General features: G+C 33.2%; 37 protein-coding genes and 4 pseudogenes. 27 read left to right on the top strand and 14 right to left on the bottom strand.

Features of this window, described 5'->3' with window-relative positions; genetic code table 11:
- Window positions 1-4: 4 nt before the first annotated feature.
- Together ACRYLU_RS11995 and ACRYLU_RS11990 are read right to left on the bottom strand one after the other, a co-directional pair.
- A pseudogene (locus ACRYLU_RS11995) lies at window positions 5-784 on the bottom strand (Sau3AI family type II restriction endonuclease); the annotation flags it as partial.
- 308 nt (window positions 785-1,092) lie between these two features.
- The gene (locus ACRYLU_RS11990; RefSeq protein ID WP_017865367.1) at window positions 1,093-1,950 is read right to left on the bottom strand and encodes an AraC family transcriptional regulator; all 858 of its coding nucleotides are present in this window, start codon (window positions 1,948-1,950) and stop codon (window positions 1,093-1,095) included.
- Between the two features lie 432 nt (window positions 1,951-2,382).
- Here ACRYLU_RS11990 and ACRYLU_RS11985 point away from each other — a divergent pair, with 432 nt between their 5' ends.
- Both ACRYLU_RS11985 and ACRYLU_RS11980 read left to right on the top strand, forming a co-directional pair.
- A complete protein-coding gene (locus ACRYLU_RS11985) occupies window positions 2,383-3,849 on the top strand; it encodes a Y-family DNA polymerase (protein WP_098403173.1) in 1,467 nt (488 codons plus the stop codon).
- Complete coding sequence (locus ACRYLU_RS11980) at window positions 3,839-4,189, top strand: hypothetical protein (RefSeq protein WP_179884667.1); 351 nt, start codon at window positions 3,839-3,841, stop codon at window positions 4,187-4,189. Before ACRYLU_RS11985 ends, ACRYLU_RS11980 begins: the two co-directional genes overlap by 11 nt.
- Window positions 4,190-4,218: 29 nt before the next feature.
- Here ACRYLU_RS11980 and ACRYLU_RS11975 read toward each other — a convergent pair whose 3' ends face one another.
- The 4 genes from ACRYLU_RS11975 to ACRYLU_RS11960 all read right to left on the bottom strand — a co-directional run bounded on the left by ACRYLU_RS11975 (window position 4,219) and on the right by ACRYLU_RS11960 (window position 7,818).
- Window positions 4,219-4,917, bottom strand: coding sequence for a ParB/RepB/Spo0J family partition protein (locus ACRYLU_RS11975; protein WP_230315152.1), 699 nt, complete (start codon window positions 4,915-4,917; stop codon window positions 4,219-4,221).
- 33 nt (window positions 4,918-4,950) lie between these two features.
- Window positions 4,951-5,709: a ParA family protein gene (locus tag ACRYLU_RS11970; RefSeq protein WP_012898729.1), complete on the bottom strand. Its 759-nt coding sequence runs from the start codon at window positions 5,707-5,709 to the stop codon at window positions 4,951-4,953.
- Window positions 5,710-5,718: 9 nt separating this feature from the next.
- On the bottom strand, window positions 5,719-5,952 hold the full coding sequence (locus ACRYLU_RS11965) for a hypothetical protein (RefSeq protein ID WP_014573541.1): 234 nt from the start codon (window positions 5,950-5,952) through the stop codon (window positions 5,719-5,721).
- A gap of 513 nt (window positions 5,953-6,465) precedes the next feature.
- A complete protein-coding gene (locus tag ACRYLU_RS11960) occupies window positions 6,466-7,818 on the bottom strand; it encodes a replication initiation protein (protein WP_011915264.1) in 1,353 nt (450 codons plus the stop codon).
- An 874-nt stretch (window positions 7,819-8,692) separates the two neighbouring features.
- Between ACRYLU_RS11960 and ACRYLU_RS11955 the strand changes: the two genes are divergently transcribed.
- From ACRYLU_RS11955 to pepO, 14 genes are all read left to right on the top strand, one after another.
- A protein-coding gene (locus ACRYLU_RS11955) for an IS6 family transposase (protein ID WP_445081394.1) occupies window positions 8,693-9,359 on the top strand; the annotation gives its coding sequence in 2 pieces (ribosomal slippage) (window positions 8,693-8,884 and window positions 8,886-9,359; 666 coding nt in all).
- 285 nt (window positions 9,360-9,644) lie between these two features.
- Entirely contained in the window at window positions 9,645-11,507 is a 1,863-nt protein-coding gene (locus ACRYLU_RS11950) for a heavy metal translocating P-type ATPase (protein ID WP_098403170.1), read from the top strand.
- 702 nt (window positions 11,508-12,209) lie between these two features.
- Window positions 12,210-12,437 carry a heavy-metal-associated domain-containing protein gene (locus tag ACRYLU_RS11945; RefSeq protein ID WP_012898751.1) on the top strand — a complete coding sequence of 76 codons (228 nt, stop codon included), beginning with the start codon at window positions 12,210-12,212 and terminating at the stop codon, window positions 12,435-12,437.
- 48 nt (window positions 12,438-12,485) lie between these two features.
- Window positions 12,486-13,031, top strand: coding sequence for a DNA-binding protein (locus ACRYLU_RS11940; RefSeq protein WP_098403169.1), 546 nt, complete (start codon window positions 12,486-12,488; stop codon window positions 13,029-13,031).
- Window positions 13,032-13,116: 85 nt separating this feature from the next.
- Window positions 13,117-13,806, top strand: coding sequence for a Crp/Fnr family transcriptional regulator (locus tag ACRYLU_RS11935; RefSeq protein ID WP_058219239.1), 690 nt, complete (start codon window positions 13,117-13,119; stop codon window positions 13,804-13,806).
- A 147-nt stretch (window positions 13,807-13,953) separates the two neighbouring features.
- On the top strand, window positions 13,954-14,106 hold the full coding sequence (locus ACRYLU_RS11930; protein ID WP_179884666.1) for a hypothetical protein: 153 nt from the start codon (window positions 13,954-13,956) through the stop codon (window positions 14,104-14,106).
- 62 nt (window positions 14,107-14,168) lie between these two features.
- Window positions 14,169-14,360 carry a hypothetical protein gene (locus tag ACRYLU_RS11925; RefSeq protein ID WP_058208346.1) on the top strand — a complete coding sequence of 64 codons (192 nt, stop codon included), beginning with the start codon at window positions 14,169-14,171 and terminating at the stop codon, window positions 14,358-14,360.
- 51 nt (window positions 14,361-14,411) lie between these two features.
- On the top strand, window positions 14,412-14,588 hold the full coding sequence (locus ACRYLU_RS11920) for a hypothetical protein (protein WP_003140242.1): 177 nt from the start codon (window positions 14,412-14,414) through the stop codon (window positions 14,586-14,588).
- A 191-nt stretch (window positions 14,589-14,779) separates the two neighbouring features.
- Complete coding sequence (locus tag ACRYLU_RS11915) at window positions 14,780-15,796, top strand: ABC transporter ATP-binding protein (RefSeq protein ID WP_445081393.1); 1,017 nt, start codon at window positions 14,780-14,782, stop codon at window positions 15,794-15,796.
- The gene (gene oppF, locus ACRYLU_RS11910; RefSeq protein WP_021468831.1) at window positions 15,793-16,752 is read left to right on the top strand and encodes a murein tripeptide/oligopeptide ABC transporter ATP-binding protein OppF; all 960 of its coding nucleotides are present in this window, start codon (window positions 15,793-15,795) and stop codon (window positions 16,750-16,752) included. Before ACRYLU_RS11915 ends, oppF begins: the two co-directional genes overlap by 4 nt.
- Window positions 16,733-17,692 carry a murein tripeptide/oligopeptide ABC transporter permease OppB gene (gene oppB, locus ACRYLU_RS11905; protein ID WP_021722649.1) on the top strand — a complete coding sequence of 320 codons (960 nt, stop codon included), beginning with the start codon at window positions 16,733-16,735 and terminating at the stop codon, window positions 17,690-17,692. Before oppF ends, oppB begins: the two co-directional genes overlap by 20 nt.
- Window positions 17,693-17,701: 9 nt before the next feature.
- The gene (gene oppC, locus ACRYLU_RS11900; RefSeq protein WP_014017416.1) at window positions 17,702-18,586 is read left to right on the top strand and encodes a murein tripeptide/oligopeptide ABC transporter permease OppC; all 885 of its coding nucleotides are present in this window, start codon (window positions 17,702-17,704) and stop codon (window positions 18,584-18,586) included.
- 105 nt (window positions 18,587-18,691) lie between these two features.
- The gene (locus ACRYLU_RS11895; RefSeq protein WP_445081392.1) at window positions 18,692-20,494 is read left to right on the top strand and encodes an oligopeptide ABC transporter substrate-binding protein; all 1,803 of its coding nucleotides are present in this window, start codon (window positions 18,692-18,694) and stop codon (window positions 20,492-20,494) included.
- A gap of 123 nt (window positions 20,495-20,617) precedes the next feature.
- Window positions 20,618-22,501: an endopeptidase PepO gene (gene pepO, locus ACRYLU_RS11890; RefSeq protein WP_445081396.1), complete on the top strand. Its 1,884-nt coding sequence runs from the start codon at window positions 20,618-20,620 to the stop codon at window positions 22,499-22,501.
- Between the two features lie 58 nt (window positions 22,502-22,559).
- On the opposite strand, the pseudogene ACRYLU_RS11885 reads toward pepO, so the two are convergent.
- Window positions 22,560-23,003: pseudogene (locus ACRYLU_RS11885) on the bottom strand (IS6 family transposase); the annotation flags it as partial.
- Between the two features lie 415 nt (window positions 23,004-23,418).
- On the opposite strand from ACRYLU_RS11885, the gene ACRYLU_RS11880 reads away from it, so the two are divergent.
- The 5 genes from ACRYLU_RS11880 (at window position 23,419) to ACRYLU_RS11860 (ending at window position 28,388) form a co-directional block, all read left to right on the top strand.
- On the top strand, window positions 23,419-24,024 hold the full coding sequence (locus ACRYLU_RS11880) for a helix-turn-helix domain-containing protein (RefSeq protein WP_058220247.1): 606 nt from the start codon (window positions 23,419-23,421) through the stop codon (window positions 24,022-24,024).
- Between the two features lie 489 nt (window positions 24,025-24,513).
- Window positions 24,514-24,966 (top strand): GNAT family N-acetyltransferase, encoded by a 453-nt coding sequence (locus tag ACRYLU_RS11875; RefSeq protein ID WP_098403557.1) that lies wholly within the window; start codon window positions 24,514-24,516, stop codon window positions 24,964-24,966.
- 550 nt (window positions 24,967-25,516) lie between these two features.
- Complete coding sequence (locus ACRYLU_RS11870) at window positions 25,517-25,663, top strand: hypothetical protein (RefSeq protein ID WP_017865354.1); 147 nt, start codon at window positions 25,517-25,519, stop codon at window positions 25,661-25,663.
- Window positions 25,664-25,992: 329 nt separating this feature from the next.
- Entirely contained in the window at window positions 25,993-26,274 is a 282-nt protein-coding gene (locus ACRYLU_RS11865) for a hypothetical protein (protein ID WP_011915250.1), read from the top strand.
- 1,565 nt (window positions 26,275-27,839) lie between these two features.
- Window positions 27,840-28,388, top strand: a complete 549-nt coding sequence (locus ACRYLU_RS11860) for a DUF5626 family protein (RefSeq protein ID WP_098403080.1) — start codon at window positions 27,840-27,842, stop codon at window positions 28,386-28,388.
- 301 nt (window positions 28,389-28,689) lie between these two features.
- Here the strand turns inward: ACRYLU_RS11860 and ACRYLU_RS11855 are convergent, their stop codons facing one another.
- Window positions 28,690-28,818, bottom strand: coding sequence for a hypothetical protein (locus ACRYLU_RS11855; protein WP_255596497.1), 129 nt, complete (start codon window positions 28,816-28,818; stop codon window positions 28,690-28,692).
- Between the two features lie 344 nt (window positions 28,819-29,162).
- Between ACRYLU_RS11855 and ACRYLU_RS11850 the strand changes: the two genes are divergently transcribed.
- From ACRYLU_RS11850 to pnuC, 3 genes are all read left to right on the top strand, one after another.
- Window positions 29,163-30,932: an oleate hydratase gene (locus tag ACRYLU_RS11850; protein WP_098403081.1), complete on the top strand. Its 1,770-nt coding sequence runs from the start codon at window positions 29,163-29,165 to the stop codon at window positions 30,930-30,932.
- An 11-nt stretch (window positions 30,933-30,943) separates the two neighbouring features.
- Window positions 30,944-31,123, top strand: a complete 180-nt coding sequence (locus tag ACRYLU_RS11845; protein ID WP_041168157.1) for a hypothetical protein — start codon at window positions 30,944-30,946, stop codon at window positions 31,121-31,123.
- A 566-nt stretch (window positions 31,124-31,689) separates the two neighbouring features.
- The gene (gene pnuC, locus ACRYLU_RS11840) at window positions 31,690-32,439 is read left to right on the top strand and encodes a nicotinamide riboside transporter PnuC (RefSeq protein ID WP_011915260.1); all 750 of its coding nucleotides are present in this window, start codon (window positions 31,690-31,692) and stop codon (window positions 32,437-32,439) included.
- 178 nt (window positions 32,440-32,617) lie between these two features.
- On the opposite strand, the pseudogene ACRYLU_RS11835 reads toward pnuC, so the two are convergent.
- A pseudogene (locus ACRYLU_RS11835) lies at window positions 32,618-33,298 on the bottom strand (IS6-like element ISS1N family transposase).
- Window positions 33,299-33,358: 60 nt separating this feature from the next.
- Here ACRYLU_RS11835 and ACRYLU_RS11830 point away from each other — a divergent pair.
- Complete coding sequence (locus ACRYLU_RS11830) at window positions 33,359-33,916, top strand: recombinase family protein (protein ID WP_012898744.1); 558 nt, start codon at window positions 33,359-33,361, stop codon at window positions 33,914-33,916.
- Window positions 33,917-34,293: 377 nt separating this feature from the next.
- Here ACRYLU_RS11830 and ACRYLU_RS11825 read toward each other — a convergent pair whose 3' ends face one another.
- The 3 genes from ACRYLU_RS11825 to ACRYLU_RS11815 form a co-directional block, all read right to left on the bottom strand.
- Window positions 34,294-34,395, bottom strand: coding sequence for a type I toxin-antitoxin system Fst family toxin (locus ACRYLU_RS11825; RefSeq protein ID WP_021722009.1), 102 nt, complete (start codon window positions 34,393-34,395; stop codon window positions 34,294-34,296).
- A gap of 461 nt (window positions 34,396-34,856) precedes the next feature.
- Window positions 34,857-36,004, bottom strand: a protein-coding gene (locus ACRYLU_RS11820; protein WP_098403165.1) for an IS3 family transposase whose coding sequence is annotated in 2 segments (ribosomal slippage) — window positions 34,857-35,752 and window positions 35,752-36,004 — 1,149 coding nt in all. Because the reading frame shifts where the segments join, the coding sequence is not laid out codon by codon here.
- A gap of 352 nt (window positions 36,005-36,356) precedes the next feature.
- Complete coding sequence (locus ACRYLU_RS11815; protein ID WP_098403166.1) at window positions 36,357-38,384, bottom strand: KUP/HAK/KT family potassium transporter; 2,028 nt, start codon at window positions 38,382-38,384, stop codon at window positions 36,357-36,359.
- Window positions 38,385-38,780: 396 nt separating this feature from the next.
- Between ACRYLU_RS11815 and ACRYLU_RS11810 the strand changes: the two are divergent.
- Window positions 38,781-39,891, top strand: a pseudogene (locus ACRYLU_RS11810) (IS3 family transposase).
- 191 nt (window positions 39,892-40,082) lie between these two features.
- Here ACRYLU_RS11810 and ACRYLU_RS11805 read toward each other — a convergent pair.
- The gene (locus ACRYLU_RS11805; protein WP_012898741.1) at window positions 40,083-40,637 is read right to left on the bottom strand and encodes a recombinase family protein; all 555 of its coding nucleotides are present in this window, start codon (window positions 40,635-40,637) and stop codon (window positions 40,083-40,085) included.
- 264 nt (window positions 40,638-40,901) lie between these two features.
- Here ACRYLU_RS11805 and ACRYLU_RS11800 point away from each other — a divergent pair, with 264 nt between their 5' ends.
- Window positions 40,902-41,273: a site-specific integrase gene (locus ACRYLU_RS11800; RefSeq protein ID WP_445081397.1), complete on the top strand. Its 372-nt coding sequence runs from the start codon at window positions 40,902-40,904 to the stop codon at window positions 41,271-41,273.
- A 238-nt stretch (window positions 41,274-41,511) separates the two neighbouring features.
- Here ACRYLU_RS11800 and ACRYLU_RS11795 read toward each other — a convergent pair whose 3' ends face one another.
- Window positions 41,512-43,284 carry an RNA-directed DNA polymerase gene (locus ACRYLU_RS11795; protein ID WP_445081395.1) on the bottom strand — a complete coding sequence of 591 codons (1,773 nt, stop codon included), beginning with the start codon at window positions 43,282-43,284 and terminating at the stop codon, window positions 41,512-41,514.

Genomic DNA, 43,284 nt, shown 5'->3' with positions numbered 1-43,284 from the left:
ACCACTATTCCCACTCCCCGTTAAATACTTCTTTTAATAATTTTTTCGGGAACCAAAATGAATGTTTAATTATATGACGTCCATCTGGTAATTCGTCAGTATCTGAAAGTTTTCCTTTTCCTACAAAAACATTTGGTTCTAACTCATAATATGTATTTTGAGCATGTAATTTCGTAAATACTACATTATTTACTTTGCTTTGCGGAAAATTCGTACTAATACCTCGGCTAGTTTGTGTCAATTGTACTCCATTATTAATAATGTCTTTCGTTTCAATCCATACACGTTTCACTTCATCAATTAAACGATCTGGTAAACCCCAAAATTTGATTCTATCTAGCACAAAGATATTTTTTTCGGTTTCTTTAAAAATTACAAATAGAAACCTCTTATTGCAAATTTCTACGTATGGTTCAGATTCTTCCCATTCTTCATTACCTGCTAACTCTTTAAATTTGTAGGTTTTAAATGGTGAATCCTCTTTTGGTTGACCATTTTTATCTACTCGGATAACTCTAAGGCTCAAATTTGCTTTTTGGAATTCCTGTGTTTTATCCAAATCACCTGTTAGACCTAACATTTTACGAATGAGTGTGCTATTCTTTCCTTTCGCTTTTGGATTAACCTCAAATTCTTGATAAAGCTCAGACTCAGCCTTTCCTTTATATTGCATAATTTTCTCTGAAATGATGTCCGTGAAGGATTTTTTTTCACCTTTTGCAGTTGAAACAAGACTTTCTTGCTCACTCTGATTAAAGATTTTATGATTAATCAGAGCTGTCAAAGTTTTAACTACTGCGACAAATACTCTTACATAGTTTCAATTTGATCATGGTTATTAAATTTGAGACCTTCTCTATATCTATCAAACAATAGTAATGGGGCTCGTTTTACTTGCTGTTGTGACGTTAAGTCAAGTTTTTAGAGGTCCCCTTAAATACTTAATGGGTTTAAAAACATTATTCATTTGCTTACTCCTTTTAGAGTTATTATATCATTATAACAAAAAAAATAGCCCCCAAGATCTAAAAGTTAGATCTTAGGGGCTATTTTAACGGGATTTATCAGGGGTTATTATCTAATTTTAGACCCTTAATTATTCTTATGAATAGGAATCCAAATTTCTGTTATATGATTTTCTGACATTGGGTTAAGATCAAGTGGGTAAGATTCAAAATCCGGAGCCTTTTTTTGAGTGTAAGTGGTACTTGGAAAGAAAGATTCATAAATATCTTGATACGTTTGATGAATAGCTTCAGGGACTTTACCGACAGCTTTAAATACTGCCCAGTCAGAAGCAGGAAGTGTAATTGTTTCTAGCTTATCAGCAGTTGTTTTTTCATCAGTGTAGACCCCAATAAAATAATCATACGCCTCACCTTCTCGAGGTAAACAAATACCTAAAATAGTATTAGGTGAGTGTTCTGATTTTTCATTAATTACTTGATTAAATAAATCAGATTCATTAAATCTATCCCAAAACTTAGGAATGCTAGCTTGTCCGACTGTGATATTAGGATAACTTTCTTTAATACCCGTGATCATCATTTCTGGTTTGTTTGTAATTAAATAATTCATTTGAATGCCTCCTTTTATTTGGACACGAATAGACAACTTAGGGAAAATAGTTAACTCATGTTGTTCTTTACGTGCCTTAGAAGGAGAGATATTGAAAAGTTGTTGAAAGCTTCTGCTATAACTTTCTGATGAACTGTAACCATATTTAAAAGCAATATCGATTATTTTTTCATCGGTTTCTCTTAAATCATATAGTGATTTAGAAAGACGTCTTTTTCTGATATAATCACCTAAAGTTAAACCAGAAAGAACAGAAAAAATCTTTTGAAAATTATACTCAGAAACTCTAGCAAGTTGCTCTATTTTTTTCATATCGATGTTATCTTCTAAGTGTTCCTCAATGTAATTAATAATAGCAGAAAATTCATTCATCTATTTCTCCCTCTCTTCTTCTTGATACTATCATAATCAATTTTTTTTAAACAAACTGGATAAATTTTGGCAAAAATTGTTAGATATTCCCCATGGGGCTAGTTGATTTTAGAACCGATATTTTCAATTTTTTTAAAACCGAATCTGATAACCTTATTGAAAGGAACCAAGCCAACGCCTGTCCTCCAAAAGACATTTAATTCATTCTCTGATAGGATCGCCTTAAGTATTTATCCAATTTTTCTCCTCGTTCTCTTTCAAATGATAATATGCTTAACTCTATTATAACAAAAGCATAAGAAGGATGTTGAAGGACTAAGAATTTCCCTTAAATATCCCAATTTATCAGTTTTGGTGTTTATTTCGATTGTTTTTCACTCTAAAAAAAGATATAATATCAGTAAAACTGATATTTTTGATTTAGGAGGGACTATGGAACGATTAAAATTAAATCAATACTTTGACTATTCCCTTGAGCCACGCCGTGCCATCCTCTTTCAAGATGTCAAGTCTAATTATGCTTCAATTGAATGCGTTCAGCGAAATTTAAATCCTCTGACCACTTCTCTTTGTGTCATGAGTCGAGCAGATCATTCTAAAGGGTTAACGCTTGCCTCTAGTCCAACCTTTAAAAAAGTTTTTGGTATGAAAAATGTCAGTCGTGCCAGCGATTTACCTTTTCTTATAGAAACACGAAAGTTCAATTATCCGCAATGGTATCGAACACATACAGACATTCATGGACAGCGAACTGAACCAACTTTGCAATATGTCGCTTTTATTGAATCTTGGGCGAAACGCACGTGGATTGTTCCTCCACAAATGCAGCTCTATGTGGACTATAAAATTGAAGTGACAGATATACTGACCAATTATACGTCAATTGATGAGATTCACTCCTACTCGATTGATGAATCTTTTTTGGATATCACAGAATCATTGAACTTCTTCTACCCTGAGATTAAAAATCGTTATGAACAGATGAATCGAATTGCTTTAGACTTGCAACGTGAGATTCGAGATAAACTAGGACTATATGTGACTGTTGGGATGGGAGACAACCCCTTGCTTGCCAAACTTGCAATGGATAACTATGCCAAGCACAATGATAATATGAGAGCCCTAATCCGTTATGAAGATGTCCCTAATAAACTATGGACAATTCCTAAGATGACAGATTTCTGGGGAATTGGAAAGCGAACTGAGAAACGATTAAACAAACTTGGAATCACTTCTATCAAAGAGCTTGCGAATGCTGACCCACTTCTCCTTAAACAAAATTTGGGAACAATTGGACTTCAACATTTTTTCCATGCGAACGGCATCGACGAAAGCAATGTAAGGGAAAAATATATCCCTAAAACAACAAGCTTCAGCAATTCTCAAATTCTGCCACGTGACTATCATAAGCAAAGAGAAATTGAACTTGTGATTAAAGAAATGGCTGAGAACTTAGAGATAAGATTGAGAAAGGGCGGAAAACTAGCAAGCAATCTTTCACTTTATGCAGGTGCTGCTTCTACTTCTGAATACTCTTCTGTTAAGGTTTCTCGCAATATTGAAGCAACGCAAAACACAAAAGAATTGCAAGACCTCGCAATCTCCTTATTTCGTGAAAAGTACCAGGGGGGAGCGATAAGACAAATAGGAATAAGCGGAAATCAACTCTCTGATAGTTCTGTTAAACAACTTTCTTTATTTGAAAGTGTTGAAGAAAATCAAACTAATAAAAAACAGGAATTACTCCAAAAAGTTATTGATGAGATTAGAGAAACATTCGATTTTCTATCGATACAAAAAGCAAGTAGTTTATCCGAGGGGTCACGTGTCATATATCGGAACAAACTCATTGGAGGTCATGCAGCAAGTCAAGAGAGGGAGGAAAAAGATGTCAGTTGACCGTTCATATAGCCCCTATGAAGTCATCCGTGCTTATCACGATAGAGGGATGATGAAATGGGGCGCATTTGCGACTGGAGAACTCACGGAGGCTCAAAATACTTTTGAAAAAGAAAAAAAAGAGGATAAGAAAATTCAAGCTTTACCACATCATGTAGTCCTTTATCTTCTCAATCAGTCTTTTTCAAATCAGCTACAAATCAAAGTTAAATATCAATCAAAAAATAAATTAACTGAAGTCTATGGTTTTGTATCAGAATTTATCAATAATCAAGTAAGAGTTAAATCAACGGATAAAATCTATCTCATATCCATTGAACAAATTATAAATATTTCCTAAATAAAAAGGCGCTAAATTTAGCCCCCTTTTTATTTCATCAACAACTCAATCAATTTTTTCTTGATTTCTTGTTCTTCTTCCGTTCCCTCAAACTCTAATTTTTCTAATTGAGTTTCAATTTTCTTTAACTGCGTGATTGGCTTTTTAGCGGTTTTCTTTTGGGGGCTAATTTTTGCCCCCTCTTCTTCTCCACCTTGTTCTTTAGCTTTTCTAATCAGTTTTTGAGCGGTATAATGACTGATACCAAATCTTTCGGCAATTAAGTCCCTAGTCTTTCCTTTAACAGGTTTTCCATTGATTTGTACCCCTTGTTTTTTGGCTTTATCTAAAATATCCATATAGTCATCAATGATGGCTATTTTTTCTTCTTCTGGCATTTTTAAGAGCGAGCGAGTTTGTAGGTTAGTTTCATGCAACTTTAGTCTTGTTACAAGCTCGTCCTCGTCTTCATCAACTTTCTTAGCGAGAACTTCGTAATCTTCAGGGAGTCTATTTTCACTAATTAGTTTTTTAATAGCATTAAATCGTCTATGCCCTGCAATCAATTCATAGCTATATTTATCACGTTGTTTAACAAGAACGGGTTGTAATAAGCCTAACTCGTCTATGCTATCAGCTAACTTATCAATGTCAACTAAATCATAGTTGTTATTCTCATTTTCCTTTATCTCCTCAATAGGAATATTTTTTGTATTTGTTTTTTTTCGCTTGTGTTCGTCCTTGTTCATAAGGTCTGTAAATCCGAAACTATTACTCATTTTTTAACCCCTTTTTACTATTTCATCAATAAGATTTAAATAATCATCTTTTACTTTAGAACTTTTAGAACTATCAATTAACACCTCATTCTTTAAAGCACTTTCTGTAACTGGCTTAGCTTGATGTCGTATTGTTGTTTCAAATCTATTCCCAGATATTTCTTGAATAAATTGTTTATCAATATTATTTCTGTTGACCATTGTGTAAAGTACGGTCACCTCTGTATCTAACTCATAATCATCAATAATTTGATTGATGTTCTTTAAAGTCGTTCTATAACCTTCAAGTGCAAATTTATCAATTTTTATTGGGATGATAATTTCATCACTCGCAATAATAATATTAAGAGTAATTAGATTAATTGTTGGAGCACAATCAATAATACAATAATCATATTTAGAATCTAGTTTCTTTAAAACTTTTTTTACAATGTTTGATGAATTACGATTGAATGAATTTCTTACTTTCAATTCACTTTCAGCAACTGCTAAACTTGAACCAATCATGTCCAAATTCTCACTTACGTTATAAACATACTGGTCAACATCCTCTAGTTTTTCATCAACTATCAGTTCTGCAAAATCTTTATAATCCTCTTTCGAGCGTTCATCTTCAAGAAAAATACTCGTTGCATTAGCTTGCATATCTGTATCAATCAACAGAGTTTTGAACCCTCTATTTGCTAAACCTTTTGCTATATTTCCACCTGTTGTTGTTTTAGCAACTCCGCCTTTTAAGTTTAATAGACTTATTGTTTTCATATTTTCTCTCTATTCTTTATTTATATTTTCATGAGTCTTTGCGAAATGATAAAGTCCCTCTAACGTTTCAAATTTAGTGTTACCCAATGTCGTTTTTTTATTTCTTAGGTTTGAAATCGTCATCCTAGAAACTTTTATTCCAATTTTTTCGAGTTCTTTCTCAATATACCAACCAGAAAAATTTTCGTCATCATCGAGTAGTCTCTGTACCACGTTTTTAATTTCATCTGTTACTTTTTCCATATCAACCTTTCTTCACAAATATACGATACTTGCGAAAACTATATTTTTATAATTCATTATTTCATTCTCAGCCCTCTCACATTTTGTGGTAAACATTCTTACTTTTTCTCTGTCCAAAGGTTTGAAGCAAGAAGTTGTTTTATTTTTACTATACATCTATTGTATCGTAAATTTATATTTACGTCAAGGGTTTTTACGGTTTTTCTTAAATTTTTTATATAAAAATAAAGGGGGCTAAATTTAGCCCCCTTTATCAATTAAGAATCAAGTTTAATTCCCTCATTTTTTTGGAGGGAAATTTTGTCGAATATTGATAAGAACAATTAATTTTGATATACTTACTTATATCAAACCTCTCTGGTTTGTGGTAGCTTTTTGCTCTTTCTCTGTCCAAACGGTTGAGAGTAAAAAGTTTTTTTAGAGGAAAAGTTCATTCATATATTCGTTCCAAAAAAAGGGGCTAAATTTAGCCCCTTTTTTTTTCATACTTAATATTGAAGGTAAATATTTAGTTTATTTACTATCCCAAGGACCATTCATTGGTACATAGAAATCAGACGAACTATCAAAAACTAATTTATGTATATTTTGAGCCTTATACGTTGTTAGAAATGCTCTGTATTCTGAAAATTTATTTCCAAAAACGACACTCGGTCTAAAATTATTAATCATTTGATTGCTGTCTAGCTTCCAATCGATTGCTTTCATCTCAGCCACTTGTAACAATTCATCTATCGCTACACCACTTTCAAGCAATTTATGAATCGGTTGAAGAAGTTGTATATCATCTAGTTCAAATTGAATATCATAATAATTTGGTAAATGTTTAATTATTCCGTTTTCATCTAAATTAAAATTTACTTTTGATAAGTAATTAAAGTATTCTAATACCATTCTTGCTTCGTTTATAAATGGACTAGCTGTACCAGGAGAAGAAGTACGAGAATTCATAGATATATGATTGCTGCCTGATAAATCAGCATTAAATGGCGTATATGTAAATTCAATAGACTGTATTCTTCGTCCAGAAGTGTGATAAATATAATCTAAATTTTTAACAATTTGAGTTCCTTCAGGAGTAGTTAATTCTGATATTTCTTTAACCGCAGTTTCTAAATATTTTTTACGATTTTTTCTGAGGTCAAATACCTCTTTGGTGTTAAAGGAGTCTTCCTGAGTCTTCAATATTTTAAGTATTTTTTTATCAAAATCATCAATTCTCATTTTTGTACCTTTTGGAAAACTCCTAAACTCGCTTATAAAGCGGTAAACACGTTTGGAGTACTTAGATGGCAGACTATTGTTGATTCCTCTGTTATATTGTAAGTGTTTAACCGTTCTCCAATCTTTGGAATTGATTAAGTCATAAACATATAGCGGTTTATCAATCACATGCCCTTTTGCATCAACTTGTTCTGAACTAATTTGAGCATTAGAAATTGTGAGTTTTACTTCTTTTTTAGTACCATCAAAATCAATTACACTGAAAATATTTATTGTTTTCCATGATTTGGGAGTGCCATCATCATTTGTTTCTCTTACTTGATAGTATGAGAAATTTTTCAATGCCTCGTTTAAATCATACATTATTTTTTGTAGCCGTTTACCATTGTAGAGCGATTTCACACCATTTTTACGTGTTACCCACAATCCACCTAATTCCGCTAATTCCTGATAAGAAAATGTTACTGGTTCACTCCCGTTATAACGGTCTCTCAGCTCTCCAAGTATAGCATAAGTAATATTTTCACTTGCAGCATTTATATCTTCAGTAGAGAACATCTCAGGCAATTGACGGCTGTATTTAATATCTTTTCTAAATTTATCTTCACTATCAAGTTCATCAAGTAAATCGTAACTTTGCATTTTAACCCCTCTTTCAGTATCAAGATAAAATAATATCTGATTTAATCGTAAAAATTGTGTATTTTTCTTTCACTATATAGAAGAAAGATAGAAAAACTTATATAAAATACAACATTTTTACGTCATAACCTTTGTTTTTATTAATATACACTATTTTTTTATTCTTGTCTAGTAATAATACAACATTTTTACGATTTACAGCAACATTTTTACGTCACAAGCAACATTTTTACGGTCATATACAACATTTTTACGTCATAGGTACACAATTTTTACTCCCTAATACGCAATTTTTACGACATATGTACAACATTTTTACTCCCCAGTACAACATTTTTACTCCTCAGTACAACATTTTTACTCCTCAGTACAACATTTTTACGATATTAATAGCTATAAACCGTATGGTTAAGCCTTAAAATTGCCCCTTAATTGTAACTTTAACTATAACTTTATATATATAACTATAATTTTTATTCTATAATAAAATAACTAACGAATTTTCAAAAAAAAATAAAAGGAGCTAAAGCTCCAAATTTTTAAATAAAAAAATCTCTTTCAATTGGAGTAAATGCAGCAACTACTTTTCCTATAATTCTTGGATTATCATCCCAATATAATTTTATATCTGGAAATTTTCTTTCTCCATTTTGATCCTCTTCTATATTTAAAGACTGTAAAAGAAGTCCATCTTCCTCTACAGTGACACATTTTATAAAAGCATTTCCTATAGAAACATTATCTACTTCACAAACTTGACCATCATAATCAGGAGAACTTAGATATTTTATAAGCGCTGTTGGTTCTGTTGCAAAGTTTTCCGATAAGTCTATTTTGGTGTAAAATGGGATAGAAAGACAGCGAGGACATATGGATGAATCATTTTAAAGGCAAACAATTCCAAAAAGACGTCATTATTGTCGCTGTGGGTTATTATCTACGTTACAATCTGAGCTATCGTGAAGTCCAAGAACTCCTTTATGATCGTGGGGTTGACGTTTGTCATACCACTATTTATCGCTGGGTACAAGAATACAGTAAAATCCTCTATCATCTCTGGAAAAAGAAAAAATAGACAGTCCTTCTATTCGTGGAAAATGGACGAAACCTATATCAAAATCAAAGGCAAATGGCATTATCTGTACAGAGCAATTGATGCGGATGGATTGACTTTAGACATCTGGTTACGAAAGAAACGGGATACTCAAGCTGCTTATGCATTCTTGAAACGACTACATAAGCAGTTTGGTGAACCTAGAGTAATTGTCACGGATAAAGCGCCGTCTAGTGGCTCTGCCTTTAAAAAGCTACAGCACAATGGGTTATATGTAAAAACAGAACACAGAACCGTTAAATATCTCAATAACCTCATTGAGCAAGACCATCGACCAATCAAACGACGCAATAAATTTTATCGAAGTCTACGTACTGCCTCAAGCACAATTAAGGGCATGGAGACAATTCGAGGAATATACAAAAAGAACCGAAGAAATGGAACGCTCTTCGGATTTTCGGTGTCGACTGAAATAAAGGTATTTTAGTGACTGCAATTTGTAGTTTCCTAATCAGCTTGCTTACGTTTGTCATCTTGTTGATTAAAAAATCACCAAAAATAAGAACCGTCTCAACTTTGGCTAGTTAACGGTTCTCGAACTAAATACGACCACAGACTTTTACTCGGCTATATTGGACTTGTTTGCAGCAAGTCATTTTCCCTTATTATATGACTTTTTTCAATCGTTTTATTTTCTTGATAGTTATCAATTTTTATCTGTAAGGGTAGCGCTATACTAGTATCATAAAGAAAATTAAAGGAAGTAGAAAATATGGCAAAAATAACACTGAACTTTCAAAAACGACTTCAACAACACAGTAATCACTTGGTTATCCTCTCAGCCATTCTCATTGTACTCGGATACCTTGGTAAATATGGTGTAAATCAAATATGGATTTGGAATTCGACAATGATTATTGCAAGTATTATCGGTTTTATACCTGTTGCAATTCATGCCTATCAAGCAATCAAAGTGAAACAAATTTCGATTGACCTGCTAGTTTCTATTGCAGTTATCGGTGCTTTGTTCATCGGTGAATATGAAGAATCAGCAATTGTCACTTTTCTCTTCGCTTTCGGTGGATTTTTGGAGAAAAAAACGCTTGAAAAAACGCGATCAAGTATCAAAGAACTCACGAATATGGCACCCAGCACAGCCCTATCTGCTGATGGCGAAGAAATGGACAGTGATGAAGTTGAAATTGGCGACAAACTCTTAGTAAAAACCGGACGTCAAATTCCTGTTGATGGTCGTATTTACCAAGGATCTGGCTATGTCAACGAAGCCAGTATCACAGGTGAATCACGTGAAATCAGAAAGGAAGCTGGTACCAAAGTTTTTGCAGGTTCTATCTTAGAAAACGGTACAATTTACGTAGAAGCAGAAAAAGTCGGCGAAGATACAACCTTTGGTAAAATTATTGAACTTGTCGAAGAAGCCCAAGATACCAAATCTCCTGCTGAGAAATTCATCGATCGCTTTGCTAAGTATTACACGCCAACGGTACTTGTTATTGCAGCTATTACTTGGGTTTTTAGTCATAATCTAGAACTAGCCATCACGATTCTCGTACTTGGTTGCCCTGGTGCCCTCGTGATTGGTGCACCTGTTTCAAATGTTGCAGGAATCGGGAATGGTGCAAAAAGAGGTGTCCTTATCAAGGGAGGTGATGTTATGAATACCTTCAGTCACATTGATACGCTTCTGTTTGATAAGACGGGTACTCTGACGAAAGGCAATACAGAAGTTGTTGTTGTCAAAAATTATGGTGCTTCAAAAGAATTGATTGATGCAGTTGCTTCAGCAGAAAATGAATCTGATCACCCATTAGCAACGGCAGTTGTACGCATGATCGGAAAATTCAATCCTATCAAATTTAAAAAAACAGACGTTGTTAAAGGACAGGGAATCATCGCAGACGACCTATTGATTGGTAATGAAAAAATGATGGTGGTTAATCATATTACGATTTCTCCCGAGCAGAAACAGGACATCACAGAAATCACTGATTCAGGTGCATCAGTTGTTTTGGTCGCAGCTGATAACAGATTGCAACTAATTTATGGTATTGCGGACGAAATACGTTCTGGTGTCAAAGAATCCCTCGAAGAACTACACCATGAAGGTATTTCTCGTATGATTATGCTGACTGGAGACAACGAGACAACAGCTAAAGCAGTCGCCGCCCAACTCGGGATCGATGAAGTACGTGCCAATCTCATGCCTGAAGAAAAAGCTGAAGTTGTCAAATCACTCAAAAACTCTGGTAAAAAAATTGCTTTTATCGGTGATGGTGTCAACGATTCTCCTAGTTTGGCACTTGCTAATATAGGTATTGCAATGGGTTCTGGTACTGATACTGCGATTGAAACGTCCGATATCGTGCTAATGAAATCCAGTTTTGACGAACTTGTCCATGCATATGGTTTGAGTAAACGCACGGTTGCCAACATGACACAAAATATTGTGATTGCGATTGTAGTTGTGCTCTTTTTACTGGCTGGTCTAATTCTTGGAGGTACAGGATTAGTACCTAGTTTTGTCAACATGGGCACAGGTATGTTCGTCCACGAAGCCAGTATCCTTATCGTCATTGTCAATGGCATGCGACTGATTAGGTATCGAGAGAAATAGAAGAATGGAAGCAAACCAAAATTTACGCGGTTTGTTTTCTTTTTTTGAAAGGAATCATTTTTTTGATATCAATAAAGTTTATAATGATTTTATCAAAAATGATTTGATAAAATCATCGAGACATTTTCGATGGCCTCTAGAATCTTTACAATTAAAGTTTTCCTTACTAATAGGGAGGTTCAATAAGACACTGAATTTGAGGTTATGAGAGAAACTATCGCAAGCAATGTAGCATGTTAGGGATTTGAACTTGTTTAAAAGCTTTGATACCTATCTCAATATAACTTTTTTATAAAAATAGATAGGAAGTTCCAAATGACAATTATTTAAAAAGGAAACACACACATTTGCTAGACAGGAAGATTGTCAGATAGTAGGGGACATAGCGTTTTCAGAACACTTCAAACATCTTATGTACGATGGATGTTTTAAAAAAATCACTAATGGTTTTGCTCTTTTAAATCTCATACAGGCAAAATTAGGGATTGATTTAAACAGCGTACTGCTGACTATCTCGGCAGACTCTAACTGGTGCTGATTGCGCTCCTCATAGAAGGTTATTCAGCGTTAAAAAAGAGACTCGAGAAACTTTATTATTTTGTAGATAAAAAAATAAAATTGATATTCTTGATAGATATCAATTTTTTGCTAGTACTAACGAGTTATAATTAATTTATAAAGAAAGAGAAAGAGGTGAATCTTATGTCAAAAGTAATTATGAAACTCAATGAATTGAGCTGCCCATCTTGCATGGCAAAAATCGAAGGAGCAATGACTACAACTAAGGGTGTAGCAAATGCAAAAGTGCTTTTCAATGCATCAAAAGTTAAAGCAGAATTTGACGAAAATGTTGTCAGTGCTGATGAACTTATCAGCAAGGTTGAGAAACTTGGGTACCCTGTTTTAAGTAGCAAAGTAACTGTTGTGTGATTTCTACCAGTAAAGACAGCACTATAAATTGAATAAAGGAAAAAATTGATGACTAAATTAACGATTGATGAAAAATATGCTAAAGAACTTGATAAAGCAGAGGTTGACCACCACAAGCCTACGGCTGGTGCGATGCTAGGACATGTCTTATCCAATTTGTTCATTGAAAATGTACGACTGACTCAAGCAGGAATATACGCGAAAATCCCAGTTAAGTGTGAGTATTTACGTGAAATTGCAAAAAAAGAAGATGAATATTTCTTTAAAATTTCGGATTTACTTCTTGACGAAAATGAGATTGTACCAAGTACAACTGAAGAATTTTTAAAGTATCACAAGTTCATTACTGAGGATCCAAAAGCCAAATATTGGACTGATGAAGCTCTACTTGAAAGCTTCATTGCAGATTTTCAAGCACAAAATATGTTCATTACGCGAGCAATTAAGCTAGCAAATAAAGAAGAAAAATTTGCTTTGGCGGCTGTTGTAGTCGAACTTTACGGCTACAATCTTCAAGTTATTCGTCACTTGGCAGGTGATTTGGGTAAAGCTGTTGCTGATTTTCATGACGAAGATGAAGATAATGACAATTAATTTTTACGAAACTGTAGGCTTTAATTGAACAAAGCTTGCAGTTTTATAATTTTAGCGCGATAATAAGATAAGGAGAATTACCAAAATGAGCAAGTATGAACATCATTTTAGTCATGATGAACACCACTGTGTACAGCTTGTCCCACTATTTGCTTTACTTTCAGAAAGTGAACTGGCGCAAGTTGAGCAGGTTGTTCATCATAAGACTTTTGAAAAGGGCGAAGCGGTCATCAGCCCTTTTACGGTGCCTCAACTCGCAATTGTGGCGCACGGTACTTTGAAGATATATCAGCTTTCTAGCGCTGGTAAAGAGCAGTTACTACGTGTAATTGAACCTGGTGGATACGCAGGTGAAGACGCCTTGTTTGGAGTAGTGAATGAGAATCTTTATGGCGAAACATTGCAAGAAACAAAAATTTGCTTTTTGCGACAACAAGATTTCAAAAATTTGTTGTTAAAATATCCCGAGCTCAGTTTAAAATTGCTTGAAACCACCGTGAGAAGAGCTGCGGAAATGCAATATCAAGCACAATTTCTCATGATGGAAGATGTTGAAAGTCGAATCGCTAATTATCTTTTGCAACTCGTCAAAGTAGTAGATTCAAATTCTGTTATGATTCCAATGAAAATGAAAGATCTTGCAACGTTCATTGGAACAACTCCCGAAACTATTTCTCGTAAGTTCAAAATACTCGAAGAAAAAGGATTCATTGAGCGCCGAGGAAAGATAATCAAAATACTAGATATTGATAGCCTTGAAGATGATTACGCTTAAAATGGTCTAAAGGGCCAATGGAAAAAGGACGCAATAGATTCTGATCCTACACAAGATCCAGACCTAATGCCAGATATTTTTACGATAGGGATTTTAATTTAAATACTATAAACTTTTTAAGAGAAGATGATAACAATGAAATATAAAATGAGCAAAGGTATGAAAATCATGTTAACAGCTTTTATTTCTGTTTATCTTGGTAATTTGGTTTTAGATATATTAAGTGCCAATTCTAATATTAATATTTGGATAGCTCGTATCATTGGACTTTTATCGCCCTTATTATTTCTATTCCTTTAAATTTTTTCTGGATAAAAAATTCAAAAGGTTAGAATAATTAATAAAGAGCTGGGAGAAATTAAATGATTTATACGATTGGTTATTACATTGCTGTTATAGGATTAGTCATTATGATGTTCGGTTTTAAAAGTTTTTATTCACAAATGAATAAATGGAGTCGTTTTGGCTTTATCTTTTCAGCATTAGGCCTTGCATTTCCAATAATTTATGATTTTATTGTTGGATTTATAAATGGTTTATTAAAAAATGTTTAAATCATAATTTTTTAAAGAAAGGACACTTTTAAAAAGTGTAAGTATAATATTATGGGAATTGTGACACCAACACCTACTCCACCTCCTTCAAATGATAACTTTTTTAAGCAAATAGAAAAATTACAAGCCAATTTTTCAAAAGAAGATAATAAAATTTGGACTGATGTCAATAAAGAATATAAAAAACTAAAGAATAAAAAGTCCAAAACAGAGCAGCATGAAAAATAAAACAATAATAAAAGCAGTTTTTAGTATGATTACTGCTTTTATTATTTCCTCCAAAACTGTTGTTTTACCTTTATTTCCCGCAATGTTCAGAAAATTCATGAACATATCCAAAATAATAATTTTTTGCAAATATACAGAAAAAGCAGTATACTTTTATTTAGTCTATTTAGAAAGATTTCATTGAGGTAAATATGGTAAGTGAAAATATTTTGGAAGCAAAACAAGTGAGTGTTGCATTTAGAATTGATGGTGTCTTGCAAACTGCAGTTCATCACATCAATCTGGAAGTGAGAAGAAATGAAGTTTTAGCTATTGTTGGGGAATCGGGTTCTGGTAAATCAACATTCGCAACTGCTGTCATGGGGTTGCATAATTCCAAGCAAACTCAAATCACTGGCTCTATTTTATTGGATGGGGAAGAAGTGATCGGTAAAACGGGTGATTCCATGGCAAGTATTCGAGGAAGTAAAGTTGGAATGATTTTTCAAAATCCACTCACTGCGCTTAATCCATTGATGAAAATTGGGCAGCAAATCAAGGAAATGTTGGCCGTGCATGATGTTTATCCAGAAAATCAGTATGAAAGTAGAAGCTTTCAACTTTTAGAACAAGTAGGAATTCCAAATCCTAAAAGAGTCGTTAATCAATTTCCTCACCAACTTTCAGGCGGGATGAGACAAAGAGTAATGATTGCAATAGCCATTGCCAATGACCCAGATTTGATTATTGCTGATGAGCCAACGACTGCTTTAGACGTTACCATTCAAGCTCAGATTTTAGACTTGATTTTAGAAGTACAAAAGAAGAAGAATGCTGGGGTTATTCTAATTACTCATGATTTAGGGGTTGTTGCTGAAGTTGCTGATACAGTGGCGGTGATGTATGCCGGACAACTCGTCGAAAAAGCTTCTGTTGAAGAGATTTTTCAAAATCCCAAACATCCATACACCCGGTCACTTTTGCGTTCAAATCCATCTGCCGAAACAGTTTCGGATGATTTATATGTGATTCCAGGGTCCGTGCCTTCTCTGTCAGAAATTGAGTATGACAAAGATTTATTTCTCGCTCGAGTGCCTTGGATGAAAGAAGAAGCTCAAAAAGTAATTTCGGAAAAAATGACTGAAATTTCTCCAAATCATTTTGTTCGAGGTCAGGCTTGGGAAAAATTTGAATTTCCAGCTCAAAAATTGAAAGGGGATAAAAAGTGAGCGAAATTCTTAATTTAAAGGACTTAAAAGTTTATTATCCTATTCGATCTGGTTTCTTTAATCGAGTGACAGATAATGTTTTAGCCGTTGATGGAGTAGATTTAACAATTCATGAAGGAGAAACTGTCGGTTTAGTTGGTGAATCTGGCTCTGGAAAATCAACGATTGGCAAAACAATTGTTGGTTTAGAACAAATGACATCAGGACAATTGATTTACAAAGGACAAGATGTCAGCAAAAAAAAGATAAGAAACCACCTCAAATACAATAAAGATGTTCAAATGATTTTTCAAGATGCATTTTCGAGTTTGAATCCACGGAAAACAATTTACGATATCATTGCGGAGCCTATTCGAAATTTTGAAAAATTAGATGCTAAGACAGAAAATAAACGGATTCATGAATTATTGGATATTGTTGGACTACCTAAACAAGCTTTAGAACAGTATCCTTTCCAATTTTCTGGAGGTCAACAACAAAGAATTGGAATCGCACGGGCAGTTGCTACTAATCCTAAGTTAATTGTGGCAGATGAACCAGTTTCGGCATTAGACTTATCTGTTCAAGCTCAGGTTTTGAATTTCATGAAGCTCATTCAAAAAGACTTGGGAATTGCATTTCTTTTTATTTCTCATGATTTAGGGGTTGTCCGCCATATGACCGATAATATTGCAGTCATGCACAACGGTCGAATTGTCGAAAAAGGAACACGAAGAGATATTTTTGATGAGCCACAGCACATTTATACTAAACGACTCTTATCTGCTATCCCTTCGATTGATGTTACAAGAAGAGCGGAAAATCGGAAAAACCGTCTAAAAGTTGAACAAGACTTTGAGGATAAAAAAGCAAACTTTTATGATAAAGACGGACACGCTTTGCCCTTACAAAAATTAAGTGAAAGTCATTGGGCTGCTTTGCCAAAAGGAGGGGAAAATGTGGAAAGTAATTATTAGACGTATTTTATTGATGATTCCTCAATTATTTATCTTGAGTATTCTTATTTTCTTCTTTGCTAAATTGATGCCTGGTGATCCTTTTTCAGGGTTGATTGGTCCTCATACCGACCCACATGAAGTTGAAGCATTAAGACGGGCAGCAGGTTTATATGACCCTTGGTGGGAGCAGTATCTCAGGTGGCTAGGGAATGCCATACATGGGAATTTAGGAATGTCCTATAATCTCAAAGAGCCCGTGATGACTGTCATTGGACATAGAGCGGTTAATACTTTTTGGATGTCACTTTTGTCAGTTATTTTAACTTACTTATTTGCTATTCCAATGTCGATAGTTGCAGCTCGAAATGAAGGAAAATGGCAAGACCAATTGTGGTTGACCTATAATTCAATTACTTTTGGTATTCCACCTTACGTATTCTATCTCTTGATTATCTTTATCTTTGGTTATAGTCTTAATTGGTTTCCGACAGGTGGGACGGTAAGTCCAAATGCGATGGGAACAATTCCTGTTTTCTTTAGTAAGATTTATCACATGATTCTTCCAGCATTTAGTTTGGCGGTCTTTGGAACAGTTGGAATCTTTACTTACTTCCGCTCAGGAATTTTAGATGAACAAACACAAGATTATGTACGAACGGCTCGAGCCAAAGGGGTTAAGGAAAAAGTGATTTTTAGACGTCATATTTTGAGAAATGCCTCATTACCAATTGCTTCTAATTTTGGATTTGTGATTACTGGACTCTTGGGAGGAGCAATCTTTGCTGAAACAATTTTTGGCTATCCTGGCTTAGGACAACTTTTTATTACTTCAATCACTGGGCGAGATTATTCAATGATTACGGCTTTGATTTTATTAAATGGTTTTTTGGGACTTCTTGGAGCCCTCCTGTCGGATATTATCATGGCAATGGTTGACCCACGAATTCGGATTCAATAAGGAGTGAAAATGACAGAAAAAAAACACAAAAATTCTTTATCATTAGTTCACTCAATCAAAGAAGAACTAAAGAATGACAAATTAGCACTGATTTCAGCACTTTTCCTAGTTGCTGTCTTTCTAATCGTTTATATTTACTCGATGTTTTTAAAACAATCAAATTATGTTGATGTTAATATTATGGACCAGTATCTTGCACCACTGACAAATGGACATTTACTGGGAACTGATAATGGTGGTCGAGATATCATCATGATGTTAATGATTTCTGCACGAAACTCTTTCAATATCGCTTTTGCAGTTACACTTATTACTTTAGTTGTAGGAAATATATTAGGGGTAATTACGGGCTACTTTGGTGGGAGATTTGATTTAATCTTCATGCGTTTCACTGATTTTGTTATGATTTTACCATCATTGATGATCATTATTGTTTTTGTAACTATCATCCCACGGTTTAATTCTTGGTCTTTGATTGGGATTATCAGTATTTTTAGTTGGATAGGGACAACGCGTTTAATTCGGGCAAGAACAATGACGGAAGTCAATCGAGATTATGTTCGAGCATCAAAAACTTCGGGAACCTCTGATTTTAAAATTATGTTTCGGGAAATATGGCCCAACTTGTCCACCTTAGTCATTGCTGAAGCAACGCTTGTTTTTGCTGGAAATATTGGTTTAGAAACAGGGCTTTCTTTCTTAGGTTTTGGACTTCCAGCAGGGACACCATCTTTGGGGACAATGATAAATGAAGCAACTAATCCAGAGACAATGACTGATAAGCCTTGGACTTGGGTTCCAGCAACAGTGGTCATCCTAATTGTGGTGCTTGCCATTATCTTTATCGGAAATGCGCTCAGACGAGTGGCTGACCAAAGACAAGCTACAAGATAAACAACATTCAAGAGTGATAAAAATGTTTATCTATTAAAAATGGATATGATAAATTAAATATTATATTGAAGTAAGAAATAAAAAGAAATTATTGGAGAAACTAAGATGAACAAAATAAAAGTAACTTTATTGGCAAGTAGTGTAGTTTTAGCAGCTGCCCTCCTAAGTGCTTGTGGCTCTAACCAAAGCTCAAGTACAAGTACAAAAAAATTAAAAGCGGGTAACTTTGACGTTGCTTATCAAAATCCAGACAAGGCAATCAAAGGTGGAAATTTAAAAGTCGCTTATCAAAGCGATTCTCCGATGAAAGCTGAATGGTTGGCAGGACTTTCTGATGATGCCACTTTTAATGTGATGTCGAATCCTGGAGGAGGTCAAGATGCTCTCTTCTTTACTAACAGTTCCTTTAAATTTATCAATGGGGGACCTGCTAATGTCAGCCTAGACCAAAAAGCAAAAACAGCAACGATTACGCTTCGTAAAGATTTGAAATGGTCTGATGGCTCAGAAGTAACGGCTAAAGATTATGAGTTCACTTATGAAACGATTGCTAATCCTGCTTATGGCTCCGACCGTTGGACTGATTCTCTGGCAAATATTGTTGGCTTGAGTGATTATCATGCGGGTAAAGCTAAAACAATCTCAGGAATTACTTTCCCTGATGGTGAAAACGGAAAAGTCATCAAGGTTCAATTTAAAGAAATGAAACCAGGGATGACACAATCAGGAAATGGTTACTTCCTTGAAACGGTAGCGCCTTATCAATATTTGAAAGATGTCGCTCCTAAAGATTTGGCTTCTAGTCCAAAAACGACAACGAAACCATTAGTTACAGGGCCTTTTAAACCGGAAAATGTGGTTGCCGGTGAATCTATTAAATATGTCCCAAATCCTTACTATTGGGGTAAAAAACCAAAACTAAATTCGATTACTTATGAAATTGTATCAACCGCAAAATCAGTCGCAGCCCTTTCTGCGCATAAATACGACTTTATCAATTCGATGGCTAATAGTCAGTATAAACAAGTAAAAAACTTAAAGGGATACAAGGTTTTAGGACAACAAGCACTATATATTTCCTTGATGTACTATAATCTTGGACATTATGATACTAAAAATTCAATTAGTGTCCAAGACCGTAAAACGCCATTGCAAGATCAAAATGTTCGTCAAGCCATTGGTTATGCCCGTAATGTCGCAGAAGTGGATAATAAGTTCTCAAACGGACTTTCAACTCCTGCAAATAGTTTGATTCCGCCAATCTTTAAGCAATTTACGAGTCCATCAGTTAAAGGATATGAAAAACAAGACCTTGATAAAGCGAATAAACTTTTGGATGAAGATGGATGGAAATTGAATAAATCTACAGGCTACCGTGAAAAAGATGGAAAAGAATTATCGCTGGTTTATGCGGCTCGTGTAGGTGATGCAAACTCTGAAACCATTGCTCAAAACTACATCCAACAATGGAAGAAAATTGGGGTGAAAGTTAGTCTTTACAATGGTAAATTGATGGAATTTAATTCTTGGGTTGATCATATGACCACTCCTCCAGGAGCAAATGACTGGGATATCACTGACGGTGCTTGGTCATTGTCATCAGAACCTTCGCAACAAGATTTGTTCTCAGCAGCAGCACCTTATAACTTTGGTCACTTTAATGATTCAGAAATCACTAAGGATTTAAATGATATTGATTCTGCCAAGTCTGAAGATCCAACTTATCGTAAAGCAGCTTTCGTTAAATATCAAGAAGATATGAATAAAAAAGCTTACGTTGTTCCAACAAACTTCTCGTTAAGTTACACACCAGTAAACAAACGTGTAGTTGGGATGACGCTTGACTATGGTGCAATGAATACTTGGTCAGAAATTGGTGTTTCTTCTGATAAGTTAGCCACCAAATAGTTTTACTTAACTTTTGTTTACAAGTTTTTTGTAAAAATACCCTCACTTTAGTTTTCGCAATTCTAAAGTCACAGAAGTTCAAATTTTTGATTTGAGCTTCTTTTATTAAAAAAGGAGTTTGATATGACAAGGATTCAAGATGATTTATTCGCTACTGTTAATGCTGAATGGTTAGAAAATGCAGAAATTCCTGCTGACAAACCAAGAATTTCAGCTTTTGATGAATTAGTACTAAAAAATGAGAAAAATTTGGCTAAGGATTTAGCTGGATTATCACAAAACCTACCTACTGATAATCCAGAATTGCTTGAAGCAATCAAATTTTATAATAAAGCAGGAGATTGGCAAGTGAGAGAAAAAGCGGATTTTTCTGCCGTAAAAAATGAACTTGCTAAAGTTGAAACTTTAAATACTTTTGAAGACTTTAAAAATAATTTGACTCAACTCGTTTTCCATTCACAGGCTCCTCTTCCATTTTCTTTTAGTGTTGAACCTGATATGAAAGATGCTATTCACTATTCTCTTGGATTCTCTGGCCCGGGCTTGATTTTACCTGATACCACTTATTATAATGATGAACACCCTAGAAAAAAAGAATTACTTGATTTTTGGGCTAAAAATACAAGCGAAATTTTAAAGACATTTGATGTTGAAAATGCAGAAGAGATTGCAAAGTCTGCCCTTAAATTCGATGCTCTTTTAGTTCCGTCAGCAAATACTTCTGAAGAGTGGGCAAAATATGCTGAACTTTATCATCCAATTTCTACTGACAGCTTTGTCAGTAAAGTTAAAAATCTGGATTTAAAATCTTTAATTAAAGATTTAGTAAAAACTGAACCTGATAAAGTCATTGTTTACGAAGATCGTTTTTATGAATCATTTGATTTACTTATCAATGAAGAAAATTGGTCACTCATTAAAGCTTGGATGCTGACTAAAATTGCACGTGGCGCTACTTCTTTCTTCAATGAAGACCTTAGAATTCTTGGTGGAGCTTACGGACGTTTCCTTTCAAATGTTCAAGAAGCAAGAAGTCAAGAAAAACATCAACTTGATTTGACTGAGTCTTATTTTAGCCAAGTGATTGGTTTATTCTATGGTAAAAAATATTTTGGTGAAGCTGCTAAGGCCGATGTCAAACGGATGGTCACTGCAATGATTAAAGTTTACCAAGCACGTTTGTCTAAAAATGAGTGGCTCAGTCAAGAAACAGCTGAAAAAGCCATTGAAAAATTGGATGCTATTACTCCTTTCATTGGTTTCCCAGATAAATTGCCTGAAATTTATAGTCGTTTAAAAACAACTTCTGGCTCTCTCTATGAAGATGCCCTTAAATTCGATGAAATTTTGACTGCTCGAACTTTTGAAAAATTCTCAGAAGATGTTGATAAAACAAGCTGGCATATGCCTGCTCATATGGTCAATGCTTATTATAGTCCTGATAGTAATACAATTGTTTTTCCAGCAGCAATTTTGCAAGCTCCTTTTTACTCTCTTGAACAATCTTCATCACAAAATTATGGTGGAATCGGCGCTGTCATTGCTCATGAAATTTCTCATGCTTTTGATAACAATGGTGCCCAATTCGATAAAGAAGGAAATTTGAACAAATGGTGGTTAGATAAAGATTATGAAGCTTTTGAAGAAAAGCAAAAAGAAATGATTGCACTCTTTGACGGTGTAGAAACCGAAGCTGGTCCAGCAAACGGAAAACTCATTGTGTCAGAAAATATTGCTGACCAAGGAGGAATTACAGCGGCACTGACAGCAGCTAAAGATGAGAAAGACGTTGATTTGAAAGCTTTCTTTAGTCAGTGGGCTAAGATTTGGCGCATGAAAGCAAGTAAAGAATTCCAACAAATGCTTTTGTCAATGGATGTTCATGCACCTGCTAAACTTCGTGCCAATATTCCTCCAACAAATCTCGAAGAATTTTACGAAACTTTTGATGTTAAAGAAACAGATAAGATGTATCGTGCGCCAGAAAATCGTCTTAAAATTTGGTAATCAGGTTCTGTTGCAAAGTTCCAAAACTAAAGGCAATAGTCTGAACATTCATTTGAGTTTAAACTGTCATGCCCATTAACACTTTAATTTCAGTAGAAACCGAAAAGCCGAAGAGCGTCCCATTTCTTCGGTTCTTTTTGTATATGCCTCGAATCGTCTCCATGCCCTTAATCGTGGTTGAGGCAGTACGAAGACTTCGATAAAATTTATTACGTCGCTTAATTGGTCGATGATCTTGTTCAATTAAGTTATTAAGATACTTCACTGTTCTGTGTTCAGTTTTGGTATACAAGCCGTGGTTTTGTAGCTTTCTAAATGCTGAACCAATAGACGGTGCCTTATCTGTAACGATGACTCTCGGTTGTCCAAATTGTTTATGGAGTCGCTTTAAAAAAGCATAGGCTGCTTGCGTATCCCGTTTCTTTCTTAACCAAATATCTAAGGTTAAACCGCCCGCATCAATCGCTCGATAGAGATAATGCCAACGCCCCTTAATTTTGATATTGGACTTTTTGTTGTCCTTATTATTTCTATTCCTTTAAATTTTTTCTGGATAAAAAATTCAAAAAGTTAGAATAATTAATAAAGAGCTGGGAGAAATTAAATGATTTATACGATTGGTTATTACATTCAAATGATAACTTTTTTAAGCAAATAGAAAAAATACAAGCAAGTTTTTCAAAAGAAGGTAATAAAATTTGGACTGATGTCAATAAAGAATATAAAAAACTAAAGAATAAAAAGTCCAAAACAGAGCATCATGAAAAATAAAACAATAATAAAAGCAGTTTTTAGTATGATTACTGCTTTTATTATTTCCTCTAAAACTGTTGTTTTACCTTTGTGTCGGTAGATTGTCGTTCTTTTGTCGTCTATCTGTCGTGTACATGTTTTAAAAAATAGTTTATTATATATTCATGAATAAATATAGAGTTGCCGAGTTAAGAAAAAAAAGAGGTTGGACGCAAGAAGTGCTAGCTGAAAAAGCAAATATAACTGTTAGAACGATTCAGAGAATAGAAAATGGAACTGATGTTAGTTTAGATACTTTAGCATCAATATCTAATGCCCTTTTAGTTCCCGTAAGTGAACTATTTGAAAGAATTGATGAAGAAGCAAAAGAGGTAGAAATCATGGATATGTCTAAAGAACAGCTTATTCAACTGAAATATAGACAAACTATAACCGTCTCAATTACTTTATTAGTTATAGCAGCTATACTTTTGGTTATGTCAATTTTAGGTGTTGAAATTAATGAATTAGCATCTGGCTATAACACTACACTTTCTTGGCTAGCATGGGTAAGTTTATTATTGTTGTTAATAGGTCTAGCAAATTATTATTTAGGAGTTAAATTAAATGAAACACTAGATCAAAAGTACCCTCTTACTAAGGGAATTAAATTAAAAGAAAAAAAAGAACGTTTCGAAAACTTTTGGCAATTTTTTTCAATCTATTGGTGGATGATTTTCCCGATTTTTGGTTTTATAACTTGGTTCATTTCTTTCTTTAATAGTCTATAAAGTTTTTGTTATCGAGCAGAGATAATATAATGATTAAAAAAAGTCACATCGTTTTGTGGCTTTTTTTGGATTTACCATGGTAAACCCGTCGCTTGCTCAGTCTATTTAAAAGTTACTGGCAAGCAACGGGTCTGTGTACACAAATCTCCAAAAGTACGTTACGTAAATTTTTATTTAGGAGTACCTAATACAGTACCCTTTATATCAATAATCAAATAATACTTTTGATTTGATAAATGTCGCTACACTCGATTACGAAAATAGTAGCAATGACACTTTAAAAGGAGTGTTTTGAATAAAACTCGCTTTCGCTCGTGGTAACGTTGAATAGATAAATCTTTTATCTCACATTTTAAAAAATAAAATGATAAAGTAAGAGAAAACAACACTTCCTAAATGGGAATTGGCATACTATTTAACAGATGTCAAAAGGAATGTTGACTCAAATCTAGTATACTAGAGGAAAGAAAAGATAAAAGGGAGACTACTATGAAACTACGTCCTATAGAAACGACTGATTTTCCATTAATTGTAAAAAAATATGTCGACGTATTTGCTGCCGAGCCTTGGAATGAAACACATGATCCTACTCACATCAATGAATACATTCAAAATATTTACGCAATGAATACCTTTATCGGATTTATTGCACACGATGACCACTCTAACGATTTTATTGGCGTTGCTCTCGGCTTTATTAAACCATGGTATCAAGGCACCGAGTACATTCTAGATACATTTTTTATTGACAATACCAAGCAGCATTCCGGATTAGGTACGATATTTTTAAAACATATAAAACAAGAATTACACATACGTTCAATCTCTGCAATCATGCTCGACACAGAACGTAGCACACCAGCTGAAAATTTCTATACTAAAAATGGCTTTGAAGCGTTAGAGGAATCAGTTCTAATGGTAAGCAGTACGACGGATGTCTAACTACTATTGCGTCAATTTATCTTATTGCTTAGCTTTGAAATCATGTAAAGGATCAGCCTGCGCAAGTTCTTTCGGCAATGAGGTCACTATATTTTTAGGTGTACAAGCGGAGCGACAAGAGGCAAAAGGGATAAAAGAGAATTGATCTTAATTTTGAACATGCTAAAATATATTTAAGTTGCAATAAAAAAATATTATAAAAGGCTTTTTAAATGAATGAAGAAGAGTGGAAAAAACAGAAAAAAAAATAAAAACTTGGGAAAAAAAGAACAATTTTTGGGATTTTGTTATTAGAATGATTGCAGCGCTTTTTGGACAAGGGTATTAATGATAAAAATATGAAAAAATTAAAATTAGTAATTGTTTTTGGACTTAGTGTCGTATTATTTAGTGCTGGTTTTACATCTTTCGCAAGTACTGGAAAAACTCACGTAAATGTAAAATCAAAAAAACAACTTTAATAAAACATATCATACAATGATAATATTCCCGATCTAATTAAAATACCTTCAATCAATGAGATTATACACATCAATAGAAAGAGACTACTATGGGATTTGGATTTAACTTTAAGGATTACAATGATCGTTTAACATTCAAAAAATCAACGCTCAAGGATGTAAAACAAACACTAGATGAACGAGATTTTTTAAAAGCCGAAATATCAAAAAAAGAAAAGAAGTTAGTTAAAAAGTAATAGAACAATATGGATTTGGGCACCCACTTGCTATGCCCGCGAGAGCAAAACTCTCCCCAAAGTGGGTTTTTAGAAATTAAAAAATAAATGGGTTGGCAAAAAATGACTAAATTTTGAAGTAGCTTTACAAACTCATATTTTTCATTTTAAGAAGCCTTACGTAGTTTATCGTAAGTAACATTCAAAACGGATAAAAACATCACACTGAGCCTAATATAAGTACTTCCAGGGTATTCCAACGAATACTTCCGTTTTTTCAAGACTGTCGTATGATTTTTTGTAATAAGGAATACCCACGGAGCAACAAACAATTACAGGAGGAATGACGATTGAAATATTTTGTGACCGCTTTATCTCCATCAAAAAATATGGGGACAATGAATTGGCAAACGATGATATTGGGTGATTATTGTGTCAATGATTCTTACTGGGAGAATGCAAAAAGAGAATTATCTGAAGAAGTTCAATGGGTGACCCAAAGTGATCTTTATAAAAAGATAAAGCGGAATCATGATTCGAACGATGAGATTATATTATCAAAACCAGTAAGTATCATTTTAGAAACGGTAAAATCAGATTTTCCGCATGCCAATGTATGGGTTTATCAGTAAAAAAATATTATGAAAGCAAAGTATAAGCTTGATTATTGCCTCTTTTTAAGCATTGGACAATCCTTTAAAAGACTATATTATGAGGTTTTTCTAATTTCTCCATTTTATATAAAGCTGTAGTTGAGCGATTTGAAACACTTTACAAACACTATAAATGAGAAAAAATCTGATTTCTCTCTAAAACAAGTCGTACTATGACTTACATCAACTTTTGGGGACAGTTTCCCTTATGCTCTTGGATAAAAAATAGGAAAATAAAATGAGAAACGTTTTGATAATTATGAGAACATTATCATAACTATCAAATTATCTTATGAATCTGATATAGATTATTGACAAACGTATTTGGTTTTAAGATAATAAAATGGTATAACGAAGTTTGGATGTGCAGTATATCGTCCTGCTAATAAAAAGATAGGTTTATCACATTCCTGTCTTTTTATTTTTATTTAAAGTAAGTTTTTGGCGACAGTAATATGATTAGTTATCATAATATCTGATTAAAAATGGTTATAAGGACCTTCTCTTTGAAATATAACGTTGTTCAAGGGTGTAAGTTTGACAAAAAAAAGAAGATGTGATAAATTTTACTTAACGTATGAATTGGTTTGCGCATCATAGTGCTACCAGAAATAGAGCCTTGCCGGGCTCTATTTTTTTATAAAAAAATACCAGGTATTGCCGTATCTGGTATAAAAGCTTAATGGCATTTTTTGTGTTTCTTACTAGACCTTTTATCGCTAAGCCAAGCTTTAAAAGACTCTGTCAGTGTACTGACAGCAAGAGCAGAAACAAACTGTATGAATTGATTCATGGTGCTACCTCTTTTCTTTTTTTTAGGATAGGCTTTAACGCCAATATTGATTATATCGTACGGTTTTTATCTGATAACAAGAAGTTAGTGCTGAAATGGCCGTGTTTTCTATTTTAAGGACTTTTTTATTTGTTTTTGATCCCCATTCTAAGCAGAATTTCTAAAGTGTCTTAGATGTCGATTTAAGAGCTTGTAACAGGTTATAAAAAACGTTATAATAGAATTATTATAATAACAGTTATTTTCGTGCATGACCGTAAGCATAGCTCCGAGCAAAGCGTAAGGAGTGAGCGTTGGGAATGCACGAACACCCCGAAAAGCTAATGAGGGGGTGTACAAGTGATACAACTTTAACTATCCTAGTGATAGAAAGGGTGTAGCTTGTGTCACTTGTTATACTAAGTAGTGAAATTAAATTAGAGAATGAAAAGGACTAAAATGCCCTCTTTTTGTTTCACGTGAGAATAAAAGTTGTTAAAACTTAGTAGATATCAAAAGTAAACTCACTTAAAAAAATGCTAGATAAAATTTATAGAAGCCATAAATCAGCATGTTTAATTAAAGGAATCACAATCCAAAGTATCCGCAAAATATTTGCCTACGTAGTTCTTTTTGACAATAATGTTTCTTTTTTTATCAAGGAGTACAAGAGCAATAAGGGATATAGGAAGAAAGAATTATTTATTATTTAATAATTGAAGCGATGAGGTAAATGTAGTATAATAACCTTGGCGGTAAGCGCTTACAAATCTTGGTTTATACCAGGAGGAAATCATGGAAAAAACTTGCTATATCTAGTGGAATAGCATTACTTTTATCAGGAGCTTTAGCCCCTAGCCTTATTGTTAAAGCTGATACAACTGAACAAAAAAGTTCACCTGTGGAAGTTCAAAATGATTCAAACTTATCTGCTGAGTTTGATTTATCTAAGTTACCTCTTAATGGGGAAACTAAATCAGTTACAGATTCACAAGGTAATGCAACATATTTCAAAGTTGAATCTGGTTCAAATCCTATGGCTCGTATTTCAAATGGTTCTCATAAGGTCACTGTTTGGGATGCAGCTTGGCATGTTTCATTTTATATAACAACCAGTGGTAATAAAATTACAAGCGCACGGGATTTAAATTATACGATTGTTGGAGCACAAGTTAATTTGGCATCCTTGCGTGTTGATAATAGCAAACGTGCAAGTGCTCATTTTTCATTTACAACTCCAATATGGAATGTAATATCTTGGACTGGGTGGTTTAGAGCTACAATAAATTCGTCAAATAATCTTGTAGTTACAAGAAATTAAAAAACTCTATTATAATAATATAAAGGAGGTTTTTATGAGATTAGTTTCTATTGTTTTTTTGATAACAGTCATTTTAATTGGGCTGGGTATTTATTTCTTGATTAAATTTTTTAAAAATAAAAAATAAAAAATAAAAAAGAGCTTAAAAACTCTTTTTTATTTCTAAAATTTTTCAACAAAACCTTGAGGGAGAACTTATGAAAATAATTTTTTGTAGCTATTTTAAGCCTAATTACATTTTGGGGCAAAAATAATAAAATTTGGTTAGTGCTGTGTTTTAGTTGTCTATGTATATGATTAACTAATATTGTGGACTAATGTCATCAACAACTTGGTTTAATTTGTCAGAGTCTATGTCAGAGTAGATTGAATCATCGAGGGCTCTCATATCAAGCGTTAATTTACGATTTTCTCCTACAATTTTAAGCATGTTATCTTCATAGGGTTTAACAGAGCCACTTTCAATCTTGGTTGCACGTCGAATTAAGTCATAAATATATTCAGCTTAAGCACTTGTAACAGTTGTATAGTGAGGAGTGGTTACCGCTCATAATAAACCTTTTCATGATTTCTCTTAACTTTGTGTCTAGTTTATTATAACCTTTCCAAAAATATAACTCATTTTGTGTCTAATTATTTGCCTTTAGTACAATAGACAAATGTGTTGATTTGTCTAATAGTTTTGAAAGGGTTTTCTTTACAAAAAGTAATGAAAAGTCTATAATCAAGTTAAGAAGGTCGTTTATTTAGTGTCTATACAAAGGAGGCCCATTTATGTATTACAGTAACGGAAATTATGAAGCATTTGCAAAACCTAAAAAACCAAAAAATGTAGAAAATAAATCAGCTTATATTGTTGGTTCAGGTCTTGCTGGATTAGCATCGGCAATTTTTTTAATTAGAGATGGTCAAATGCCCGGAGAAAATATTCATATTTTTGAAGAACTCTCTTTAGCTGGTGGTAGTATGGATGGAATATATAATGAATCACGTGGTTACATCATTCGTGGTGGTCGTGAAATGGAAGCCCATTTTGAAACCCTTTGGGATTTATTCCGTTCAATTCCAACTCTTGAAAATCCAGAAATTTCAGTATTAGATGAGTTTTATTGGTTAAATAAAGAAGACCCAAGTTATTCTAAAACACGTGTAATTGAAAAATGCGGAAAACAATTAGAAAATGACGGAGAATTAACGTTATCTCGTAAAGCTATTGATGAAATGTTAAAACTAGTCTTAACATCAGAAAGTCAATTAGATGATGTTAAAATCAATGAAGTCTTTTCTGATGAATTTTTTGAATCTAACTTTTGGTTATACTGGTCTACAATGTTTGCTTTTGAACCATGGGCAAGTGCGATGGAAATGCGCCGTTACTTACTACGTTTCGTACAGCATGTAGGTACACTAAAAGATATGTCAGCGTTAAAATTTACTGAATTTAATCAATATGAATCTTTAGTAAAACCAATGATCCATTACTTAGAAGGGCATAATGTACATTTCCAATACGATACAGTTGTCGATAATATTATAGTGAACCGTTCGGACAGTCAAAAAACCGCCACAGAAATTCAACTTACTGAATCTGGTCAAACAAAAGTGTTACCTTTGACAATAGATGATTTGGTCATTGTAACTAATGGTTCAATTACTGAAAGTACAACGTATGGAGATACCGAACATCCTGCACCTCAAGAGCATGAAGTAGGACAAAGTTGGCAATTATGGGAAAATATAGCCAAACAAGATAAATCTTTTGGTCGTCCTTGGAAATTTTATCGTAATGTTCCCGTTGCAAATTGGGTAAATTCAACAACTTTAACGTTCTCAGATGATCAAGTTGTTCCATTTTTAGAATCTATTACTGGTAAAGATCCGCATAGTGGTTCTCTAGTAACAAGTGGTCCTATAACAATTCGTGACTCTAATTGGTTATTAGGAATTTCCATTAGTCGTCAGCCTCACTTTGAGCAACAAAAAGACAATGAATTAATTGTTTGGTTGTACGGTCTATTTTCAGATTTACCCGGAAATTATATTCCTAAAAAAATTACTGACTGTACTGGTCGTGAAATATGCGAAGAATTCTTATATCACATTGGAGTTCCTAAAAATAAAATTTCAGAAATTGCAGCAACAGTGAAAGCTGTTCCTACAAACATGCCTTATATTACTTCTTACTTTATGCCTAGAGCAGCTGGAGATCGTCCAAAAGTGGTACCGGATGGTTCAGCTAATCTTGCATTCGTTGGAAACTTTGCTGAAACAGAACGCGATACAGTCTTCACTACTGAATATTCTGTTCGTACAGCCATGGAAGCTGTTTATCAATTACTAGATGTAGACCGTGGAATTCCAGAAGTATTTGATTCTTCTTTTGATATGCGCATGATTCTAAATGCTATCTATTATCTTAATGATAAAAAAGGATTACGTGACTTACCTTTAACAAAAGTTGAAAAATTTGGATTAGAAGCATTTCTTAAGAAAATTAAAGGAACATACATTGAAGAAATATTAGTCGATCAACACTTATTATAGGAGGAATAAAGATGAAAAAAGGAAAATTATTATTAGCTACTACTCTTGTTGCAGGAACAGTTCTTGGATATTGTTATAGAGATGAATTATTAAAAATCATTCCTATTAATAAGAAGCCAGTTCCAAAATCTGAAATAAAAAATATCCCAGTCTATATTCGTGAAACAAAAACAAAGGGTGAAGGATTATAAAATTTATTTAGAAATAGATAGTAAAAAAAGCTATAACACATAGACTTACTGTAATTAATTTTTTAATGATTAATTATTGGGTTCTATTTCAAAGTCTCCTGTTAAACTCATTTTAGGATAAGAAATAGTAAAAAGAACTCAAAATGAGTTCTTTTATTTGTTTTTTATTTAAACCTTTTTTTAGCGAGCTTTGCTAATGTAACTGGATATTTATCATATCTTGGAGTACTTTTTACACAAATTTACTTTACCACAAAAATATTATTTATCTATAACGACTCCCTTTGGGAATAAAATTTTTACTAGACCAATCAATAGTGACTCTAAGATTTAAGGATAACATCAGTCTTTGACTCTAAAAACTTGACTTAACGTCAAATCATTAGTATTAATAACTAGTGATTTTCTTTGTGTACTTTTAAGTCTACCCTTAATATTGACTTTATATCTATTATTTTATATCATATATAATAGTTTAACTTGTGATATTAGTAACTATATTTATCTATCTAACACTAATTACGCGTTTCTCTTACGGCGTAACAAAAACAAAGGGGTCATTTTAAATGAACAAAAATCAATTTAAAATTTTTAGAGAAGCAATAAAACAAACCTTTTCTATAAAAAAAATTTTTGAAGAATTATCTACATTGCATATCCAGGAATATCTTTTACTATTTTTAATGACAATAGCACAAGTGATTTCTTTTCTTTTTACAAAAGATGCTTCCGTTTTGGTACTTATATTAAGTATCTCATCTATAATAAATTTAGTATTAGTAGATAGAGGACGAATTACAAACTACTTCTGGGGAAGTATTACAACAACTGCATGGGTTATTATTGCTATTCATACTCGATTAATAGGGGATATAGCAAGCCAAACTTTTTATCTGATAATGCAATTTTTGGGAATATATATTTGGGGAAAAGAACTTAGAGCGACTACAAAACATGAAGTTCAGTCAAAAAAATTAACCACATTTCAAGCTCTTATATATTTTGTTGGTACCATATTGCTATACTTTATGATTGTGATTATTTCAAAAAAATTAGGAGGAGTTCAAATATGGCTTGACGCCGCATTATTTCCTCTTGCAATAGTGGGGCAAATATTAATGACATTTGGCTATCGTAGTCAATGGGTAGCTTGGAATATCATTAATATTATTAATATTATCATCTGGTATAATCAATTTATGGTCAATGGAACGTCTATATCTCTTTCAATGTTAATGCTCCAAATAGTAATGTTTTTAAATTCCATCTATGGAAGTATCATATGGCTTAAAAAATCTAAAAGTTATACGATTTGAAAAAGTAATTATAAAAATACTCAAGTTGAACAAACTAATTTTAAAAACAAATAAAATGTAAACATAGCAGAATTATTGGTAACCGATAATTCTATTTTTTATCGTTTTTAAACAAAAGATAGATGGTTCTGTTGCGAAGTTTGAAAATCAAACGCGCTCTCTGTGAACTCCAAATATCTTAGGCTGTTATTCCCATTAATACCTTGATTTCAGTAGACACCGAAAAGCCGAAGAGCGTTCCATTTCTTCGGTTCTTTTTATATATTTCTCGAAGGGTCTCCATGCCCTTAATCGTGGAAGAGGCTGTACGGAGACTTTGATAAAATTTATTTCGTCGTTTAATAGGTCGATGGTCTTGTTCTATTAAATTGTTAAGATACTTCACAGTTCGGTGCTCTGTCTTAGTATATAAACCCACACTCTGTAACTTTCTAAAGGCGGAGCCAAGAGAAGGTGCTTTATCGGTCACAATTGCTTTCGGCTCACCAAACTGTTTATGGAGTCATTTTAAGAAAGCATAGGCTGCTTGCGTATCCCGTTTCTTTCGTAACCAGATATCTAAGGTTAAGCCGTCCGCATCAATTGCACGATAAAGATAATGCCAACGTCCCTTAATTTTGATATAGGTTTCGTCCATTTTCCATGAATAGAAGGATTGTCTATTTTTCTTCTTCCAAAGATAATAGAGGACTTTGCTGTACTCTTGCACCCAACGATAAATCGTAGTATGACAAACATTTATTCCACGATCATATAACAATTCCTGAACTTCACGATAGTTTAGATTGTAACGCAGGTAGTAACCAACAGCGACAATAATGACGTCTTTTTTGAATTGTTTGCCTTTAAAATGATTCATACCTCTGTCCTCTCTGTCTTTTTTCTCAATTTTACACTAAAATAGATTTTTTGGAAAACTTTGCAACAGAACCCACGTGTCAGTACTTTTGAACAAAAATTAGAATCTCAAATTGAAGTTCTGAAAGAAGCGGGAGCAGAAGAAGTTTTCCAAGAAAAATTTACGGGAACTACGGTTGAACGTCCCCAATTTAATCTAGTACTCAAAAAGTTAGAAAATGGCGATACTTTAATTGTGACAAAGTTAGATCGATTGGCAAGAAATACTCGAGAAGTCTTAGAAATTGTCCAATCGTTATTTAATAGAGGAATTAAGGTTCATATCTTAAATATTGGCCTTATTGATAATACTCCGACAGGACAACTTATTTTTACAATTTTTAGTGCTTTTGCCCAATTTGAGCGAGACCTTATTGTAACCAGGACTCAGGAAGGAAAAAACTTTGCTAAAATTCACGATCCAAGTTTTAAAGAAGGGCGTCCTCAAAAATTTACCGAAGAACAAATTCAATTTGCTCATGAGTTAAAGCAGCAAGGAATGACTTATAAGATGATTGAACGAAAAACTGGAATCAGTATTGCAACTCAAAAAAGAAGGTTTGGTGCAATAAAAAAGTAAAAGTGTTGATTTCTAAATGAATGATCATTAAAAAATATAGTAATATAGCAAGTACATTATGATACACTTATAATAGTAGAAACTTTTTTAAATTCAGCCCCAGATCTTTGAGCGACTATATGTTTAACATAGTAAATGGTGAGAGATTTATTAATCTGCAATCATACAATATCACGAAGAATAAAGTTTTAAAATAATACTGATTAAAAATAAACTAAGTAAGTTGACAAACTAAATAAATAAAAGTATAATTTATTTAACGAAGATTGTTGTGAGTATATTCTCACCATTTAAACCGAGGGCTGGCAAATTCCCTCGGTTTTTTTATTGTTTATTACTATAAAAAACGCCCCTCTGGCAAAGGGACGAATAGTGGATTAAAGGCGCTTATGTCGGTTTTTTAACCAGTCCTTGACCAGCTCAAGGATTACTCCAACCACTATTGGAGCGACAACTGATACGAAGATTGTTATGAGCATAGACTCACCTCCCTTCTAAGGCAATACTGCATCAGAAAGGTGCGCCACTAAGAATTATATCATAAAAAAGGAAATAAATACCCTAGTAGTAGAAGAGAAATATCTTTCAAGAAAACTATTATTTTTCGGAAAGATGCCATTTCTGAAGTGAAAAACATAAAATTTTCATTTTAAAAACTTTCGTAAATTTTTGCTCACTTTTAATAAAAAAACTCCTTCAGTTAGAAAGAGATTTTTTACTAAGTAGATTAAAAACCATTCAATGATTTTTAGGGGTTATTATTATAATGTACCCATTCTACCACTTCAATATTATTTGTCAATAAGAAAAACATCAATAGTTGATGTTTTTCAGAAGTATTTATGAAAAGTTTTTCTGGAATAAGCATAGTTTATCATAATTATATTAACATTCGCTTAATGGAAAGTCAACGAAAAACTAGACACGGAGTTAAGAGAATTTAAGAATTATATTTTTCAAAGTCTTTTGGAGACTTGTAATCAAGACCTGAATGCATCCTTTTTGTACTGTAATAGGTCTCAATATATTTAAATATTTCTTGAGTAGCCTCAGCTCTTGTCTCAAAATGAGCATCATTAATAAGCTCCCTCTTTAGCGTCTTATAAAAAGACTCCATCATTGCATTGTCATAGGGATTTCCTTTACGACTCATGCTAGATTGAGCACCGACTTGACGAAGAGTAGATTGATAACGAGAGCTTGTATATTGACTCCCTTGATCAGTATGGACAATCAAGCCAGGCTGAGGATGTTCTTTCCCACAAGCTTGTAAGAAGCAATCCCTCACCAGTTTATCTTGCATCCGTGAAGACATTGACCAGCCTACAATCTTACGTGAAAAAACGTCGATATTCACGGCTAAGTATAAGGTGCCTTCTTTGGTAGGGATATAGGTCATGTCTCCCAGCCATACTTTATTAGGAGCTGTTGCTTTAAAGACCTGATTAATTAAATTGGGTCTTGAAAGCGAAGCTCCTTTTCTGTTGTAATGTTTATATTTATAACGGCTTCCCTTGGCATAAAGTCCCATCAAGTGCATCAGTTTTCCAACACGTTTCGTGTTGGTCATAATACCAGTATTATGAAGTACCTTGGTAATTCTAACCGCACCATAGCGTCCCTTATGCTCATGAAAGACAGCTTTTATCTTCTCTGAGAGAATTTCTCTCTCCACTTGTTGTTTTGAAGGACGACGATGCATGTATTCATAGAAACCTGAGCGATAAACCTTAAGAACTTTTACTGCATGCTTAATTTTTATCTTCCCATGATGTTTCAAGAGAAATTTAAAACGTTTTACTTGCTTCGCTTCAAGAAGACCCGGAACTTTTTTAGAAGTTCAAGTTCCTCCTGAAGATAACGATTTTCTTTCTCTAACAATTTAATCTTATGTTGGGCATCAGCTAGAGCTGTCCCATTGCCTGGAAAAGCACTTTCTCCATATTCTTCAACTTCTTGAACCCAGCGATAAAGACTATTGGCATGAACCTCAAGCTCTTGGCTGACTTCTTTAACAGAGTAACCCTCTTCAAGAATGAGTTTTACTGCAGAATTTTTAAATTGTTTATCGAATTTTCTTCTTGCCATAATAAACCTTTCCACGATTTCTCTTAAGTTATGAGCTGAATATATATTTTCGGTAAAGTTTCGATTTTTATAAGAGAGAAAATATCATTTCATGTCTAATTATTTAATAGTAGTCCAGTTTTGTAAAAAATGCTTATTTCAAAAAGGCGGCCTATTATTAATACTCGTTCGTAACTTTGAGTTTGGAAGCAAAAGAATATTCTGACATAAAAAAGACCTCCAAATATTAGATTTTTTGTCTAACATTTAGAGATCATAAACAATTTTCAATCAGTGAGTTTTTAATTTATATAATATGATTCATAGTTTACTCTAGTCGTTAAAAATTAAATCAACTAATTAATATATGTACTTATAGATTATCTGTATACTTCTCCTCTAAGGCTCTAGAATTATTTCGCTCACTTATAGCTAAACCTGAAACTTCAGATAAAATTAAAGGGACTCTTTCTATAGTCACTTCAGAAAATTGTAAACCGAACCAACGAATAGGGGTTGCAGTAATCCTTTTAATATGCTCCTTTGTTTGAAGTACAAATCTTTCAAACGAAGGGAGTTGCTGAGCATTAACTAATTTTTCTTCAATAATAACAAATCTAAAATCTCCAACTTCACGATTTGGTGTGATACTATAACGTTGATATTGTCGATGTATACGCCCCGATTCCATTAAATCTGTTACTATGGTACGTAGATAACGGGGCACATCTTGACGCATACGAAAACCTAGGAATAAGGTAACACTTACTATGTAATCAGTCTCAAACATATCAATCTTATATTCTGAAGTATAAGGCTCATCAGTTACTCTGATATTAACAAACCAATAAATTTCTGATCGCTTTGGCTTTTTATCTAAAAGTGAATATAAAATGGAGCGATCAATCCATTCTCCATCAACTCTGCTTGTGAGATAGACAACGTTTGTTTGATAAAGATCATATGATTCATCCTTTCGAAGGATATTGAGTTGATGTTTATAACAATTGATATTTAATGATTTGATATATTTAAAAGTTAACTGGGTCGCTTTATGCCAAATTGCCATTATAAATAAAATTATTGAGGCAAAGACAACAACAATATAACCCCCATGAATAAATTTGACGATTGAAGCAACAAAAAACAGTCCTTCTACTAGAATAAATGTACTAAAAAACAATATAACAAGCATTTTTTTGATCTCTTGATGATGACTTAGATAGAAAGTCAAGAGAGTCGTTGTCATAAGCATCGTTATTGTAATAGCAAGCCCATATGCTGCCTCCATATGAGCTGAAGTTTGGAAGTAAATAACTATAAAACTTGAAGCAATCCATAGTCCTAGGTTAATTGCTGGGATATAAAGTTGTCCTACTGTTTTTCCAGGGTAATATATTTTTAGAAGTGGAAATAATTTTAATCGTATTGCCTCTGAGACTAAAGAAAAAGACCCAGAAATCAAGGCTTGGGAAGCAATAATAGCTGCTAAGGTGGCCAAAATAACTGCAAAAATAATAATATAACCAGGCAAAATAGAGAAAAATGGATTAATAATTCCTAAATTTCTTCCCTGATTTTTAAGAATCCAAGATGCTTGACCACAATAGGACAATAAGATACAAATTTTTACAAACGGCCAACTAATATATATATTCCCTCTTCCAACATGGCCTAGGTCTGAATAAAGTGCCTCAGCTCCAGTTGTTGCAAGAAATATTGAGCCTAAAATAAAAATACCTGATTTATTATCTGGGCTAAAAAGAAAGTGTATAGCATAATAAGGATTAATGGCTTGTAGAATAGAGGGGGTACCGCACAAATTTATAAACCCAAAAAAGCCTAGAAAACTAAACCATATAAGCATAATTGGTCCAAATATCTTACCAACAACAGCTGTACCAAATCGTTGGATTGAAAATAGAAGAGCCAGTATAATTAAAGTTATTAAAATAATTGGAAATTGGCGCGAACCGAATGTAGTTTCGAATGCCGGAATAGTTCTCAACCCCTCAATAGCAGAAGTCACAGTTACTGCAGGAGTTAGTGCTCCATCTGAAAGCAGAGCAGCTCCTCCAATCATTGCAGGAATAATTAACCATTTAGCATATTTACGAACCAATGTAAAAAGTGAAAAAATCCCACCTTCATGGTTATTGTCTGCCCTCAGAGCAATTAACACATATTTTACGGTAGTAATTAAAGTAAGAGTCCATATGATTAATGAGATAGAACCAATGATTGATGCTTTTTCAATATGCTCAATTCCTCCCTGCGACTCTAGAATTGACTGCATTGTATAAAGAGGACTTGTCCCAATATCTCCATATATAATGCCCAATGCAACAATAAAACCTGCACTCGTGGCCTTATTAAATGAACGACTTTTTATCTGATTCATTTGTACTTCTTCAGCTTTCACTTCAAAATTGTATAAATAAGCTACTAAGTTATTGACTACATTTTTTAATAAATTAGTAGTTTATTTATTTGACCTGCTTATTCTATCACTATAATGTTTTTTTGTAAAATATTTTAGAAAGAAAGGTGGTAAATGTATAATATTAGATTATTAGACACAAAATTAGGAGTGTAAAAATTGTTAGAAAGACCCTCCATGTTTTATTCTTTTTATTTAATATAGGTGCTATATTATCTCTGAGAAGTTCTGGAAAATTATAAAATTATCCAAACCTTAGTCTCTCTTTTATTCCCCAATAAGAGAAGTGTTTGTTTCCTTGATGCTATCCTTAAATCTTAGAGTCACTATTGTATAATTTAGACAAAGGATAAAAACATGCAAAAACGCTACTCACAAGAATTTAAAGACACCCTTCTCGACTTCTATCATTCTGGGCAATCCGTCACACAGCTTTCTAAAGAATACGGCGTGGCTCCGGCAACGATTTATAAATGGATCGACCTCTATTCTAAGTCTAATGAAAGCTCAGTCTCTAAAGCTGATTTTCTAGAATTAAAAAGACAGCTGGCTAAAGTTAAGGAAGAACGAGACATCTTAAAAAAAGTATTGACCATATTCGCCGAGAAAAAGATGTGAGTGCTGCGGATATGACTCAAACGATTAAAACTTTAGCACTCAATTTCAGACTCAGTTGCCAACTGCTTGGTGTTCCTGAAGCAAGTTATTATGAGAGAATCAATCGACGGCCATCCAAAACTCAATTAAGAAGACAACACTTGGCACTGAAAATTGACCAACTTTTCAAGGCGAATCGGGGAATCTATGGGGCACCTAAGATTCATCACCTCTTACTCAATCAAGGGGAAAAAGTAGGGATAAAGCTCGTACAAAAATTATGAAACAACTTCAGCTCAAGTCCGTCGTCCTTAAAAAATTTAAACCCGGACACTCCGTAAGTGATGGTATTAACAGAAAGAACCTTATACAAAATGAGCCTAAAAAGATAAATAAGGTTTGGGCAACTGATATTACTTATATTCCTACTCAACAAGGCTGGGTTTATCTCTCAACCATTATGGATCGTTATACTAAAAAAGTCATTGCTTGGGATTTAGGAAAGCGAATGACTGTAGAATTAGTGCAAAGGACTTTGAATAAGGCAATGGAATCACAAAATTATCCAGAAGCTGTGATGCTTCATCCTGACCAAGGAAGTCAGTATACGAGTCATGAGTATGAAGAGACAATAAAAAACTCTGGAATGACTCACTCCTTCAGTCGTAAGGGCTATCCTTATCATAATGCCAGTCTTGAAACTTGGCATGGACATTTAAAAAGAGAGTGGGTCTATCAATTTAAATATAAGAACTTTGAAGAAGCCTATCAGAGTATTTTCTGGTACATCGAAGCCTTTTATAATTCAAAACAAATCCATCAAAGTTTAGGGTATCTTACACCTAATCAATTTGAAAAGGTAAGTGCTTAAAATAAATAGATTAAAATTCTACGTTTGTTACTCTAAAAACTTGACTTAACGTCACTTCAAGAACTTGATGATGAATTGAAAGAGGACAAATAAACTCAAAGATATAAAGATTTATTATAACAGTCGACATCAAATAAGATATTTAAAATAGCTCATAACTTAATCGTTGTGAGCTGGTCATTTATTTTATTCTAAAACTTATTAATATATCTATAAATTGTGGTTCTTGAAACTCCCCAAGAATCCGCAATCGACTTAATTGGAGTACCACTTTCAACTAATGTTTTAAGAAGCTTTATGTCCTGCTCTGAAAATTTTTCAGGTCTTCCTCCCAGCCGTCCTCTTGCACGTGCGGCTTCTCTACCAGCGGCAGAACGTTCTAAAATAAGATTTCTCTCAAATTCCGCAAAAGCCGCAAACAAATGAAACATCAATTGTCCAGTCGAACTTGATTTATCCATTGTAATATTTTCTTGTAGACTATGAAAACTTACCCCTTTATTATTAAGAGAATTAACAATATTAATGAGATCTTCCATATTTCTACCTAATCGATCCAATCGCCAAACAACAATCGTATCCCCAGGACGGGAAAATTCAACTGCGGATTTTAATCCAGGTCTTTCTTTTTTACTTCCTGACATATGGTCAGTAAATATTTTTTCACAATTATATTTTTCAAGGCTATCTTTTTGTAAATCTAAATTTTGAAGTCCAGTTGAAACTCGGGCATATCCAATATTCATTTTTATTCCTCCGCTGATACTATTGTACCATAACTTGAAAGCACCTATATAAATGAACATAGAATAAATTACGGGTTAATGAACATTAAATGTAAATGATTTTGAGAAATTTAATAGGAAAAGAAGAGTGTTCAGAAAATGACCATTTTCTGAACACTATATAAAAAAAGAAAAACAATTATTAACGCTTTTCTTTTTTATGTCTAATTATTTGATAATAGTCCATACGTTTGTTACTCTAAAAACTAGACTTAACGTCACTATATCAATATCAATAATTGGGAAAGAAGTACAAAATTAAAAACCGAAAGTTCTAAACGAATAATCGGTCTTGATGATAATACACTTGATGTTTTACAAAAATGGAAAGAACGACAACAGAAACACTCAAAGATTAAGTTTGTCCTTTCCTATGATGGCAACCCATTTCCAAAACGCTCTTTTGCCTATCAGTTTAAAAAGTACTCTGAAAAGGCAGGTGTACCTTATATCAAGCCTAAAGGCTTACGACACTCTCACGCTTCACTTCTTATCAATGAATGGAATACTACTCCACTCGCTATTCAGAAACGACTGGGACACTCTGATGTGCAGACAACATTAAGTGTTTATAGTCCATTTGTATCCAAATTTTGATAAGGAGATAACGGAAAATTTGTCTAATCTGATAAAATAATAATCAAAAGGAAAATTAACAATGATACCCAAAGAAGAAATATACGATAACTTACAAATCGCAATCAATAACTTTCAAATATTACTTAGGAAGAATGCTTTCAAGAGTGAGGAAAATTTGGAAATTACATTATTGAACAGGTAAAGTGGTTTTATCATGAATGGATTAAGTCAACCAAAATCAACTTTTCGGAATAAATTACATGTTATCATATGGAAATAGGGAAATCTCTTTGTCTGATACAATATCTTCTAAACTATGAATCGAAGCTTCACTTATAAATTCATCATATGAAATTCTATATTTTTCTTTTAGCCAATCCTCGTTAAAGATTGGGGTGATTTCATTCTTAGAAATTATTGAATTGGTCAGATTAACAAGTTGATTTTTACTATTTGAGATATATTCATCTATAAATTGATTTTTCTCTTTCAAATTTTTTACAACAAGTCTTTGAAGCCAAATTTCTAGATAATCATTACTGTAATTTCTATAAATTGGTTTGTGAATTGCATTAATTACACTTAGCTTTTCTTCATAGTCATTTTGTAATTTAGTCACATCACCCGTAGCTAAAATTTCAAAAAAGCCTTTACTCTCGCTATTTGCATACGAGGATAAGATTTTTGATACAAACTTAATCCCAACATCAGTAATTTTGGGGTTCTCATAAATTATATTCATTACTATTGCTAAAATCGCCATTTGGTCAATACTCTCACGTATAAACTTTCGTTTTATTTGCGATTGAAAACGTATCTCAAAATCATTCAATGCACCAACTAATTGTCCACTATTTGGAAAATGAGAAGAGAGTAATTTAATACTTAGTAAATGTTTCTGAAGACTAACAGTATATACTCTATTCTTAATTATTTTTTCAATACTTATTTTTTTCTTTTTTCGATTTCTATTAATTAAATAATTCAATATTTTTTTTGGTTGTTGATATATACAATCCGCCCCTAGCTTAATAACTGGATTGTGACTAATCCAATAAAGTTTATCGGCTTTAACCGCTCCCTCTACCAAATCTGTACTCAATTCAGTTTTAGACTCTCCTAAACTTAATTTATGTCGTCGTAATAATTCTACTAATTCATATTTTATTATTGTTATATCATCAATACTGTTTGTAAAAATCCTATAATCATCACGATATCTAAGTATTTTATAATCATCCACACCCTTTGCCTTTAAAGAGTTAAATAATAGATAATCGATATATCCAAGTAATAATTCTGCAATTAAATCTGAAACTGCGTTCCCTTGAGGTATGCTTACGGTTTCACCGTAATTCATAAATTGAAAGCATTTATCGAGTTCATTACCTAGTAAATTCTTTTGTTTTTTATTTTGCTTTGCTTCCTCTTCCCCATGAAGAGCCCAAGGGATTGAGTGTGTATAAATAGTTCCATAAAAATTCGAAATATCTACTTTCATTAAGTGTTGATAGTTCAACGATAATTTTATTGTTTCTTGTTCCATAGAATTCCAAAAGTTTATTGCCTGTTCCAGTTTACTATCTTGATTTAATATCTCAAATGGTATACTATTACATACAATTTTTCCATCTACCATATGATGAAAGAAATAAAACCTGCGTACTATTTCCTCCCAATTCTCTTCTTTTGTAATCAGATTTACTAAGTCAAGATATATTAAAGGATGAATCAGTGTCATTGGTCTATAAGAAGACTTTGTTTTATTTTTCAAAAAAGTATAGTTTATATTCATATAAGTTGAATAATCAACATTTTTCTTTTTATTATTTGTATCTTTTTCAACTAGAATTTGTTGAGATTTTTCCTTTATTCGTGTATTTTTTAATACCTTGTTTGCATGATTTAGTAAATAGTCAAGATTATAATAAGGTGGTAAGCTACACGAAAAATAATTTACTCTTTTCAAGAAAAATTTTTTTGCTGATTTATTATCAAGAGATAATATTGATTTCTTATTTTCGTTCAT

This window comes from Lactococcus sp. KTH0-1S (assembly GCF_052544945.1).
Note: the sequence above shows the minus strand (reverse complement) of the source record. Positions and strands in the feature narration are given on the sequence as shown.

Bases quoted from the DNA above. Each gene is read 5' to 3' on its own strand.
- ACRYLU_RS11805 (WP_012898741.1), bottom strand. From the start codon at position 40,637: ATGAATATTGGATATGCCCGAGTTTCAACTGGACTTCAAAATTTAGAT.
- ACRYLU_RS11980 (WP_179884667.1), top strand. From the start codon at position 3,839: ATGTCAGTTGACCGTTCATATAGCCCCTATGAAGTCATCCGTGCTTAT.
- ACRYLU_RS11855 (WP_255596497.1), bottom strand. From the start codon at position 28,818: ATGCTTAAAATTGTAGGAGAAAATCGTAAATTAACGCTTGATATGAGA.
- ACRYLU_RS11815 (WP_098403166.1), bottom strand. From the start codon at position 38,384: ATGAATCAGATAAAAAGTCGTTCATTTAATAAGGCCACGAGTGCAGGT.
- ACRYLU_RS11920 (WP_003140242.1), top strand. From the start codon at position 14,412: ATGGGAATTGTGACACCAACACCTACTCCACCTCCTTCAAATGATAAC.
- ACRYLU_RS11870 (WP_017865354.1), top strand. From the start codon at position 25,517: ATGGGATTTGGATTTAACTTTAAGGATTACAATGATCGTTTAACATTC.
- ACRYLU_RS11795 (WP_445081395.1), bottom strand. From the start codon at position 43,284: ATGAACGAAAATAAGAAATCAATATTATCTCTTGATAATAAATCAGCA.
- ACRYLU_RS11985 (WP_098403173.1), top strand. From the start codon at position 2,383: ATGGAACGATTAAAATTAAATCAATACTTTGACTATTCCCTTGAGCCA.
- ACRYLU_RS11990 (WP_017865367.1), bottom strand. From the start codon at position 1,950: ATGAATGAATTTTCTGCTATTATTAATTACATTGAGGAACACTTAGAA.
- ACRYLU_RS11975 (WP_230315152.1), bottom strand. From the start codon at position 4,917: ATGAACAAGGACGAACACAAGCGAAAAAAAACAAATACAAAAAATATT.
- ACRYLU_RS11940 (WP_098403169.1), top strand. From the start codon at position 12,486: ATGACTAAATTAACGATTGATGAAAAATATGCTAAAGAACTTGATAAA.
- ACRYLU_RS11925 (WP_058208346.1), top strand. From the start codon at position 14,169: ATGATTTATACGATTGGTTATTACATTGCTGTTATAGGATTAGTCATT.
- ACRYLU_RS11970 (WP_012898729.1), bottom strand. From the start codon at position 5,709: ATGAAAACAATAAGTCTATTAAACTTAAAAGGCGGAGTTGCTAAAACA.
- ACRYLU_RS11845 (WP_041168157.1), top strand. From the start codon at position 30,944: ATGAAAAAAGGAAAATTATTATTAGCTACTACTCTTGTTGCAGGAACA.
- ACRYLU_RS11875 (WP_098403557.1), top strand. From the start codon at position 24,514: ATGAAACTACGTCCTATAGAAACGACTGATTTTCCATTAATTGTAAAA.
- ACRYLU_RS11935 (WP_058219239.1), top strand. From the start codon at position 13,117: ATGAGCAAGTATGAACATCATTTTAGTCATGATGAACACCACTGTGTA.
- oppB (WP_021722649.1), top strand. From the start codon at position 16,733: ATGTGGAAAGTAATTATTAGACGTATTTTATTGATGATTCCTCAATTA.
- ACRYLU_RS11950 (WP_098403170.1), top strand. From the start codon at position 9,645: ATGGCAAAAATAACACTGAACTTTCAAAAACGACTTCAACAACACAGT.
- pepO (WP_445081396.1), top strand. From the start codon at position 20,618: ATGACAAGGATTCAAGATGATTTATTCGCTACTGTTAATGCTGAATGG.
- ACRYLU_RS11965 (WP_014573541.1), bottom strand. From the start codon at position 5,952: ATGGAAAAAGTAACAGATGAAATTAAAAACGTGGTACAGAGACTACTC.
- ACRYLU_RS11850 (WP_098403081.1), top strand. From the start codon at position 29,163: ATGTATTACAGTAACGGAAATTATGAAGCATTTGCAAAACCTAAAAAA.
- oppC (WP_014017416.1), top strand. From the start codon at position 17,702: ATGACAGAAAAAAAACACAAAAATTCTTTATCATTAGTTCACTCAATC.
- ACRYLU_RS11930 (WP_179884666.1), top strand. From the start codon at position 13,954: ATGAGCAAAGGTATGAAAATCATGTTAACAGCTTTTATTTCTGTTTAT.
- ACRYLU_RS11895 (WP_445081392.1), top strand. From the start codon at position 18,692: ATGAACAAAATAAAAGTAACTTTATTGGCAAGTAGTGTAGTTTTAGCA.
- pnuC (WP_011915260.1), top strand. From the start codon at position 31,690: ATGAACAAAAATCAATTTAAAATTTTTAGAGAAGCAATAAAACAAACC.
- ACRYLU_RS11960 (WP_011915264.1), bottom strand. From the start codon at position 7,818: ATGCAAAGTTACGATTTACTTGATGAACTTGATAGTGAAGATAAATTT.
- ACRYLU_RS11880 (WP_058220247.1), top strand. From the start codon at position 23,419: ATGAATAAATATAGAGTTGCCGAGTTAAGAAAAAAAAGAGGTTGGACG.
- ACRYLU_RS11945 (WP_012898751.1), top strand. From the start codon at position 12,210: ATGTCAAAAGTAATTATGAAACTCAATGAATTGAGCTGCCCATCTTGC.
- ACRYLU_RS11825 (WP_021722009.1), bottom strand. From the start codon at position 34,395: ATGCTCATAACAATCTTCGTATCAGTTGTCGCTCCAATAGTGGTTGGA.
- ACRYLU_RS11915 (WP_445081393.1), top strand. From the start codon at position 14,780: ATGGTAAGTGAAAATATTTTGGAAGCAAAACAAGTGAGTGTTGCATTT.